The sequence below is a fragment of the Sphingobacterium sp. WM genome, from assembly GCF_029542465.1.
Classification (GTDB): Bacteria; Bacteroidota; Bacteroidia; order Sphingobacteriales; family Sphingobacteriaceae; genus Sphingobacterium; species Sphingobacterium cellulitidis.
In genome coordinates this window covers 2,768,235-2,825,905 of record NZ_CP120709.1, presented here as the reverse complement: position 1 = coordinate 2,825,905, position 57,671 = coordinate 2,768,235, and the positions used below count along the sequence as shown (strand labels likewise).

Here is a 57,671-nt window from a genome sequence, read left to right as displayed (position 1 = left end):
TTTTTACACCCTGATAACTTTTAGGATCTACGAGGCCTTTTAAATCCACTCCGACAGCAAATACCCCGATTTTTACACCGTCACGATTGAAGACCAGGTAATCTTTGGTTTTGCCCTCCATGATCGTGCCTGTGAAATCGTAATTCGAGGTCACAAAAGGGAAGTTGGCCTTATCAAAATGCTTTAACAATCCAGGTAGACCATTGTCAAATTCATGATTTCCGAAAGTTCCGGCGTCATATCCTAATTTTGACATCAATTCCAATTCTATTTTACCATCGAAGACATTGAAATATGGGGTTCCTTGGAACATATCGCCAGCATCAAATAGCAGCACATTTTTCTCTTCGGAGCGGATTTTTTGGATTAAGGTACTGCGTCTAGCAACACCTCCTAAGCCCTGGAGTCTTGAGCCATCCATTGGATACGGTTCAATTCTACTATGAACATCATTAGTATGCAGGAAAGTAATTTTTACTTCTTTGGATTTGCTATAGCCAGCAAATGGAATGGTGCTAAGTGAGGCTGTTGCTCCCAAAGCTACCATGCTTTTTAAAAAGCTTCTTCTATTCAATGATTTTAACTCTTCCATCTAATTTTGATTCTACTTTTTTGCCTTCTTTTGTTAATTCCTGAACATAGTTGATCAATGCTTCTCTAACGCGTTCTGAGGTTGTATTTCTGCTAATTGGAGAATTGAGTCCTCTTACAAGGTCACCACCATTGGCGATGAAATCGTAAGTGACAAGTTTATATGTTTTGTTGGGGTCGATGTCTTGATTCGCAATTTTGAAGCTTTCGATTTTTTTGTCTTTGATAACTACCTTGGTATTGCCTAGGGGTTGACCATTTGTCTCTGCGATAAAATCAGCGAGTACTTTTACATCGGAGCCTTTAAGCTCTAAAATAGTGATGTAATTTTCGAAAGGCATCACTTCGAAGATGGATCCCACAGTTACATTTCCTTGTTTGATTCCGGCTCTGATTCCATCTTTGGTCGCCATGGAGAAAGTGACTTGAGGGTCAACTTTTTGACCAATAGCAAGTAAAGCATCTGCGAAGAAATTACTTAACTGCGTTTCAGGCAGGTTTCTGTTTTTGATTAAAGCCTCAGGGGCATAGCCCAGGACTTGATTCATCTTATCTTCAAGTTGATTCTTATAGGGTAAAATATACCTGGATATTGCTGTGTCTTCTGGAATTTGATTATTGATTTCCAGCATTTGTTTGTTCGAAACAGCAGTTTGGTAAAATGAAGTCTTACAAGAGCTGAAGACTAAAAGGACGGACATCCAGAATAGGACGCTGTACTTGGATAGCTGTGTACTCATATAATTTGAATTATTCGCAAAGGTATTAAGAATGCCCTGAATCCAAAAGAATTTGAGAACAAAAGAAAAGGATATTGTAAATATTAATCTTAAAGTAACTTTATTTTAATTCATTTCAATCCTATCCTCAAAATAAGTGTTAATAAAATGTCTTGCCAGGGCGAATGCTTGTCCGTTTTCACAAAGATTTGATACTTGTAAACTGCATCCAGTTGCGATTTTGCTCATGGAATAGGTTTGGATTTGTTGTTGAATAGGGGTTATCATTAACATGGAAGACCTTGCGAAGCTTCCTGAGAGAACAATTGTTTCTGGGTTGAACAGTTGCATCAACAGGGAGATAGCACGACCTAATTTACCGCCCAATTCAGAAATTAGTTGGATAGCATATTGGTCACCGTCCATTGCGGCCTGGATAATATGTTCGGGAGTAAGTTCTGTATTGTTGTATCGGGACACGATTAAGGTTGGGGTTCCATTTTCGATATCTTGTTTAGCTTTGTTGACCAATGCGGTACCTGAGACCAAAGTTTCCAAACAGCCACGTTTTCCACAATAACATAACTCCCCTTCATTAATAAAGCTTATGTGACCCATTTCACCTGAAAAACCATCCTTACCCAGGTAAATCTCACCATTGGCCACGATTCCAAGGGAGATTCCCCAATCTAAACTAATCACCAAAGCGTTATTTTTCTTTTTTAGCTTGCCATAGAATTGTTCAGCGAGGGTAGCGACTTTAGCGTCGTTAATAATTTTGGTAGGCTTGTTAAATTCATGTTCTATGTGTTTTTCCAGAATAAATCCGGGTTCATAGAAGTAGGTGAAGTTTTCACCAGTAGATCGATCTACCAATCCAGGCATTGAAATACTGATTCCGGAAATTTGATCCAAATTTATTTTTTGTTCTTTAATATATTTTTTGGTCAACTGGAGGAAAGATGGTAGTTCTTTAATGTCTGTTGATAATTCGAAGGGAAATTCCTGTGCTGGGAATAGGATGATACTATTATTGTCGACTACACTAAAACGGATAGATTTGCGGTTTATTTCGATGGTTAACACTTTAAATAAACCATCAGTTAATTGGTAAAGGTTTGGTTTTCTTCCACCTAAGGATTCGCCACGATCATGCTGTGTCAAGTAATTATTTGACACCAGTTCAACCATTAAGTTGTTTAATGTTGGGAAACTTAAGGTCAAACTTTTCATAAGATCATTGACTGAAGCGTTATCAAGCTCATAAACAGCTTTTAGAAGTTTCAGTTTTTTCTTTGCAGATTTGGCAGTTTTTTTTCCTAATCCGGAAGGGTTGACCAGAAGATTTTCGATAAATTTCATAATCGCATGAGTTAATTAAATCTCATTGTTAATTTTTGAGGGTTGAATAAATCTTAATTATTGGAATTAACTCAATTAAATTAAACTAATGAATAAATATTTAAATTTTTATCTAAAATAAATAAAATAATTAATATTCAAATTAAAAATTGGTTCTATTTTATTTGCGAATATGATATTATTTGTAATATTTATGATTTGTTGTAAATATTTACAAATTGTATGTTAATAATTTTAACGAATATAAATATATTTTGGAAGTTTTAGGGATTGACTATTAAGTGATTATAGTGCATAAAAAAGCCCTAACATTTGTTAGGGCTTCTTCTTTTAAAATTGAATCGTCGATAGACTATTTTTTATCAACTTTATATAATTTTCCGCCATCTGTCACACTGTATAGTGCTCCATTTTTAGCTTGGATAACATCTCTAAATCTTTCACCTTTATCACCCAATAATCTTTCTTCACCCACGACTTTATTGTCTTTAATAACAAGGCGAGCAATATGAGTGCTGCTCAAGCCACCAATGAAAAGGTTGTTTTCCCATTCAGGAACATTCGATCCTTTATAGAAGGTCATACCACTTGGAGATAAAACTGGATCCCAGTAGTAAACAGGTTGTTCCATTCCTTCTTTTTGTTGGATAGGAGGGTTTCCGATTGCATCACCTTTATACTCGATGCCGTAGGTAATTTCTGCCCAACCGTAGTTATTTCCTGGTTTCACCAAGTTGATTTCATCACCACCACGCGGACCGAATTCAGAATCCCATAGATCTCCGGTAGCAGGATTGATTGCTAGACCTTGAACATTACGGTGTCCGTAGCTGTAGATTTCAGGTTTAGCATCACCTTTACCAATGAAAGGATTACCTTCTGCAGGTTTACCGTCTTTGGTGATTTTCAAAATTTTTCCAAGGGCTGAGTTTAATTGTTGCGCTTGAGGGCGAGTTTCCAAGTCTGAGCGCTCACCTGTTGAAACGAATAAATTACCATCTTTATCAAACAAAATACGTCCACCATAGTGTAATTTGCCATTATAGGTAGGTAAAGCTTGATAGATAACTTTTGCGCCTTCGATAGACTTTTCATCATCTGCTAATTTACCTTTTGCCACTGCGGTGTGATTGCCTCCAGAAACAGGTTCTGCGAAGACCCAATATACCATTCTATTGCTTGCGAAATCAGGGTCTAGGGTAATTCCTAATAAACCACCTTGACCTTGAGCATCTACTTTAGGGATGCTAGTGATTGCATCACTCGTTGTTTTTTTAGCTGGATCCACGATACGCATGGTTCCTTCTTTTTCGGTTATCAGCAGTCTTCCGTCAGGAAGTTCAGCGATTCCCCAAGGTTGTTTCAATCCTTCAACTACTACTGCGCCTTCATAAGGAGAGGTAGTTTTTACGCCTGCGATTCTAGTTTGACCTTCAAAAGCAGGTTTATAGTTTGAATTTGCCGGAAGTGTTTCTACAGGCGGGTATTTTGTTGTATCCTGACTGGTTGTTGTTGTATCTTTTGGTTCAGTACCATTAGAATTCGCTCCAGAACAGGAAATAAATGCTGTTGCTGCTGCGAAAAACAAAACGTTAGAAAAATGTTTCTTCATGTTGGTTGATTTATGTTTGTTTATTTTTTATTAGTTGAATTCTGGTCTTTTCGGGAAGTTTGCGACATGGGCATACTTAGGTCCCATACTAATCAATGCTTCTTTCCATAGGTTTTCGCCATCGGTAATAAATGCTAAATCAATATTAAAGGAGTTGTGTACAGCCCATGAATTTTGTTTGATTTCACCATCCAATTGTCCGGGGCTCCATCCAGAATAGCCGAGAAAGATTTTTACTTCTTCATTTGAGATAAGGCTTTCGTTGATCAGATATTTTAAACGTTCAAAATCGCCACCCCAATAGAGGTCATCTACGATATGGGTTCCGCCGGGAATTTTTTCTTGGGCTTTATGAACGAAAAATAATGCATTGCCTTCCACTGGGCCGCCAAAATAGAGTGGGACCTCGGGGTTTTCGATTTCCTCTAAGACATCGGAAAGCATGAGCATGGAACGATGATTAAGGATTAAGCCTACCGTACCATCCTGATCATCATGTTCGCATAATAAGATGACGGAGCGTTCAAAATTTTGGTCGAGCATGAAAGGTTCGGATAAAATTAGACTGCCTCGTTTTGGAATATATTCGTTGAACATAACAGAAATAGATGTGTTTATATCAAATTTATAGAATAACATTATTAATCCACTGTAAAATAGCAATAATTTTTCATTTCATTTTCTATAAAAAATGGAGATTATGTTAAGTTTGTAGGAAATATCCTTTGCCATGTCCATTGAACATAAAGAAATTGCCGCGATTCGGGAAGACTATGTTAAAAGCAGTTTGAGCGAATCGGACGTCCTAAAAAATCCTATTGAACAGTTTCAGAAATGGTTTGATGAAGCTATGTCTTCGCAAATTATGGAGCCAACCGCTATGGTTGTTTCTACGGTATCCGAGCTTGGTTATCCATCCTCACGTGTTGTTTTGTTGAAGGATATCAAGGCGGATGGTTTGAGTTTCTTTACGAATTATAACAGTAGAAAAGGCCAGGAGATTCTTCAAAATCCACATGTTTCAGCCTTGTTTTTTTGGCCAGAGCTGCAACGGCAGATACGTTTTGAGGCGGAGGTTGAGAAACTTCCTAAAGCAGATTCTGACGAATATTTCTCCATTAGACCTCGAGGTAGCCAAATAGGTGCCATTGCATCTCCGCAGAGTGCCATTATTCCAGATCGCGAATCCTTAGAAAATCGGGTGATGGAAGTTGAAAAAGAAATGGAAAACGTAGAAGAAGTGCCGAGACCGGAGTTTTGGGGTGGATTCTTAATGAAACCCTTTCGGGTTGAGTTTTGGCAAGGTCGCAGTAGTAGACTACATGACCGTATAGTTTATCTGAAAGAGAATGACAACTGGGTCATAAATCGTTTAGCACCTTAATTATGATTCAGGAAATCAAAGAAAATATACTACAAGCAGTTCATCCAGATGCGGTCGTTGAGGTCCAAGAAATTGGTCTTCAATCTGCATTATATATAGCACCTGATTATTTAAAGTCAGTCTGTAAGTTTCTTAGAGATGATTCAAGATATTATTTTGACTTTTTGGCAAATGTTACTGCGGTTGATTACTTTCCGCAGGAATATTTTGAGGTCGTATATAATTTAACCTCCATTCCATTTCAAACGCAATTGTGTTTAAAGGTTCGGGTTTCAGCCGATCGGAATTTGAATGAATTGCCAGAGGTACCTTCGGTATCTGAGGTTTGGCGAACAGCAGATTGGCATGAGCGTGAGGCATATGACTTAATGGGTATATTTTTTACGGATCACCCAGATTTAAGAAGAATTTTGATGCCTGAGGACTGGGTTGGGTATCCGCTGAGAAAAGATTATCAAGATCCTGAAACTTACCATAATATCCCGATTAAATAAGCAATGAACGAACGTTATTTACAAGCTCATAAAAATTATCAGGAAAAGATTAATACCGTTTCCTCCCAGGAGATGGTTATTAATTTAGGGCCACAGCATCCTTCAACGCATGGGGTATTGCGGTTGGAACTGATTACTGATGGTGAAATTGTAAAGGAAATTATTCCTCATATGGGTTATTTGCATCGTTGTTTTGATAAACATGCGGAATCCATGAATTATGGAAAAACAATTCCTTTTACTGATCGCTTGGATTATTTGGCTTCCATGAACAATGCGCATGCCTTTGTTATGGGGGTGGAGCGTATGCTCGGGATTCAGGATAAGCTTCCAAAAAGGATAGAATATATTCGGGTCTTAGTTACTGAGTTAAATAGAATAGCATCCCATCTAATTGCGATTGGAACTTATGGCATTGATATCGGTGCTTTTACGCCTTTTATGTGGTGTTTTAGAGACCGAGAACATATTATGAATATGTTAGAATGGGCATCAGGTTCCAGGATGCTCTATAATTATATATGGGTAGGTGGGTTGTTTTATGATATTCCAGTCAATTTTGAGGAACGTTGTCAAGAGTTTATCCAATATTTTAAGCCCAAATTGGTTGAATTGGATGATCTTTTGTCCAATAATCAAATCTTTATTCAGCGTACTGCAAATATTGGTGTTTTGCCTGCAGATGTGGCGATAAATTATGGTTGTTCAGGGCCAATGTTGAGAGGTTCTGGAATAAAATGGGATTTAAGAAGGGTGGATGGATATTCTGTTTATCCGGAATTGGAATTCGATATCCCTGTTGGAAAAGGTGAGATGGGAGCAGTTGGTGATTGTTGGGATCGTTATAAGGTGCGGGTAGACGAGGTTAAAGAGTCTGTAAGGATTATTGAGCAATGTTTGCCAAGGTTGATGCATGATTTTAAACGAACCCCTGATTTTGATCCGCGTGGATTAGTTCCTAAGAAAGTGAATTTAAAAGCTCAAGAATACTATGTACGCGCTGAAAATCCAAAAGGGGAGCTAGGGTTTTATTTTGTGACTCAAGAGAAAACGGATATTCCTAAGCGAGTAAAGGCGAGAGGGCCGAGTTTCAACAATCTCTCAGTTTTACCTGAATTGGGAAAAGGAGTTTTGATCGCGGATTTGATTGCAATCCTCGGATCGATTGATATTGTGCTTGGTGAGGTCGACCGCTAAAATAAACGTGCATAAAAACGCAAAAATAATTAGGAATAATCCATTAAATAGTTATATTTGCTATCTCATAATTTAAGTTTATAATTGGTTAATAGTTAGGGGAGCAATTGCCAGATTGCTTCCCTTTCTTTTTTATAAAAAATAGCAAGAACCTGCAAAACTTGTTGTCCCTATTTTTAATACTTCTCAATCCTTGATTCAAATCTCTCAATAAGTTTTTATTAATAATTTTAGTAAAATATATAATAAAATTATTAATAACTAAAAATATTAGTATATTTACAACAATGAAATAAGCGAGTTTCTTTAAATTTTTGAAGACATATATACAATCATAGGGGCTGTTGTGAAACATCCCCATTTTTTTTAGGAGCATAATCTTAATTGATAGAATTCAATATTGAACTATATTAGGTGATTATGGATCTATATATTATTAGAAATAATTTTATTAGCTGTTAAATACCCATATTATGACTAAATCAATTAAAAACCCGGAAATAGTACTCAAGAAAACGGAGGTTTCTGATTTGGAAACTTTGTTTCAGATTCAGCTTGATGAAGAAGGCGGATACCTAGCGGCCTTTACAGCTAAAGACCATGATAATAAAGCTGCCTATATCAACAAATACACAAGTTTTTTAGAGAATCCGACCATAAATAATCAGACAATCTGGTTTGAAAATACCATTGTTGGAAGTGTTGCCAAATTTATCATGGATGATAAAACGGAAGTTACTTATTGGATTGATCGAAAATATTGGGGTAAGGGAATTGCAACAAAGGCTTTGAAAGAGATGTTGAAGATGATAGCAGTGAGACCAATATATGGAAGGGTAGCATTTGATAATTTAGGTTGACAAAAAGTATTGGAAAATTGTGGTTTTGTAAAAATTGGAACTGACCACGGATTTGCAAATTCCCGGCAAGAAGAGATTGAAGAATTTATTTATAAATTTGATTTATAGATTGTTTGTTTTGAAAAAATTCTTGTTGTTAATGTTAGTTTCAATGCTTTTCATTTCTTGTAGTAAAGAGAATGATGAAAATATTATTGGAAACTGGATTGGAGTTAACGGGGATGAATGGCTTTATCTAAACCTGAATTCCAATGGTGAATTTGAATTTTCGGTATGTTCATCCCGGGAACAAGGAAATGACTGCCTGGAACACGGAAAATACAGCTTTAAAAATAACCTACTTACCTTGAATGATGGATTTACAGATGTTATTTATAGCGTAAGTTTTGAGTTAGAAAATAGAATTCAAATCATCAAGCATGGTGGGTATGGGGATATAATTGACTTCAAGCGTAAATAATATCAAAATCGAGTATTGACCAATCCTTTCCCTTCAGATTGGTGATTTATCTGTCTACTTTCCTATAATAATCTGCTATTGGATATATAAACCTCGAGTATCCATCTAAATGGCAATTTCGATTAATATCCCAAATTTGTAGGCTAATTAAGTTGCCGCTAAATAATCTTTGGGGCTAGATGAGAATTGAAATTAATATTAGTCGCAAAAATTTCTTAATAACTAAAAGCAAAACAAAATTATTTAAATTATATAATCGTACATTTGAAAAAAACCGTTTCTGTGGAATCGAAAGACAACTTATTAGCTAATTAGACATTACATAATTTTTATAATTAATTCTTTTGTTGAATAATTATAGAATATGATGCCATAACCTAAAAAAGAAATTGTTATCAAAATGAATGAAGATCATAGCTTGGCATATTCTCAGCTCTTGATTGCTATCGAACAGGGCAATGAGCGAGCTTTTGTAATGTTATACGATATGTTTTCGAAAGATCTTTCACATTATATTCTTTCAAAAGTCTCTGATGCAGATCTAGCACAAGACATACTACATGATTTGTTCTTATCGGTTTGGAAAAATAAGGATCGGTTGGCTGAAATAAAGAGCTTGCCAGCATATCTGTATAGTTCCTGCAGATATCTCATCATGGCCAATTATCGGAAGAAAATCCTAAAAGAAGTTCCAGCATACAATCTAGATCAGTTGGATGTATTGGATGAATCCGTACCATTAGAAGATAGGCTCCACTATCGTTATATTATTGATTTGGTTGAAGAAGAAATTGAGCGACTTCCTGAAAAATGTCAAGCCGTATTTAAATTAAGTCGCTATGAATATCTGAGCAATAAGGAAATTGCTGAACGAATGAATATTGCAGAATCAACCGTTGAAAAACATATCAATAAGGCCATTTCTCGTCTTAAAGTCTTGACAAAGAACTATACCATCTTATTTTAACGCTAATTTTATTTCACTGTTTTTCAGGTATTTGTGGTGAAATTCATTTTTTTTTCAATTTATAGTAGAAGCTAGCGATATGAAACTACACTTATGTTTAAGATAGCTCAATAAACCGTCTATTATGATAGATAAAACTAAATTATTACAAATACTTACGAAGTGTCTTGCTGCAAAGGAAACGAAAGCGGAGCGGAAAGAGCTATTGGAATGGTATGAACAACAAGAAAGCAATCATTCTGATTCTTCAATGGAAGATGATGTTCGGATAAAAACAAGAGCAAGACTTATTACTTCGATCAATAGTTTCGAACGAAATAAATCTCGAATACCTCTTATTTGGTTACCAATTGCTGCGGCATTGCTTGTAGTAGGAATTTTTGGTTATCAATATTTTCTGTCTGGATCTGAGAAGAAAGCTACCATGGAAATGTTAAGTCAAATCAAACCGGCAAAAGATCATGCTATTATGATTTTGGAGAATGGGAGAGAGATTAATTTGGATCAGTTGGCTGCCAATGAGGAAATCCAGGTTGATGGTATGATTATCAAGAAGGATAAAGATGGAAAGGTAAGCTATCATTTAGCTTCATCGAATTTGCCAGTCATTCCTAAGAATAGTATTCAAGTTCCTATTGGATCCACCTTTAGTTTGACTCTAACGGATGGAAGCCGAGTAGTTTTGAATTCGGATTCTAAACTTACCTTTCCAAGTAATTTTAGCACAGGAGATAGGGTTGTGGAGTTAGAGGGAGAGGGATATTTTGAGGTTAAGCATTTAGATGACAACAGTCGTTTTATTGTTAAAACAGATGATCAGAATGTTGAAGTATTGGGAACAAAATTCAATGTCAAAGCATATAAAACTGAAGAAAACACCCTTACCAGCTTGGAGGAAGGCTCTGTAAAAGTAACAATCCCTAAAGGGAAAAGTGCCCTGCTCAAACCGAATCAGCAAGCCCGAACAGATGGTTCCACAGAATTACAAGTGGGCAATGTAAATATTGACAACATATTAGGTTGGACAAGGGGACAGTTTTGTTTTGATGGAAGCAACACTGATGAGGTTCTACGAGAAATAGCCCGTTGGTATGACATCGACATCAATTACAAAAAGGCTGCAAACTCGCCCAATCAATATGTTGGAAAAATACCAAGAAACTTGACCTTGAACAAATTGGTCGAATTACTCAATTATGCGGATTTAAAATCTACCGCCTCCATTACGAATAACCAACGTATCAAATTACAAATTTATTAACCTAAAAATCAGCAGATGAAAAGAAGAAATTACTCACCCTAAGAGGCGAAAAATTATGGCTATAAAAAACGGACCCTTTTGGCGCAGAATCCGTTATTGTAAGGCTGTTTTACCAATGTAAATCCATATTAATAATCACAACCCAATTCTAAATTAATGAAATTTAATTTATTTCCATTCTCTATACGCGAGAATTTATACGAATGTGCCTATGTTAAAGTAGGCTTCGATAAGAATCGTTTTATAGACAATAAGGTAAAAGAACCAAATCATTTTGGACCAATAACGAGTCTTTTGATGAAAATACATCTCATTGCTTTAATCATTGTATTGGCTATGACTCAAGTCAATGCACGATCAATAGCACAACAAATTACTTTGAAGCGAGAAAATGCAAAGCTTTCTTCGATTCTCAAGGATCTGGAAAAACAAAGTGGATACAGTTTTTTTTATAAGAAAACAGATGTTGATCCAGTCAAGGAAATTGATGTGAACTTCAATTCCATTCCCTTAAATGTGGCATTGAATAAGCTTCTGAGTCCTCGTGATCTAACCTTCGAATTTTTCGAGAAAACGATTGTAATAAAGAAAGAAAGTACCACTTCTTTAGCAAGCTCTTCGGAACAAATTTTAGCCAAACCTAACTTTTCAGAACAACAACAGGTTCACGGAGTAGTGTTGGATGAAAAAGGAAATCCAATCTCTGGAGCAACTATTCGAATAAAATACATGCCGAATAGAGCAGTGGTAACTGATAAGAATGGTCGTTTTATTCTTCCCATTACAGCTATTAATGAAATCGTAGTGGTGTCCTATATCGGGTATGCAAACCATGAGTTGAAGGCTGTTCTGACAGCTGAAGGATTGACTATTCGGATGAAGTTAGTTAGTAATGAGGTGGATGAAGTGGTCATTACAGGGATGATGGAATTCAAGAAAGATGCCTTTTCTGGAGCTTCTTCCACCTTCAAGCGTGAAGAGTTGAAGCAAGTTGCCAATACCAACGTAATTCAAGCGCTTAAGTCTTTGGATCCTTCGTTTTTAGTTATGGAAAACAACCTAAGCGGTGCGAATCCTAATATTTTACCAAACATAGAACTTCGTGGTCAGACCAGTATTACCAGTGAAAATCTACGAGATGAGTTTACAGATGATCCAAATCAACCTCTATTTATTTTAGATGGTTTTCAAAGTAATCTGAGGACAATTTTGGATTTAGACATGAACCGTATTGAATCCATTACCATATTAAAGGATGCCAGTTCTACTGCGATCTATGGTTCTAGGGCTTCCAATGGGGTAGTGGTGGTAGAGACTATTCGTCCAAAACCAGGTGAACTGCGTTTGAACTATACCACAGATATGAATGTTGAGATTGCTGATCTAGGTTCATATAATATGATGAATGCGGCAGAGAAGTTAGAATTTGAGCGATTAACTGGAATTTATACCGCACAACCCTATCTACAAGAATATCAGCATACCTATTACGACCCTCTGTACAATAGAAAACTTGAAAATGTTTTGAGAGGTGTCGATACTTATTGGTTAAAAACCCCTATACAAACAGGTTTTGCCCATAGACATTCCTTATATGTTGAAGGTGGTAATGAAAATTTTGTTTACAATATCGGGGGTAATTACAAGAAGAATAATGCGGTAATGAAAGGTTCTGGCCGTAAGGAATGGGGGGCTCGTTCAAATTTAATCTACCGCCAGGGAAAACTGAGTGCCATTAATAACTTGGCAATAAACGGAAATACGTCCGATGAATCAAATTATGGTTCCTTTGCTACCTGGGTAAATATGAACCCTTATTATGCCAATTTGGATTCTCAAAATCCAATTATTGAGGAGTATATCGATCAACAATACGGTATGAAGTACAAGGTATATAACCCCATTTACAATACCCAACTGAATAGCTTCGACAATAGTAAAGGTTTTGCTGTGACCAATAACTTCCAATTGATTTATGATCTGACTCGCGATTGGCGCATTACAGGTTCCTTCCAAATTTCTAAGAATATTATTAAAGCGAATACTTTCATTTCTCCTTTAAATACCATGTTTGAGAACACTCCATTATTGCAAATGGGTTCTTATACTTCGAGGGAGCAAAATCAATTAGCTTATACAGGAAATGCGATGCTATCCTACGGGAAATCAATTAATAAACATACCATAAACGGTAATGCCAGGATTGAGTTTGCCGAGAACAATAACAGTAGTTTAGGTTTTGTTGCTGTCGGTTTTCCGCGCAGTAGCAATGGTAATCCGGCATTTGCGTATGGATATCAGCGAAACAGCTCACCTTCTGCAAATCATGTAATCAGCAGAAGGAATTCCATTCTTGCAACCTTGAATTATAGCTACGACAACCGTTATAATACAGATATATCATTCAATTACGATGGATCAACGGCCTTTGGTCGCCAGAATAGTTACTCCCCATTCTTTGCTACGGGATTAAGTTGGAATCTCCATAATGAATCTTTTTTAAAGGATAATCCAATGTTTAATCAATTGCGCCTGCGAGCAAATTATGGTGTTACAGGAAATCAGAACTTTAGTTCAACAACTTCTATCTCTACTTATAACTATTTATCGGCTTATAATTATTATGGACAAGGGGTAACCTTGGCGACATTTGCCAATGAAAATCTTCGTTGGCAAAAAACCAACCAATTTAGTGCTGGTATTGATGCGACATTGCTAAATAATAGATTTAACCTGACTTTCAATATCTATAATAAAATTACCAATGACCTTGCTGTTGCTGTAAATCTGCCTGCATCCACGGGTTTAATTGCTTACCCTTTCAATGCTGGGGATTTAACCGTAAAAGGCGTGGAATTGATGACCAAATATAACATCATACATAAGCCAGCAGACCGAATATTCTGGAATGTTGGATTAACTGGTGCTAGAAGTACTCAAACTTTTAACCATTTCAACAACCTGTTGACAGGTTTAAATCAATCCCTACAAAATTCAAAATCCTTATTGCGTTATAAAGATGGCCATAGTCCAAATGATTTATGGGCAGTTCAATCTTTGGGCATCGACCCGGCAACAGGTCGTGAAATGTTCCTTAAGAAAGATGGTACTAACACTTTCGACTATGATGAGCAAGATATTATTGCATTAGGAAATGGAAACCCTTTGATTCAGGGCGTATTGAGCACCAATATTACTTATAAAGGTTTCATGTTTGGTGCTTATATGCGTTATATCTACGATCAAGACGTGCTAAATTATGCGCTATTCAATAAGGTTGAAAATATCAGTTTAACCGATGTGGTTAATTATAATCAAGATAAAAGAGCCTTATATGATCGTTGGGTAAATGTCGGCGATGTATCGAAATTCCGTGGAATTAGCATTACAGATAATACAAGCCCTTCCTCCCGGTTTATTCAACAGGAAAATTCCTTCTCATTAGAATCGATTTCCTTATCCTATGATTTCCGAGATTCAAAATGGATCCAAAAGGCGGGCTTATCTAATTTAAGAATATCCGGAATTACCAATGAGGTATTCAGATGGTCTACAGTTCGTCGCGAACGCGGAATTGACTATCCATATGCCAAAATGTATTCATTAACCATCAACGCCAATTTCTAAGTCATGAAAATTAAATCAAAAAGCTATACATATCTATTCCTTGGCTTGCTTGGTCTGATGACCATGAGTTCTTGCCAAAAATGGCTGGATGTCCAACCAGAGGATAGATTTACAAAGGAACAAGTCTATAACTCAGCTTCAAGTGTGGAAGAAGTGGTTAATGGCCTGTACCTGAAAATGGGAGAAAACCAATTATATGGTAATAAGTTGACCCTGACAGACCTTGAGGTGATGTCTCACCGATTTAGAATTGGAACAACTTCAGGTTATTATTATGATCTAAAAGAGCATAATTATGAGCAAAAAGATGTCAAAAATTCTTTTTCCGGAATCTGGACGAACATGTATGCCATCATTGCGAACATCAATGATATGATCAATGTTTTGCCGACTGTAAATAATGGGTTGACTGATCAAGATAAAGCGCAATATATTGGACAGGCAACAGGTCTTCGCGCCTTTATTCATTTTGATTTATTGCGTTTATATGGTCCAGCTTATACTGATGAAACCAAAGGTATGTCTGCTATCCCATATGTAAATAAATTGAGTACAGATATTCAGCCTTTCTTAAGCTCTGAGATGGTGATTGCAAATATTTTAGCAGATATCAAAAAAGCTAAAGAGCTATTAAAGAACGATCCTATATTGACCGCAGACGTGCCATTTAAGAATAATTACTTTAATTATTATGCTGTGGTAGCCTTAGAAGCAAGGGTACAGCAATGGGCTGGAAATAAAGAAGCTGCTTTGGCAGCAGCCAAACAGGTTATTGCTGCACAGGCTAAATTTCCTTGGGTAACACATCAAAAAATAGCCGGAAATGGTTCTAACCCAGATCGTAAGTTCTTTACTGAGGTAATTTTCAGCGTCTTTAATGATAAATTATATGATATCCAGAGAGATTACTTTGGCTCAAATTTGTCTGAAGAACAAATATTAGCTACCGGTTCAGGAAATTTGGTCAGCAATATTTATGAAAATAATGAATCAGATTATCGATATAATTTTTCATGGCCTTTTGCTTCTACTGGTATGGGTTATAGGACCTTCGTGAAGTTTGACGATATTCCAGATGTAGAAATTTTAAGCCGATTTATGGTGCCCTTGATTCGAATTTCTGAGATGTATTACATCGCTGCAGAATCTACCACCGACCAAACCGAAGCCCTGAATTACTTGAACACCGTAAGACAGCATAGGAATATTAATGGCGATATCACCAATTATGGGGCTTTGGAAAATGAATTAACTAAAGAATACATGAAAGAATTCTACGGTGAAGGTCAAGTATGGTTCTATTATAAAAGAAAGCAGAAGGCTAATATTTTTTCAGTAAACACTTCCAATTTAAGCTTTTTCATGACGGCTGAGGATTATATCATCCCTATTCCATTGGCAGAAACTGAAGGCAGATAATATTTAATCTTATGAAAAAATTACATAATTACATTTGGATTTTATTTTCCTTTCTGGCGATTCAAGGCTGTAAGGAAGATACGCTTACAACCTATTTGGATAATGAAGGTGGAGAGAATATTTACTTTCTAGAAAAATATAACAACTATAGATATGAAAGCTTCATGAAGGAGATTTCTCTGGGTTTAACACCTTCCACAGTTACAGATTCTTTAATATTGATCCCAATTCGAACTACTGGGCAACCATCGCAGACTGACCGACCGGTTTTGGTGGTTCCAGCAGATACCTCTTCTATGAAGAAAGGTGTGCACTATGATTTTGTTTCGGAACCAAAAATACGTGCAGGTCGTGTTACTGATACGATCTCCATCATTTTACATCGTACTGAGGATATTAAAATTAATCGAGTGTTCTTAAAATTGGATTTAAAACCAAATGACCATTTCAAAACTGATTTGGCTATTAAAAAGAACTTAACCAAGCAAGATCTACTTTCCTATCAATTCTATTTGGACGACAAGTTCCCAGTCCCACATATTTGGACCACATTTTTTGGAAAACAGTTAGTCGAGTTTTATTTGGGAACCTATTCCAGACGAAAGGTCGAGCTAATGTTGGAAGTCTTGAAAATTGAGCCAAGACTTATTTATGATACCAAATATACCCTGCCTGTTACCTCCATTTTAAACTGGTCAAGCTATTTAAAATATTGGTTGAATAAAGAGAAAAATGAAGGTAGAACGCAATACGACGAAAATGGTGTCGAAATTTTTATGGGACCTTTTGCAAATTAAGAACAACATGAAAAAAATTATATTCTTTGCAATTTCCTTCGCATTGATTTTTGCGAGTAGTTGCAATAAAGATCTTGGGAATTATTCTTATAGCACCTTAGATACATTGGGGGTAACAAATTTCCCTGATACACTAGAAATTGAATTAGGATCAGAAATCAATATTACACCAAAAATAATTTCTGACAATCCTGGATTTAATACCCAGGAGTTAGTATACGAATGGTATGCGTTTAACAAAAACGTGGCAAATCAAACCAATGCTAAAATATTCTTAGGAGAAGGTTCAAAATTAATAATGGTACCTAAAATGCAAGTAGGGAATTATCCTTGTTATTTAAGAATTACTCAGCCCTCGACAGGCAGAATCTGGACAAATTCCTTTTACCTTAAGATTAATGGCAAAATTGGAAAGATTGGCTTCTTTATTTTATCCGATAAAAACAAAAAAGCTCATTTAGATTATTTTCAAGATGATCCTAACCATTGGAATAGCTTCGGAAAGATTTATCGAGATGTAAATCAGTATTGGAATAGTATTATTGATGGCGGTCCATTTAATATTGATGGAGAACCTAAAAATATGGAAGTCTATGTGATGCGTAAAGACTTTCAATCAGCTCAAAAATCAACTTTATTTATTAATTCAGGTGATCGCAGTTATATGGTGAATCAAACAGACAATTTTACATATAATCCAGTAGACTTTACATTTAGGAGTCTAACATCCGGTGGTACTCCAGAATATGCTGATCAGATTATTGCGGCAGATGATTTCTTAAGCATGGCCATAAAGGATAATAATATTTATGTTTATGGGTTTTTGTTTGGTAAGCTGTACAATGTCCCTTTGAACAGCCGCGCGGATGGTTCTTCATATCCTGTTTCCCCATTCGTAGCAATGCCAATGGCGAATTATCAAATGAATACAATGATCTTTGATACGGAAGGAAAGGCTTTCATGCGTTTAAACGCTTTTTCTTCTAGAGCATTTCCAGTATCAGCCACGATCCCTGATTTCAATCCAGCAAATACTGGAATGGATTTAATCTATCTCGGACATAGTATGGCTTCAAATGGACAAGCTGTTGCTATTATGAAAAAGGATAGCAAACGCTTTTTAGTTCGTTTCACATTTACCAGTGATGGAACCATTATGCCAACTTCTATTTTAGATGTCACCTCTTCATTAACAGATATTGCTGGAGCAACCAATTTTGCATTGGATAATAAGTTTGGATATTTATTCTATACGGCCAATGATAAATTGTACCAATATGATATCGATGCAAAAAGACTAAAAGTTGCTAAAACCCTAAATGGTCGAAAAGTTTCTATGTTAAAGTCCGAGCGCTATGTTTTTCTGCATACCAGCTCTCAGCAAGCATTCACCAATCCGGGAAGGATGGAGCCATTGTTATATAGTGTCATTTTAGGGACTTATGATGAAAAAGATCCAATCAGTTCGGGTAAAGTAGAATTCTTACATGTACAAGGATTAATGGGTGACCTAAAAGAAACTATCAAACCAATGAGTGGATTCGGGATAGTAAAAGATATACAGTATACAGATCTAAATCCATAGGTAAAACTCAAATATTGCATAATAATTTGGATGACCACGTCAAATAAAGATTTAATTAACAGTTAGTCATTTTATTTAACATGTAACCAAGTCTAGTTGGAAGGAGCAATTCCCGAATGGGGATTGTTCCGCCAACCTTAGAAAAAACCATAAATACAAAACAGTAGTCTTTCAATACGCTTATGTCTAAGTATCAAAAAATACTTTTCTCTCTTCTGATTTTCTTTGGTTTGACAACTCCTAGTTTTGGACAGGATGTTCGAACATTACTAGAGCAAGCATTCCTATCAAAAAATAAAGCCGGTCTGGAGAAAATTCTAGCAGAGAATTTTTCCATTGCTGGAAATACCAATGAGTCAGCGAAATTCCGTTTGGAACAAATCCTGACTAAATATTCAGTAAAATCCATACTGGAAGTACCAACGACTTCAAAAGCAGAATCCAAACAATTAAACCTTATCTTCCATAAGAATGATGGTAAATCTGATAGCAGCATTTTACATCTGAATCCGAAAGGGAAAATAAAGCACATTGATCTTTTCGATCGCTTATATGGTATGACTCGATTGCCAAAGGCAAAGTTGAGAGCAAGCATACCTTTTGAAAACCATGCCGGTGCGATTATCCTGAAGGTATATATCAATAATTATCCAAATCCACTCAAGTTGTTATTTGATACTGGTGCGGATGGAATGGCAATAAATGAATCTTTAGCAAAAACCTTGAGCTTAAACATTACTCGAACCAACAATGCTTCAGTAGTAGGTGGGAACCAAGAAATTCAAGTTTCTGATCAAAATAAAGTTCGTATAGCTGATTTGGAAATGAATGATATGAACATAGCTATTTTTCCTTTACATAATGAAGAAAACACTGATGGCATTATCGGGAACAGCTTGTTAAAAAGGTTTATTACGGAAATAAATTACGACGAGAATAAGATTAATCTCTATGATTTTGGTGCCATAGAGTACCCGAAAAATGGAAGGATAGTACCAATTTCTTTACCGTCCAGTTTAATTGAAATCCCTGCGACCTTAGAATTGGTAGCAGGAAAAAAGGCTGACGGACGATTTATTTTTGATACCGGAGCTTCCTATAGCTTAATATGTTTCCGGCCCTTTGTTTTGAAAAATCGCTTATTAGTTAACGGCTTTAAGCCTGATGGCCAAACCAATACCTTAAGTTTTGGAATCAATACACCAACCTTTTACGGAAAAGCGGCCGCGTTTCATTTGAATGGACTAACTCCTTCAGAAAACATGCCTGTCTCCTTGATGGCTGGTTCGTCTAGTAATCAAAATTGGAGTCCACCTGAATCGGGTTCTATCGGAAATAGATATATCTCCAGGTATAATTTATGGATCAATATCGCTGAAAGTGAAATACATTTCAGCTCCAATAAACTTCACGATCTACCTTTCGATTTCCTGATTCGATCAACCGTTTTGGGCTGGAATCAAAAAGCTGAACTCCAAGTCTTGACCGATCCGGCAAGACCAGAAGTCCATGAAAAAATAGGACATCCTATCAAAGAGATTATGGGAATCCCTACAGAACAATTGATCCAGAAAAAAGAATTCTTACAAAGTCTTCTAGATAAGGCGAAAAATGAAACTATTACCATTCTATTTCAGGATGGATCAACCATAAATATTTAACAATTCACCTATAAGCAATAATTCTATGAAAAGAATACTAACAACCATATTCCTTATTTTCTTGTCTCTAAGTTCTTGGGCACAAGTGAGTAACATAACCGGAACTATAGAGCCTGGGAAATTTAAAAAGGTGTTTTTATACAAAGTAATAAATGGAAGGATGCTCGAAGTAGCTTCATCTGTGCCAGATGCACAAGGTAGATTTGCCTTCAGGTTTACTCCAGAATATGAAGGCTTCTATTGCTTTGGTTATGGTTCCTCCATAATGACACAGGGAATCAATAAATTATACTTCCGTGGTAATGAAGATTTGGAAGTCCGTGCAGATGCCGATGGATATAAATTAATAAAAAGTAACAGTAAGGAAAACGATGCCCTATATCAATGGGAAACTGCTGTTAAAAACATTCAAACCAAGGCACTCACTTTAGGAAATAGTACTTATGTAGACTTCTTCCCTGAATTGGAGGAGATTGCTTCGAATATTAAGGATTTGATTAAGGATCCGAAAACGGGAAACAAAGAATTCGATAAACAATTTGAACAGATTGTAAAGACTGATCTTGCTTTTTATGCTATCAATTTTTTATATATACCCCATTCGGCACATCCTAGCAAAGAAGAATACAGCGATTACTACATGGATTTCAAAGCTGATGAGTATATGACGGATTGGTTATTAAAATATCCATTTGGTGACCGTTTCTTGAATAGCCTAGTGATGTTCAAAAATCAAGGATTAAAGGAGTATAATTTAGAAAACCTATTAAGTAGTATCCCTAATCAAGTCTTGAAAGGTCAGTATTTCTTAAACTATGCTGAGCGATTAAATTCGATGGAAGACTATCTTAAATTGTTGGATAAAAACAAACAAAATTTAGTTTTGGAAGAACAGAAGGCTAGGGCACAAGCCATTGAAATGAGGTTAGCTGAAACGAAGGAGGGTGTTCCTGGATTTAACTTTAGCTTCAAGGATTTGAATGATAAAGTAGTCAGTTTAAAAGATCTGAAAGGCAAAGTTGTGTTATTGGATTTATGGGCTACATGGTGCGGACCTTGTCGCGCTGAGGAGCCTCATTGGGAAAAACTAAATGAAGATTATAAGGATAAAACTGTAGCCTTCGTGGGAATTTCAACGGATCAGGATAAAGCAAAATGGCTGGAATATATGCAGGAAAAAAAGCCGAAAGGTATTCAATTGCATGCAGGACCTAATAATCCTCTTTCAATTGCTTATAAAGTCAATGCTATCCCTCGTTATATATTGATGGATAAAAATGGAAATCTTATCTCCGCTGATAGTCCAAGACCCTCGGATCCTAAGCTTAGAACGCTTCTGGATACTTGGATCAAAAAATAGTTTGTTGTTAATAATAATTGCTTGGTGCAGCTGAAAAGCTGCACCTTCTTTTTGAATTCAAATAACAATAAAAAGGTCGCCAATCTTGGATAGGCGACCTTTTTATTGTTATAAAATTATACTTAAAAGTATTGTTTACAGTTCGTTATAGTTAGGAAATCTTGGAGATACCAATTCTTTCCATTCTGGATTTTTCTTAATAAATGCAAATACATAGGGACAGTAAGGTGATACTGTTTTGCCTGAATCTTTGATATAATGCAACGTTTTTTCTACCAATGCTGCTGCAGCTCCGCTACCTGCTAATTCTGGAGGAGCTTCAGTATGGATTAATGCGATGGTACTACTGGTCTCCTTATAATCTATAAAGGCAATATGACCATCAACATCTAGTTCAAATCGGCTTATTTCTTCGTTTTTCTTTAGAGGTAGGTTGATAAATTTATCTTTCATATCCAATCAACAAAATTGTAAAATTATAGTTTTTATTATTCTGTAAAAGTAGAACTCTAAGGTTAACTAAATGTTGACCTAGGATAAGAAAGATAAATTTTTTATGAATATTACTCAGCTACATTATAAAGGTGGTCGAATTCCTTTTTGTACTTCTCAAGAATTACTTTCCTCTTCATTTTTAGGGTAGGGGTAAGTTCTCCATTTTCAATGGTGAATTCATCTGAAAGAATAATTGGTTTTTTAATTTGTTCCCAATTTCCAAAATGTTGATTAGCATTTTGAACCTCTTTATTGATTTTACGAATCACTTTGGCTTCCGTCAGGAATTGGTCTTTTGGCATTCCTTTTAATTCTGGAGCTTCACTTTTCGACCAATCTTGTAAATGAGCATAGTTGGGAACAATAAATGCAGAGGCAAATTTTTGTCCATCACCAATGACCATTGCTTGTTGAATATAATTCGATTCCAGTAGTTTCTTCTCAATAGGTTGAGGTACTACGTATTTTCCCCCAGAGATTTTAAACATTTCTTTCTTTCGGTCGATAATTTTCAGAAAGACTTCGTCTTCCCAGGTTCCAATATCACCGGTATGCAACCAACCATCAATAATGGTTTTATTAGTTTCTTCTGGGTTTTTATAATAGCCTTGCATCACATTGGGACCTTTAACCAAGATTTCCCCATCGTCAGCAAGTTTTATTTCAACGTATTTTACTGCTAAGCCAACAGTTCCTATACGAATTCCTTTCAGATAATGGTTTACCGAAATCAAAGGCGAAGCTTCTGTCATTCCATAGCCTTCATAAAGTGGGATTCCAGCAGCAAGAAATACACGAGCCAATTTGGCTTGTAAGGATGCACTTCCTGAAGCTACAGTTAGCAGATGTCCCCCCAATGCTTGATACCATTTGTCTAATACCAATTTCTGAGCAAGCTTTAATTTTAGATTATATCCAAAACTGCGTTTTTCTGGGTTTGGATCATATTGTTCTGCGACTTCAACCGCCCAATCAAAGATCTTGCGTTTAAAGCCAGTCAGTTCCATTCCCGTCTTCATGATTTTCTCATACACTTTCTCCAAAATCCGAGGTACAGCAGTCATGATATGAGGTTTTACCTCGGTAATATTTTGCCCGATTTTATCCAAGGATTCAGCAATATGAACGGTGATCCCAATATACAAGTAAGTATAAATAACCATTCTTTCATAAGCATGGCAGGGTGGAAGAAAGGTTAATGCGCGGTCATAGGCTTTACATGGAGTTATCTCACGCGCAGCTTCAACATTCGAAATAATGTTATGATGGGTAAGCATCACGCCTTTTGGTTTTCCAGTCGTCCCGGAGGTATATATTAATGTTGCCAGGTCAGTATGCTTAACCCGCGCTCTTAATTCCTCAATTTTCGAATCTGCAATATGTTCTCCTACCTTATTTAGTTCTTCCCAATTTCGTACATCTTCATGCTTTTCAATACAGAAGATATACTTTAAGGTGTAAATTGAATCTGTTAATTCAGTAAGACGTTTATAGAGACTTTTTGTGCTTACGATGCAAAGTTTTATTTCTGCATCATTGAAAATAAACTGATAATCAGTATCACTGATGTTAGGATAAATTGCCACAACTACGGCACCGATTTGTTGGATGGCAAAATCAACAATATGCCATTCGATACTGCTATCTGCAATCAATCCAACCTTGTCATTGGGTTTTACTCCCAATTCGATTAAGCCTTTCGAAAGGGCATTTACTTTTTCTAAAAACTCCTCAGAAGTCAGAGTTTTCCATTCTCCTTCCTTTTTATGCGAGAACATATTCAGGCCCGGGAATAGCGTTACTTGCCTTAATGCAAGGTCAAATAGTCTAAGATTTTCCTCCATAACATATAAAAACCTGTCTTTCAAGTTTATCGACAGGTTTCTTAACCACATAACAGTATTATTGGCTAAGAAGTTTTGCAAAAATATGAAATAGTTAGGTTTAGAATTAATTAATTTAGTTTTAGTGTTTATTTACAACTGTTTGGAAGGGGCTAGCAGCTTGAAATATTATACCTTATATCCCATTATTCAAATTCTGAAAGTGCATCAAGATTTCATTTTATAAATAGGTAGTATTTTGTTTGTCTAGTTAAAAGTTTTAAGTTTGTATAAACATTATTCCCATGAATACGTACGATAATCCAGTTTTAGAGCAATTACCGAAACATTTGCAAAGATATGTGGTTGAACAGGCCTATGAGCGTTATAGTGCGTTGGATCAGGCAATTTGGCGCTATGTAATGCGTCAGAATTATGCCTATTTAAAAGACATAGCTTACTACCCTTATATTCCTGGCTTGACAAAAGCTGGACTAACCATCGAACGCATTCCAAATCTGCAATCCATGAATGATAGTTTGAAGAAGATTGGCTGGGGAGCTGTCACCGTTGATGGCTTTATCCCTCCAGCGGCTTTCATGGAATTTCAAGCTCATTGTGTCTTGGTCATTGCAGCAGATATCCGACAAATTGAACATATTACCTATACCCCTGCACCTGATATTATCCATGAATCTTCTGGTCATGCTCCGATTATTGGAGAACCCGAATATGCAGCTTATTTGCAGCATTTCGGAGAAATAGGGTCCAAGGCAATGAGTTCAGGTAAGGATTTCGAACTTTATGAAGCTATTCGGGCTTTATCGATCATTAAAGAAAAAGAAGATGCCTCCGAGGAGGAAATTAAAGAAGCAACTGATAAATTCAATTCCATTTCTAGCAATATGGGTGAACCTTCTGAAATGGCTTTATTAAGCCGTTTGCATTGGTGGACAGTTGAATACGGATTAATTGGTTCTGTGGAAGATCATAAAATATATGGTGCAGGATTATTATCATCAATCGGTGAAAGTGCAACCTGCATGCAACCTGATGTTGCAAAGTTACCCTATAACCTGGATACCCTTCAGTTTTCTTACGATATCACAAAGCCTCAGCCGCAATTGTTTGTTACTCCAGACTTTCAGCACGCTTATGATGTTCTTGAAGAATTTTCGAAAACCATGGCATTCCGAGTTGGAGGCAAGGAAGCAATGGACAAAGCTATTGACAGTAATAATGTTTGTACTGTGGAATTAAGTTCTGGACTTCAAATTTCAGGAGTCTTTATTTCAACATTTCTTGGCGAAGAATTAATTGCAATTAAGACAAATGGTCCTACAGCCTTAGCTTATAAAAATAAAGAGTTAGAAGGACAGGGAAAACAATATCACAAGGATGGTTTTAGCTCACCTGTAGGTTTACTGTTAGGAAGACGATTACCATTGGAACAATGTAAGCTAGCCGATCTGGAAGAAATGGGTTTAGTTGAGGATAAGCCTGGAACAATCTATTTCAAATCTGGAATTCTTGTTTCCGGAACGGTAAAATCATTTGTATTTGATGAGGAAGGATTTTTATTGTTGATCAGTTTTAACGATTGTACAGTAGTCCATGAACCTACGAATCAAATTCTTTTCCAACCTGAATGGGGTACTTATGATATGGCTGTAGGAAGTTATGTAAATTCTGTTTATGCTGGAGCAGCAGATAAATATGCTTATGAACCTGAAATCAGTATTTCTGAAATGAAAACTGAAAAGCAAGTCTGGTCAACGGAGCAGATGGAGTTGCATAAGCTATATAGTGAAATCAGAAAAGCGAGAGAAGAAAATCTGGAAATAGATTTCAATCATTATTTGGAAAGTCTGGAGAACCGTTTTTCCCAAGACTGGCTAGCATTAGTAGAGTTATACGAATTGGCAATTAATAGACAAGAAGTCGAGTTTGAACAAACCATCTTACAACGATTAAAGGAAAAGGCCAAGAATAATCTTGACCTTGATAAGTTAATTTCTGATGGTATAAGACTGGCTGAAACCCAGCCGATAAACTTGGAATTAGTTTATTAATAATACCTGCCAAGCTTTTTCAACTTCGTTTTCATCTAAAAGCTTGGCAGCATAACGTTGTAATTCATTATTCAATTGAGTTTCGTCATTCTGCCACATGCTGAGCAAGGAATTAACATGCTCATCTTCTTTAATTTCGGTTCCTAATTCTGGAATAGCTTCAATATTCGCTAAGAGGCCTAATTGATTTCCGGTTAGAATGGAAGAATTCCGAACAGCCTCCGGCAACTGATCAACACCAATCCCTAATTTTCTTAATGGTTTTGGAACCTCGAAGAGGTTATCCTTCGTCACCCGACAATACCAATCCCCACCCAATCTTGCAACCAGATCCAAAGCAGCCTGATCCATTTGATCATGCTCATTTAATAAGTTCCCTTGAATATGCATGCATATAACTTCAGCAAGCACAAGATTCCCTGTTCCGCCACCTTCCTGGATAGTAATAATCTCTTTAACCCTACACTCCAATTGAACTGGAGACTCAGCAACGCGTGGTGGTTTTATATGTTGCGAAGGAATAGCTGTAAATCCTGATTTGTCAAATTCGTCGACTTCCTTGGCATATTCAGTGCTCGCGAGCGATTGCTGTTGCACCATATTGTAGTTTACAATATTGATCACCACTTCAGGTACTTCACGTATATTTTCCAGCGTATGCTTATCCTTTCCATCCCGCATCCTTGTTAATGGTGAAAAAACGCAGATAGGTGGATTATGTGACATAAAGTTAAAATAGCTGAAAGGGCTAAGGTTAACTTTTCCGTTCTTATCGATTGTTGAAGCAAAGCAAATCGGTCTGGGAGCTATGGCATATTTTATTAAATTATCAAATAGGGACCCGTGAGTTTTTTGGTCGAAAGTCTTGATTTCATTAAACTGCATATCTATCTAATTATTGGTTTTTATTCTGATTCTTCCTCTTTATATATATAATTTTCTAGTTTCCCTAAGCCTGTAACTTCCATGCTAATCTTGTCCTTAGGTTGAATCCAGAATTCTTGATAATTCGGATCTTTCCGTTTTCCTGTCCCATTTATTTCAAGCAAACAACCAGTGCCCACAGTTCCCGAGCCAATGATATCCCCTGGATAAAGTGTCGCCCCATAGGATGCCCTTTCGATTATTTCAGCAAATGTCCAATTCATGCTGGCTAAGGTTCCTTCTGAACACAATTTATCATTCACCCAACATCTCATTTGTAGATCATAGGCATTTCCTGAATGGCCTTCCAAGGGTTTGGTTTTATAATTTTCCAATTCATCCAAGGTCAGCAGGTACGGACCAAACATACTGGCAAAATCTTTCCCTTTTGCTGGACCAAGATTCAGTTTCATCTCTTGCATCTGTAATTGTCGCGCGCTAAGATCATTGAGAATCATTAACCCTGCGATATACTGATCAGCCTCTGCCGCTTTGATATTCCTTCCTTCTTTCAAAATAACAATGGCCACCTCTAATTCAAAATCCAATTTGTCAAAATGCTTGGGCATGCAATATACTGGACCAGGACCATGAATAGCTTGATGATTTGAAAAGTAAAAAACTGGGAATTCATCAAACTCTGGGATCATTTCTAAACCTCGATTCAGTCGAGAGGTTTCCACATGTTGTCTGAAGGCATAGGCATCGCGAAAGGATGGAGGATTAGGAATGGGAGCACATAAGGTAATTTCCGAAAAGGAAAGACCTTCATTTTGAAAATCTTCAATTTTTATGAAATTCTGAATGGCATTTTCTGCTAATGATAAGCCTTCTTGTCCGAGCTTTATTAATTCCAGACTGGAATTCGGAAGCTGATCGGATAGGATATGGCTCGGAAATACTTGATTTTCAATAATAAATCCAAGCTGTTCGTTGCCATTTTCTAAGTATGTTACAATTTTCATAATGAATTTTTGAAAGCTTCGCTCATTAATTTATAAAGGTTACAATAATTCAGGTAGAAGAAATTAAATTTCATAATACCATATTTATTTTCTGTTTGTTTATGTAAATATAAAATTATAAAGGGTATATTTGAAATAATTGATACCATTATGAACGTGAGCAACATAAAGCCAAAGAACCTACCAAAAGGTTTGATGCCTTATATTAAGGCGCTGATTGCTGATGTTGTTTTTGCCCAATACTAATACCAAAATTAATTCTTTTCTAAGTGATATCTAGCCATAGGCTATGTAAATCAATCATATTACAATCATTTTTTTAAACTTAATATTATGCCACTTTATCATCAATTAGGTAAGATTCCTCCAAAACGTCATACCGTTTTTAGAAAGGACAATGGCGAATTATTTTCCGAAGAACTAGTATCTACACATGGATTTTCCAGTGTCTATTCTCTAGTGTACCATTGTTATCCTCCAACTATCGTAAAAGAAATTAAAGAGCCTTATGATGTCAATCCTAAGATTGCTCGTGAAAAACATCTGAAACATACCAGTCTTCGTGGCTTTCAGGTTAAACCTCAGAAAGACTTCCTTGAAAGCAGAGTTCCTGTTCTGGTAAATTCAGATCTCCATATCTCCTTGGCCGCTCCTCAACAGTCCATGGAAACTTATTTTTATAAGAATAGCCAAGCTGATGAGGTTATTTTTGTTCATGAAGGTTCCGGAACCTTAAAAACAGGCTATGGTGAAATTCCTTTTGGATACGGGGATTATCTAGTTATTCCGAGAGGAGTAATCTATCAGATATCCTTTGATACCGACAAGAATCGTTTATTTATTGTAGAATCTTTTGAGCCTATCAAGACTCCGAAACGTTATAGAAATGAATTCGGTCAATTAATGGAACATGCTCCTTTTTGCGAAAGAGATATCCGGAGACCACAGAACCTGAAAACTTACGATGAAGCCGGAGATTTTGAAATAAAGATTAAAAAACAAGGCTTAATTTATCCATATATCTATGGTACCCATCCTTTTGATTTCGTCGGATGGGACGGTTATCACTATCCATGGGCATTCTCAATCCACGATTTTATGCCTATTACAGGAATGTTGCATCAACCACCTCCAGTACATCAAACCTTCGAGACCAATTCTTTTGTCTTATGCAGTTTCTGCCCTCGAATGTATGATTATCATCCCGATTCTATTCCTGCTCCTTATAACCATAGTAATGTTGACTCTGATGAGGTTCTATATTATGTGGATGGCGATTTTATGAGCAGAAAGTCGGTTGAAAGAGGTCAAATCACTTTACATCCTGGAGGTATCCCACATGGACCTCATCCAGGTACGGTGGAAAAGAGTATTGGACAAACCCGAACGGAAGAATTAGCCGTAATGATCGATCCTTTCCGTCCATTGATGCTAACTGAACAAGCATTGGAAATTGAGGATCAGGATTATTATAAATCATGGATTAACTAAGTATCAATAAATAAATTATGACACAAACATTTGCTGAAAAGATTGCCAAGGCGCAGGATTTTTTGCCAATCAATGGAACAGATTATATAGAATTTTATGTGGGTAATGCCAAGCAAGCTGCCCATTTTTATAAAACAGCTTTTGGGTTTCAATCTGAAGCTTATGCAGGACCTGAAACCGGAGTTAGAGATAGAGCTTCCTATGTTTTGAAGCAAAATAAAATCAGGATCGTATTGACTACTGCTTTGAAATCGGATAGCCCAATTTCAGAACATGTGAAAAAACATGGTGACGGGGTAAAGATCTTGGCGCTATGGGTAGATGATGCGGAAAAATCACTCCAGGAAACCGTTAAACGCGGCGCAAAAGTATATCAGGAGTTACAAGTTCGCCAGGATGAATTCGGTGAGGTTAGAACGGCCGGTATTTATACTTATGGTGAAACAGTACACATGTTCGTGGAACGTAAAAACTATTCAGGACAATTTATGCCTGGCTATGTTAAATGGGAAAGTGATTATCAGCCTGAAGAAACCGGACTACTTTATGTGGATCATTGTGTAGGTAATGTGGGCTGGGATCGAATGAATGAAACCGTAGAATGGTACCAAAATGTAATGGGTTTTGTGAATATCCTTTCTTTTGATGACAAACAAATCAACACTGAGTATTCGGCTTTGATGAGTAAGGTGATGAGCAATGGAAATGGATATGTCAAATTTCCTATCAATGAACCTGCCGAAGGCAAGAAGAAATCCCAAATAGAAGAGTATTTAGAATTTTATGAAGGTGAAGGTGTTCAGCATGCTGCATTAGCAACTCATGATATTTTAAAAACCGTAAAGGCCTTAAAAGCAAGAGGGGTAGAGTTCCTAGGGGCTCCGCCTGAAGCTTATTACGATATGTTACCTGAACGCGTAGGTGAGATCGACGAAGAAATCAAAGCCATCCAAGACTTAGGAATCTTGGTGGATCGCGATGAAGAAGGTTACTTGTTACAGATTTTCACCAAACCAATTGAAGATCGTCCAACCCTATTTTTTGAAATTATTCAACGCAAGGGAGCTCAAAGTTTTGGAGCAGGAAATTTCAAGGCGCTTTTTGAAGCAATTGAAAGAGAACAAGAGAAACGCGGTAATTTATAGGGATTTACAGATGAACTTATTAATAATGAAGGACCTTTTAAAGGAGTTTGAAGAGAAGAAACCAGAGATTGTCTTTGAATGGAAAGATACAGAAACAGAAGCTGAAGGTTGGGTTGTTATCAACTCATTACGAGGTGGGGCTGCAGGTGGTGGAACCAGAATGCGCTTAGGCTTGGACCGTAATGAAGTTGAATCCCTGGCAAAAACCATGGAGGTAAAATTTACCGTTTCTGGACCATCAATCGGTGGTGCCAAATCAGGGATTAATTTTGACCCTGCCGATCCAAGGAAGCACGATGTATTAGAACGTTGGTTTAAAGTTGTGACTCCATTATTGAAGAATTATTATGGTACGGGAGGGGATTTGAATGTGGATGAAATCCATGATGTTATTCCATTAACCGAGCAATTTGGTCTGTGGCACCCTCAAGAAGGTGTTCTGAATGGACACTTTGATATTCGGGAAAATGGTCGGATTCACCAGATTGGTCAGCTTCGCTATGGTGTTTCCAAGGTTTTGGAAGATTCTCAATACAGCCCTGATTTAAAAAGAAAATTCAAAGTTGCCGATATGATCACCGGATTTGGAGTTGCTGAATCGGTAAGACATTTTTACGATTTATACGCTAGCAATCTAGTCGGAAAGAGAGCAATCATTCAAGGTTGGGGTAATGTTGCAGCCTCCGCAGCTTTTTATTTGAGCAAGCACGGAGTTAAGGTTGTAGGAATTATCGATCGCGTCGGCGGACTAATCAATGAAGATGGCTTCTCGGAAGAAGATATCAAATCTTTGTTTTTAAATAGAAATGGTAATTCACTGAATTCGGAGTCTATGATTCCATTCGAAGAGATTAACGAAAAAGTATGGAGTTTAGGTGCTGAAATTTTTATTCCAGCGGCGGCTTCAAGGTTGGTTTCCAAAGACCAGATTCAAGAAATGGTAGGCAATGGGCTGGAAGTAATTGCTTCTGGCGCAAATGTGCCTTTTGCTGATCGTGAGATTTTTTACGGACCGGTAATGGAATATGCAGATCAACATGTTGCGGTAATTCCAGACTTTGTAGCCAATTGTGGCATGGCTAGGGTGTTCGCTTATTTAATGCAACCTAATATTGAAATCAGTGATGATTCCCTGTTCAAGGATGTTTCAGACGTTATCCGAAAAGCATTAGAACAAATTCATAGTTATAGTCCAGATACCAAGATCAATATATCATCTCGAGCCTATGAATTGGCATTGAGACAATTACTCTAATGGAAATAATAGGGGAGGGATGGGTAAAACCATTCCTTCTTTATTTCTATAGAAAATCAAAAATTTGAATTATTAAACCTCTTCTCGACGAGTACGAATGTACTCCTCTACAATAGGAAGATCAGCATTAGCCCAGTCAAATCGGAATAATTCGGTCCGGTCCACCCAAAGTACTTGCGCATGCTCATTGGCTTTTACATCACCACTTTTTATCGAACATACAAATGGGTATAAGGTTAGTGAAAAATCAGGATAGTGGTACTCTACTTTTGTAAGCTGTTCCCCAATTTGAATATTTAAATCAATTTCCTCCAATACTTCTCTTACTAAACATTCCTCCAAAGTTTCCCCTTCTTCCAATTTCCCCCCTGGAAACTCCCATTTTAATGGTAGTTTCATCTCAGCAGATCTTTGACAAATTAATAATTGTTGATCTTTTTCTATTAAGGCACAGGCAACATGTATCATCAAAGTAAATATACTAAATTAGGACGGAAAGCATACAAAATATAAAGAAAGTGTAACACTAAGTGTTACACTTTAATAATGAGTGATTTATGGTAATTTACTGAAGTCTATCTCAGGATTCTTTTGAACATTATCATAAATAAATCGTGAATTTGGAGGAACTAACTCACTAAAGAAACCACCGTTCTTCAAAAAATATCCATCTTTGTTTTTACCACCAATTGCATCAATCCTCTGTTTCGCATGGTATGTATTGTCAACTGTGAATTTTGCTTCTGTCACTTTTAGCCATTTTCCATCCGCTGTTCTTACCCATTGATTTTTATAGTTCGCTGTTCTTGAATGGTAACCTTGATTTGGACTGAAATTTTCTAAGAATGAATGAAATCCAGTCAGATATTTATCTGTCTTGGGTCTTTTGAAACTCGCAATTAATTGCCACTTACCTTCTTCAGGTGCATAAAACCATGCTGTATAATCGGTTTTTCCTTTGCCATCTGGTTCGCCCTTTAAAAGAAATTTATATGTGCTTCCTGCTTTCCAATTATATTTCAAATAACTCTGTCCACCCGATCCTTCGTTTCCAAACTCACCCGTATGAACATTAGCTCCTTTTTTATTCATGATTATCTTCTGATCATCTGGAATTGCATTTGGATCATCAGTACTGTATGGACTCCATACGGAAAATAAAACTCTTCTTTCGGTTGGAGAATTCACCTGAATTCCAAAATATCCCTCACTGAATCCATTCGCCATATAGTATGAACCCACAGGGTCTGAACCTTTTGGAACTTCAATTTCCGAATAGTAATACTGGATTTTATCATTGCTCGGCGCAATGTAGGCTAGGTGACAGGAAGGTCCTCTTCTCGCCCAGTAATAATATTCCGGATCATTACAATAAGTTAATCCCTTGCTTACTGCTTCACCTGTTGCTGAAAAACTATTTAATTCTCCAAAATTATCTCCTGACTTATCTATTCCTTGTACATCAATTTTTAAATAGCCTGTGTCCACTTTAAAACTTCCTACTTCAGTTGTTGTAGAACTTCCGTTTTTTAATTCAACCTTTTTGCTCACTCCATTTACGGAAACTTTAATAGAACTATTGCCTGAATTGGACTTGCTGTTTAATGACAACTTTAAATTGCCCGCTTTATTAACACGAAAATAAGTGCTGATAATAGTTTTTGGATTTTTCCAATTAGTCAAACCATTTTCTGTGATACGCTCTGTTGTTTGGCCATCAAATACGGTAATAAAGGCATTTCCAGCTAATGGAATCGAATACGTAGTGTCGGATTGGTTAATAGGTTTGTTGGCAAGTACAGTTTGTTTTGAACATGCTAAAGTTAAGCTTAATCCAAGGATCAGGCTGCTCTGATAGCATATTGATTTTAAGAATTTTATCATGTGGTTATTTTGTTTGAATTCTTGAAGATATACATGCTAAAATTGATTTAAAAGTTTTTGAAGAAAGCAATCGTTTGTTCAAAATTCATTTTTGTAATAACCCTTAACAACGAACTAATAATTAATTTATAAATAAATTATAATTTTTTAACTAATTGTAAATATGGACTATCTAGTTTTATACAAACTTTTTGATTTTTTTATTTTTTATGGCTAAAAAAGTAGCTCTTTACCTCAAAAAACTTAAACCTTTACGTTACTGGAAGGAATTACTAGGTATTCTCATCATTTTATTCGCATTTATATTTTTCAGGGATCAACGTAAGGAGATTGAACAAATCATGCCCTTAATCCAAAGTTGCAATCCCTATTGGTTCATTGGCGGATTATTATTGACGTTTTTCTTTATTTTCATGGAAGGCTATATGTATGTAGCCAGTTTTAAGGCAGTGGGAATAAACATAAGTTTAAAGGTCGCCTTGGAATTATTTCTGAAACGTAATTTTTTAAGCGTATTCCTTCCTGCAGGAGGGATTTCTTCCTTGGCCTATACAACTACTCAACTTAGACGGATGAACCTGAATAAAACTCTGATTCATCGAACCAGTATCGTTTATGGTTATATTGCACTGTTCTCGGTCTTTTTATTGGCTGTTCCTGCTTTGCTTTATAGTTTTTTCCAAAGTAAGCAATACGGAAATCTCCTGATTCCCTTATTGACCTTAGGATTAATCCTGGCCTTTTCTTTTTATATTATTTACTCTTTTCGTTATAAGACTTCAATCTATTATTTCATTGAGAAAAAGTTTCCAAAAACGATTTTCCAAATTTCAAATCTCTTTTCATCCGCTGTAAATAAACGTTATTTGGCTTTATCACTTTTTTTTAGTGTATTGGTGGAGTTTTGCGGGATCATCCATATCCTAATTGCCATGATGGCTCTAGGCTTGCCATTGTCCTTGGAAGCTGCAATCCTAGGCTATATTATTTCTACCCTTTTAATGATTGTTTCCCCTTTTTTGCGCGGATTGGGTGCTGTCGAGTTATCCATGTTCTTAATTTTTAAGAAATTCGGATATACCCATGAGCAAGGGATAGGTATCACCATTCTGTATCGATTCTTTGAATTTTGGCTACCTTTTATTTTTGGATTTATTTCCTTTTCAATGAAAGGAACCCAATTGCTCACTCGAATTGGTCCTGCAGTCATGATTTTTATTCTAGGAATAATCAATATTATTTCGGTCCTTTTACCTCCAATTGCGGATCGATTGCACCTGGAAAGATTTTATTTCCCTGCGGAAACTCTCGCTATTTCCAAACTAATGGTTTTGATTATTGGGATAGGTTTGATTGTTTCTTCAACCTATTTGTTGAAAGGATTTAGGAATGCTTTCTGGTTTGCCTCTTGTTTTTGTGTGATATCCTTAATAGGTCACCTATTAAAAGGCATCGATTATGAAGAATCTATCGTAGCTGCAATTACCCTAGTCTTTCTACTCTTCAATCATAAGGAATATCGGGTTCAAGCCAATAATTATTGGGTGAGAATTGGTGTATTGACTGTCATCTTTAGTTTTATTGCCATCGTAATTTTTGAAACACTCAGTTTTTATATTATTGACAAAAGACATTTCGGAATTGATTTTACCTGGAGGGAATCTTTTATCTATGCCATGCGTGGTTTCCTGTTGTTTTCGGATGCAGGACTAGAACCTAGAACTAATTTCGGTAGGGAGTTTTTGCATATAATACATGCATTGGGTTTTGGATGCTGGATTTTATTTTTTTATACGATCCTTCGCTCAAAAAAATATATAGCTGCCAACTGTGATCAAGATAAAAGGGCATTAGCCAAGAATCTCATGGAAAGATTTGGAAACTCTTCGCTTGATTATTTTAAAATCTCAAATGAAAAAGAGCTCTATTTCTCTAAGTTCTACCTAGGTTTTGTTTCCTACCGAGTGGCAAACAAATATGCTGTTGTTTTGGACGAACCTGTTTGTCATTGGACAGATAAGGAAGATGTTATTCAGGAGTTCGATGAATATTGTATGAAAAATGGTTTAAAGAGCATTTACTTCAGAATATCTGAGGATGGCTTATTGAACTTTCAAAGTTTGAAGAAAAAGAAATTATTGATCGGGGAGGAGGGAATAGTAGATGTGCAACAGTTCTCCTTGCAAGGTAAGTCTAGAAAATCCTTGCGTAATGGATTGAACTACCTGGAAAAAAATGGTTATAAGGCGGTGATTCACACTGCACCTCAATCTCAGGAATTGCTGACCGAATTGGCGGCCGTTTCTGGAGAATGGCTCCTGGAAAATAATCGAACAGAAGTGATTTTTTCCCAAGGCCAATTTGATATGGAAAACTTGCGCTCCTCAGATATCATCTGCATTGAAAATAATGAAGGGAAAGTTGTATCATTTTTAAATATTATTCCCGATTACGCTTTGGATGAATGTACCTATGATCTATTCCGAAAAGTAACAAGCGCACCGGGTGCTTGTATGGATGGATTGATCGTCAAATTAATTGAATATGCGAAGTCCAACGATTTTAGATATATCAATCTAGGTATGGTTCCCTTGGTTGGTATTGAAAAACCTGATAATGCTGCAGAACATATCATGCAATTTGTATCCAGTAATTTCCCGAAATTCAAAAAATTTCATAACCAAAGAGATTTCAAGGATAAATATTGCAATAAATGGGAAAAACGCTATTTATTGTTTGATCACGATTTTGATTTACTGCACTTGCCAGGCGTCATGAAAAAAGTAATGAAAGCCATGCCTACCTCATAATTGCTTTTTATGAATATTAAATTAAATGGTTGAACATGTAATTAATTTTGTGAAAACATTAGCATTTCGATAATGATGTTCATCATAATTGGTAAAAAAAATTATATTTACGCTAATGACCATTTAATTTAAATTGTTCTTCGCAAAAAAATTAATTCTGGTTATCTAATTCTATGATTATTTAACTGTAGTTCAGTACATGAGGAGTAAGTATTCAATTTTATCTTGTTTTGTTTTTATCAACTTATTGTTAAGTGGTTTTGTTACAAATGCTCAAAACACTGCTGATAGTTTAAGCAAATACTCCCATGATGAATTAATAGACAAAGCATTTGAAACTCGATCTACCCTTTACCTGGACTACCTCGAAAAACAGAAACTCAGCCAAGACGAAAAAAAATTATTATATACCTGGTATTATTACCTAACTGCCGAAAATGGCGACCTGGATATTACCCTTAAGTACCTGCAAAAATTAGATTCAATCTCTAAACTTACCAATGATCCCAACAATCAATTCAATGCTAAAATGGGAGCAGCTGAGGTATATTATAAGAAATCTGAATATGCTAAAAGTAAAGAAGCCTTTTTACAAGCTGAAAAGTTTGTGGAGAGTTTTGCGGATGGCACTGATCGAGTTCTTGCCAAAGCAGAGTATGATTACTTTTACTATTTAAGTGGAAACTTCGATGTATACAATCATAATTTGGAAGTAGGCATCAAGGAGTTGCAAGCTATCAAGACCGATAAAATGCCCCTTGAAGAAAAGAGATTTCATATTAATTCAATTGCCACTTTAGCCGTAAACCTAGCATGTGGTTATATTCTAAAAGAAGATTTCGACCATGCTGAAAAGAACCTGAAACTCGTAGATGATATTTATGCAGAGAATTTTAAAGGTGACACAACAAGCACCTTTGTTCATGAAATTCTTGTAAAAGGGAAATATCATTTCTTTAAAAAGGAATTTGAAAAAGCAATCCCTTTCTTTAAAGAAGTGATTGATATCAACCAAAGAAAGGATTTCAAAGAGGATGCCTATATGGCGAAAGTCTTCTTAGGAATGGCATATTATCAATTGGAAGATTATCAGCAATCCCTGGATTATCTAGAGAATGCTATTAATAATCATATGCTGGTAGCAGATTATATAAAATATGAAATGGAATCCTACCGATATGCATCCCTGGCAAGTAAGGAATTGGGGGATACCGAGAAAACACTGCGTTATTCTGGTTTATACATGGAACAGGATGAAGCATTGAATGATAACAAACGATCTACTTTTATTAATTCCTTTATCAATAACCTTGAGGTTGGAAAATTACAAAAGGATATCTCCGCCAAAGAAAGTACAAATTTCAAATTAAGATATATCCTCTTTGGATTGGCAATTTTAATTGCCGGATTAGGAGTGGTACTCGTTTACCAGATCAAGGAAAATAAAAAGAATAAAAAGAAGATTCAGGATTACCTTGAACAATTAAGTCAGAATAAGAAAAATAAAGACCTGGCCCTTAATAAGAAAGATGCAGTTAATCAGGAAGCTATAGCTGAAAATCAATCCAAGGAGATAGATGATAAAACTGCTAGAATTCTTGATAAGTTGGAAGAGTTCGAAGAAGGGGAGTTGTTTGTGGATAGCAAAATGAGCTTGGCATTTCTGGCAAGTTACCTTGAAACCAATACCATCACCTTGTCGAAAATTATCAATACTCATAAGGAGATGAACTTTAATGATTATATTAATGGATTGAGGATTCGCTATATTATAGAAAAAATAAAGAATGAACCTAAATTCGACCAATATAAGATATCATACCTGGCCGAGGTAAGTGGTTTTTCTTCCCACAGTATCTTCAGTAAGGCATTTAAGAAAAGTACTGGGGTTACACCTTCCCAATTTTTGGATTATTTAAAAGAAGAAACGGTTTAAAACCAATTTTTCCCCAATTCAAGCTGGTTATTTTATATAATTCAACAATACCTTTATTCGGACATTTAAAAGTAGCCTCTTACATTTGGTAATACAATTATCTATGTTTTACCTAATGAAGAGAAATGTTAAATTCATTCTTTAAAAGAAAGATATCAATCCCAAAGCATCAGGAGAATTGGCAAGTTTATTTTTCAAGAATAAATAACCAACAAACTTCGGTGATTGTAGATTTAAATATTGCTAAGATTGCTCCTGTGAAAGTCTTGCCTGAAGTTTTCTACCTGATAATTCCCTTTGATTTTGCGAATGATAATGGACTTCCTAGTTTGGAAAGTTACAAGATGATCAAACAAATTGAAGATGAAATCGCTGAATTAAATCATCGCTTCGCAGAAAACCTCCTCCATGTTGCCACTTTGACCATGAATTCGGAACGCTTACAAATGTATTACTGTAGCAAAGTTGATGATAGTAAAGTATTCTTAGCGCAAATCGATAAAGCATTCAATCACCAACTTACTTATCAAATAGATCATCGCGCTGATCCTGATTGGAGCGACTATTTCAATCTAGCTTACCCATTGCCGTTTCAATTGGAGATGATTAAAAATAGGCTGGTATTAAGAAAGCTTACTGAAGCTGGTGATAATCTCGTGAAATCTCGAAAAGTTAACCATTATCTAGTTTTCAACGCTGAGAAGGATGCGGGTCATTTTATGGAATTTGCAGAAAATGAACGTTTCGTCTTGTTCATGATGGAGAAACGTGGTGATCAATGGAAATTGGGGATTTCCAGGAATGATTATGTTTCCTATGAGCAGATAGATGAATTGTGCCTGCCTCTATGGGAAAAGGCGCAAGTATATAATGGAACTTATAATGGCTGGGAATCTGAAGTTATTATATCTCAGGCTTAATTCAAGAATAAATTAATATGTTTTTTAGAGTAGATAGAGTTAAATACGCTTCCTATGTTGCAGATCATTTGCAAAATCCGGTCAATGCCAATAACCCTATGATTATTGTTTATTATAGGAATTACTTTGGGACAGCCCTGTTAACAGGCTATGCCAAAAATTCGGAAGCTGTTTATTATGATAATATCACTGGAAAAACCATTTCTAGAAGAAAATGGACCGATGAAATGAAGAATTATGCGAAGGAGTGCGAAAAACATGTGCCTGCAGCTCCACATCGATTCAAACCCACCATCTTTGGCTATATTTTCCTATTGGGAATGGTCGCTTTATTCGCCTATCTGACTTATGACTCCTTCCTGAAACCTAATCCAAATATCAATCCTGAAAATCCACCAATGGCTCAAAAAATAAATGCTGGAGATTTATATTTTGGACGATTTCTAGAACGTGATCCGGTTTCTAAGGTTTTCAAAGGAGCTGGATTCTCTTGGTTTAAATTTATCGATGCCGGAGAAGGAAGCATCTTAATTTCTAGAGCAAGAGAAAAAAGTAGTAGCGTCAAACCTTCAATTGAAATGAATAGCACGGATTTTGAAGAGGAAACTATTCCAATGAAAAAAATCGAACATGGAGACTATCAGATTGATCTCGTTTCCGAAGACGGTAGTTTAGAGCTTAGTTTGACAGAGAAAAAATAAAAATGGGAATTAAAGAGGGTATTACAGGGAAAAAAGTGATTAAAATATTTATTATTTGTATTGTAGTAGGATTCTTGTTGTTTGTCTTAGCAATTATACAAACCGTAAAAACAAAATCAACCAACATTAGTAAAAAAGCTCCTTACAAAGAAATAATTGGCAAAGAACTGATTACAAAAAGACCAATCCGATTATTTATGGAGAAAAATCCGGTCAAAAAGGATTACCCTTATGCCTTGTCTGATACAAATCAGGCGTATTGGAATTCCTATATGGCTAGCCTGGGAGCAGAAAACCCAGAAATAAAATTAAGTGATTCGGTCGATGCTAATTCCAAATTAGTCTTCGACAAAGCAGTAATGTACACAAATGGAGTTTCTGGATCTTCAGATCCTCGATTGTTTGGAACATTGAGTACCCCCGAAGGAAAAACTTATAAAGTTGAATTTCGATGGGGTAAATATGACTATAATTACCCTTGGAAAGTTTCTCAGAGAGGCTATCTGTTTGAATTGGCACCATGGCAAACCGCGTTAGATACCTCACATTATTATTTACCTAATGCTGAATGGTGGTAGGAATAAATATTAAAGATATAGCAGGCATAAGAGGTTTTTATACTTCTTATGCCTTTTTTTATGCTAAATATTGTTTGATTTTAGGAAAGATTAATTTAAACCAAAAGGTATAATTTTCCGGATTTTCTGCAAGGTCTCGCTCCAATTCCTCTTTAGGGATATACTTTAAATTCTTAACTTCCTCAGGATTTGGATTTGATATTTCCTGATTATATCTACCTACAAAAATATGGTCATATTCATTCTCCCATAGACCATTATCTAACTCTTCCTCATAACTCAACTGCAGGATTTCCTCAATGTCAATATGAATGGCCAACTCCTCAAAAGTTCTCCTTTTTGCAGCATCTATGGTAGACTCTTTAGGTCTTGGATGCCCACAACAGGCATTTGTCCATAGACCCGGACTATGGTATTTTGAGTCGGCTCTTTGTTGCAAAATAATGTTTCCAGACGCATCCAAAAGAAAAACCGAAAATGCTCGGTGTTTCTTATTTTGAAGATGAGCCTCTTGTTTTTCCATTTCACCAATTTCACGATCATCCTGATCAACAAGGATCACATATTCTTCGACTATCATTGCTTAGATTTAGGGTATTCTCCTAAAATAAGGAATTCATCTAACTTAACCTAAATTTCTACTTGAAGATCGGAGATGAAACTATCAACCCAAGATTCCTCTGTTGCCCAAGAGGTAACAATCCTAACTACGGCTTGGGAGTCGTCAAGCTTTTGCCAAACATAAAACTCATATTTTTCCATTAGTCTTTTAATAACTGTTAAGGGTAGGATTGGAAAAAGCTGATTGCTGACTGGTCGACTCGCAAATGAATAGCCTTGTTGTTTTAATGCTTCTGCAAGTTTGCTTGCCATAGCATTGGCATGCTTGCCAAGATCAAAGAAAAGATCATTCTCAAATAAAGCATAGAATTGAGCTCCTAAAATCCTGCCTTTCGCCATTAAAGCTCCTTTTTGCTTAATGTAATAATCAAAGCCCTCTGCTAAAACAGAATTCTTAAATACTATAGCCTCACCTAAAAGCGCTCCATTTTTTGTTCCTCCAATGTAAAACACATCCGCTAATCTGGCGATCACCTCAATACTTACATCACTGGAAGGGGAGGTGAGAGCAGTGGCCAACCTTGCTCCATCGATAAAGAATTTTAACTGATTTTCCTTACAGAAGAAAGCAATCTCCTCAATTTCTCGCTTACTATAAATACTACCAATCTCGGTACTTTGCGAAATATAAACCATTGCTGGTTTTACCATATGATTGTCCGTATGGACATCTAAAACGGATTGTATACCTGCTACTGTTATTTTCCCTTCCTTATTCGGGATACAATTGATTTTATGTCCCGTATTTTCTATGGCACCTGTTTCATGAACCTCAATATGTCCCGAGTCTACTGCTATTACAGATTCATAGGGTTTTAACAAATGGCTAATTACCAATAAATTTGCTTGGGTACCTCCAGAAACAAAAAATACCTCCGCATCATCGTTGGAAATACGTTTTTTAATAAAACGCTTCGCAGCCTTACTTAATTTATCATCGCCATAACCTGCCTCTTGGTCTAGATTGGTTTTTAAAAGTAGATTTAGAATATTGGGATGTGCTCCTTCTGAATAATCATTCTTGAAGCTAATTTTTAATTCCATAGGGTAAATATAATCGTTTTTGGAATTCGAAAATTGAAATCTTTAAGGATTGAGAGTTTAAAAGGCGGAAATTTTACGCTTTAAAGGAATGGAATATCCCTAAAAATAAAAAAGGATTGTTCGTGATGATCAATCCTTTAAGAGATATGTTTTCTGTGCTTATTTTCCAAACATGCCTGCCAGGCTATCTAAAATACTTCCTTTGGCATTATTGTCATTTTTCTGATCAAAGAATTGCCCAACTAAATCCCCTAATCCGCCTCCAATATTTGGTTGTGCATTACCGGTTGAATTTGAAGATCCAGCACCCAATACACTTCCAATCAAATCGCCGATACCACCACCGGAAGCACCTGCGTTTGAAGATCCTCCACCTAAAATACTTCCCAATAAATCGCCAATGCCGCCAGAGGAACCGCCGTCAGATTGTTTTTTCTTGCCCAAATAACCCATTACTAATGGCGCTAAAAGGGCCAATATACCACCAATTTTTCCAATGCTAATTCCCGATTTCTCAGAAAGGGATTGCTTAACCGTTTCGGTGTTCTTTCCGAAAATATGGTTCACAATTTTATCTTCGTCTTCAGTAGGTCCTTGATTGAATAATCCTGCTAGATTATCAAAAATCCCTCCTGAATGTGAGTCTAATGCGTTTTGAATGCCTTGAGCTTGTTCAGGACTTTTCTGTGCATTGTAATTTAATGCCGACATCATTAACGGAATTGCAGCCGAAACTACCCATTGCGTTTGATTCTTGTCTAGTCCTAATTTTTCAGATATCCCTTCAGTAGCTTGGGAACCAATACTTCCTGAAATTAAATCACTAATGTTCATACTGTAGATTGTTATAGTTTATAAATGTTATTTTTATAACTCAAATATATTGCCAATTTTACTAGTATGAAAAAAATATGTCTAAACATCCTTGTGGGTGTAGCCTTACTTCTAATAAGCTGTTCTAATGAGTCTAAAACCAGGGAAAACCCTGAAGGAAAGAAATATGAAAATGTAACATTATCTCCTGATCTCGCGAAGATTATATATGATATGCCAACGCATTGTATCCCAGTTGAATATCCAAATAAATTAGGCCAAGTTCTAGGTTCGGATTCTGACCTGAAATCCCCTAAAAAACTTAGACCGGTGTTCTATGGTTGTTTTGATTGGCACTCCTCCGTACATGGATACTGGTCGGTAATTAAACTTTTAAAGCAATTCCCTGAATTGGATAAGGAAGGGACTATGCGAAAGGTCTTGAATGATCATATCACAGCCGAAAATGTAGCCACTGAAATAGCTTTTTTCAATGATAAGAATAATTTAAGCTTTGAAAGAACTTATGGATGGGCTTGGTTATTTAAACTTCAGGAAGAATTGTACAACTGGGAAGATCAGGATGCTAAAAGGTGGAAAACTAACCTACAACCTTTGGTCGATTTATTGGTTTCAAAATATATTGAGTACCTACCTAAACTTGTTTACCCAATCCGAGCTGGTCAACATGATAATTCTGCCTTTAGCTTATCCTTATCCTTGGATTATGCCAATACCGTCGGGAACGAGGAATTCATAAAAGCCATCAAAGAAAATTCTACCCGTCTATTCCAAGCTGATAGAAATTGTGATTTAGCTTATGAGCCAAGTGGTTATGATTTCCTATCTCCATGTTTGGAGGAAGCATTCCTAATGAGTAAAATAATGGATAAAACTACTTATATGAACTGGTTGAAAGAGTTTATGCCCGATTTATTCAGCCAAAAGTTTGAATTGAATCCAGCAATTGTAAAAGATAGAACAGATGGAAAATTGGTTCATTTGGATGGATTGAACTATAGTCGCGCTGCATGTTTATCTGGAATCTCCAAAATGGATCCAAGCTTGGAACATCTTCAAGCAAATGCGGTAGAACATTTTAATTTTTCTATTAAAAACCTAAGCAAGGAAGATGATTATATGGGAAGTCATTGGTTGGGAACATTTGCTTTGTACGCAATTAACGTATTGAATAAATAGCTTATGAAATAGAACATTGAGATGAGAATTTTATTTTCTCATCTCAATGTTTACTATTGCTTTAACAAATAGGAATTAGTTTATTCTCAGATAATTTTACAGGAACTCTTTGAATTTGGGTAAATCCATCTTCAGTACTGATGATTGCTGAAAGGTCTATTCCGCGATTGGACAAGGTGCTCAATAGGGCAGTCCTAAAGGCAGTTTTGTTGGTTCCCCAATTGGAATTCACCAAGTCATTGTTCAAAATGACCAATTCATTGTTGGAATAATGGTGGAATTTCTCCACTAAATGTTGATGTAAGGGTTTTGTTGTGTTGGACATACAATTAATGTTTAAAGTGTTTAACCATAATTGCATTCAGAGACGTCTATTGGACCTTGCAAGATTCGTTTATTTTGGCTGCTCGCCCGTATCGATTTACCACCGCGGTGACTCCCACTCGGTTGGTATTGCTTACGCAATTCTGAATACTCTACAAACTTAGTAGATTATATTTTATTATGCAAGAAAATTTTTGAAAATTCTATAATTCTTTTCTTAGACGTGCCACAGGGATGTTCATCGCTTCCCTATATTTCGCAACCGTACGACGTGCAATCGAATAACCCTTTTCTTTCAGAATTTCAGTCAGCTTTTCGTCTGCCAAAGGCTTTCTCTTATCTTCGTTTGCAATACATTCCTCCAAAATCTTCTTGACTTCCTTGTTGGAAACCTCTTCACCTGATTCTGTTTGAATAGCTTCGGAGAAGAATGATTTTAATAAGAATGTGCCAAATTCCGTTTGCACATATTTAGAGTTTGCAACCCGCGAAACAGTTGAAATATCCATTTCGATTTTGTCGGCTATGTCCTTTAAAATCATTGGCTTCAGCATTCTGTCATCTCCGGTTAGGAAATAATCATATTGATATTCCATGATTGCGTTCATGGTTTTCAATAGGGTTTGTTGTCTTTGTTTGATAGCATCGATAAACCATTTTGCTGAATCCAGTTTTTGTTTTACAAATTGAACTGCTTCACGCATTTTTTTGTCGTTTTTCTCCGCTTTTTCATAATGCTCAAACATCTCCTGGTAGGAGCGGGATACCCTTAATTCTGGGGCGTTACGTCCATTAAGAGTGAGGTGCAGGACACCATCATTATTTGAAATATGGAAATCCGGAATAATCTGTAATTGCTTTCCAGCAACAGCACCTGAGTCTCCCGGTTTTGGGTTAAGCTTTAATATTTCATTTACGATCTCTTTTAACTCCTCGGAATTTACCCCAAGTTGCTTTTCGATTTTATCGTAATGTTTTTTGGTGAATTCATCCAGATAATTCTCAACAACTTGCATCGCCTGTTGAATGATCGGATTAGTCTGGTCTTTCTTACGTAATTGGATAGCTAAGCATTCCTGAAGGTTTCTTGCGCCAATTCCTGGAGGATCAAAGGATTGTACAATCTTCAGCATCTCCTCAACTTCATCTTCTTCGACAATGACGTTCTGTGAAAATGCAAGGTCATCGATTAAGGATAGAATAGGTCTTCTTAAGTAGCCATCATCATCTAATGAGCCAATGATTTGTTGACCAAGAACATAATCCTTGTCCGATAGCGCCAAGAGGTCTAGCTGATTCTGTAGGTTCTCAAAGAATGAATCCTGAACGGCAATAGGAATCTCCTTTTTCCCTTCGTCATCATCATGGTCATAGCCACCGCCATAGTCCTTATAATCATCTTCTTGTATGTATTCATCCACGCTAAACTCATCGTCATAGCTGTTGTCTTCCATATTGAAGTCATCATCAGGATCCTTGTCAGGATACTCCTCAACCGGTTCATTCATGTTAGTCAAACTTCCATCTTCCAAAGCAGGGTTCTCTTCAAGTTCCTCCTTGATCCGTGCATCTAATGAAACAGTAGGTACCTGAAGCAATTTGATAAATTGAATTTGTTGCGGTGAAAGTTTCTGTAATAATTTTTGTTGTAATGTTTGTTTTAACATGTCCCCGATTAATAAGTCAGGTAAAAATAGGGAATAATATTCAATTTGATAAGAATGTAAGCAACAAAAGAATTTTTAGGTACAGTTTTTGCTAATATAAATGCCGGAAAAACAGCCTACTTAAAAACCAAAAAATACATTTGTTAAATTTCGTTAATTTTCGTTCTAAGCTTCATTTTTGAGCGAATTGCTATGATTTTTTCCAAAGTTTTGTTCATATTTACCGTATGTTTAAACGTGTCCGGAACAAATTTTTGCGTATCGCACTGATTGTTATTTACTTTATTATCTTATTCACTTGTGCGGTTCAAATAAACTTCTTAGGATTGTTCGGATCATCACCTACGAAGAAGGAAATATTGTTGCCCGAATTAAACGTCTCTTCTGAATTATTTACCGCCGATTCCGTATTACTTGGTCGTTACTACAAGCAGGACCGCGACCCTGTACCTTACGATAGTATTTCCCCTAATATTGTTAATGCCCTGATTGCTACTGAGGATGTTCGTTTTAGAAAACATCATGGGGTAGATTTTATTGGTTTATTTGGTGGGGTGTTCTCCACTTTGAGTGGAAGCGACCGCGGTGCCAGTACAATTACTCAACAACTTGCCAAAAACCTGTACAAAACACGATATAAAGACGCTCAAGGTCTCCTAGGTAAAATCCCCGGGGTCGGACTACTTGTGACCAAATATAAAGAATGGATGACTGCCTTTAAGCTGGAAAGTAAATACAGTAAGGAAGAAATCCTAACCATGTACTTGAATACTGTTTCTTTTAGCAATAACGCCTACGGAATTAAATCTGCTTCTGTTCGCTATTTTGATAAATTACCAAGTGAAATCTCTGTCAATGAAGCTGCCGTATTGGTTGGTATGCTCAAAGGTACAACCCTCTATAACCCAATCCGGAATCCTAAAAATGCCCTTCAACGTAGAAATGTCGTTCTAAACCAGATGAGTAAGGAGGGTTATTTAAAGAAAGAAGAAGTAGATAAATTGAGTAAAGACTCCTTGGGTTTGAACTTGAATAATCAGGAAATCCGAAACTCCAATGATTCGTATTTGAGAACTGCAGTCGAGAAATGGTTAGAGAAGTGGGCGGAAGATAATGAAATCGATATCTATACTAGTGGCTTGAAAATCTATACCACCATCGACTCTAGAATGCAAAAGATTGCAGAAACCGTGGTTTCAGCCAAGATGAAGGAACTTCAACAACGTTTGGATAATGTTTGGGGGAATGATCTGCCTTGGCGCGATAAAGAAGGAAATGTAATTCCTAACTTCCTGGAAGATCATGCGAAAAAACTTCCTATTTATGCTTCATTGATGAAAAAATTCAATGATGAAGCTAAGGTTTTTGAAGAACTGAATAAGAAAAAAAGCATGGAAGTCTTTACCTGGGATGGAATGGAAAAAGTTGATTATTCCACCATGGACTCCTTGAAGCATTATTTAACGATGCTAAATACCGGAATGATGGTAATGGATCCATATAATGGGGATATTAAAGTATGGATTGGTGGTATTAACCATGACTACTATAAATTTGACCATGTTAACCAAGCTAAAAGACAAGCTGGATCTACGTTTAAACCATTTGCTTATGCTGCGGCATTAGAATCTGGGATGGCTCCATGTGATAAATACACTGATAAACCTGTGAAAATTGAGTTTATCAATAATAAGGGTGAACATGAAATTTGGGAACCTAAAAATGCGGACTGGTCATTTTCTCATAGTGAAATGTCGCTAAGACATGCAATGGCTCGTTCTTTAAATACGGTTACTGCTCAAATCACCGAAACGGTGGGCTGGGACAAGGTAGTTGAGATGGCTCATAAATGTGGTATTGATAGTAAGCTAGAGTCTGTTCCATCGGTAGGATTGGGGTCTAATGATGTTTCGGTATTTGAAATGGTGCGAGGCTACAGTACCTTTATGAATGAAGGGAAGAGAACTGAACCGGTTTTGGTGTCAAGGATCGAAGATAAGGATGGGAAAGTGTTGGCGGAATTTAAAACCTCCACCAAACAAGCTATCACCGAAGAAAATGCTTGGTTGATGGGTTACATGTTAAGAGGAACAATTGAAGAATCTGGCGGTACCTCACAAGCATTATGGGAGTGGGACTTATTTCAGGATAATAATCAAATTGGGGGGAAGACCGGTACATCTTCAGATTATGTCGATGGATGGTACATGGGGGTAACCAAGGATTTAGTTGCTGGAGTATGGGTAGGATGTGACGAGCAAAGTATCCATTTTAAAAGCTCGGCAACTGGGGAAGGTTCTAAAACAGCTTTACCAATTTATGCGTTATTTATGGAGGAGATGTACAAGCATCCTGAACTTGGCGTAACGTTCGGTAAGTTTCCGGATCCTAAGGTTGAAATCGAGAAAAAATATAATTGTCCAGGACCTCGAATTCGTGTTCGTCAAGATACAAGCAGCACTGAAGGATTAAATCTGGATGCTGAATTACCAAATATTGTTTTACCCGATGTATTGAATCAAAACAATACAAACGAAGAACAGAATGAGGAAACAAATTAATCAGTTTTAATTGATTTGATTTTATTATTTTTATTGACTAATAATAACTTATGAAATTTAATCACATACTTTTTGCGAAAATTTTAAGTATAAACCTACTTCTAGCGATTGTATGCTCCTTAATACCTTCTAATGCGAATGCCCAATATTTTGGACAGAACAAAATGAGGTATAAGAAGCTTGATTTTAAGGTTTATGATACACCGCATTTTAATATCTATTATTATCTGCAGAATGATTCCATGATGAATTGGTTAGCCAAGGAGTCTGAGGTCTGGTATGAATTGCATCAACAAGTATTTCAAGATACTTTTTCGAGAAAAAATCCTATTATTTTATATAATAATCACCCTGAATTCCAGCAAACTACGGCTATTCAAGGGGAGATTAGTGTAGGAACTGGTGGTGTAACCGAGGCCTTTAAACAAAGGGTTGTCATGCCAATTATGCAAATTAATCAGCAAACCCGACATGTTCTTGGCCACGAATTGGTCCATGCTTTCCAATATCGCGTTCTAATTGAAGGTGGGGATTCAACAAGGTTGGAGAATATCGCGAATCTTCCCCTGTGGATGGTGGAAGGGATGGCAGAATATTTCTCCATCGGGAAAAAAGACGCCTTTACCTCTATGTGGATGCGGGATTCATATGCTAGAAATGATTTGCCAAGTTTAAGGCAAATGACGGAGCAATCCAGTAAATACTTCCCTTATCGTTATGGACAGGCATTTTGGTCATACCTGGGATCTACCTACGGGGATACTGTGATTATGCCTCTATTTATTGAAACTGCCAAATACGGTTATGAATTTGCAATAAAAAGAGTCTTTGGATATGATGCTCAAACCATGTCTACCCTTTGGAAAAATAGTATGGAGAACTCCTACAAGAACATAGGAAAGGACACAACTTCTAATCCAATTGGTAAACTTTTACTATCAACGAAGAATGCTGGTCGAATGAATGTGTCGCCGGCAATATCTCCGGATGGTAAATATGTCGTTTTCTTGTCTGAGATGGATCTCTTCAGTATTGATCTCTTCCTCGCTGATGCAGAAACCGGAACGGTCATTCGAAAGTTGGGAAGTCGACTCACCAATAAGGATATTGATGAATTCAGTTTTATAGAATCTGCAGGTACCTTCTCACCGGATAGTAAGAAATTCGCGTTCTCCGTTTTCAGTGAAGGGAAAAATAAGCTCATGATCGTGGATATCAATAATGGTAGGACACTTTCGGTGCAAGCCATGGGGGATATCACTGAATTTACCAATATTACTTGGGCACCAAATGGAAGCCTGGTGGCTTTCTCAGGTCTGAAAAATGGACGAAGCGATATTTATACCTATGATCTAGAATCTAAGCAACTAAGCCAACTGACCGACGATAAATACTCAGATTTCCAACCTAGTTTCTCCAGAGATGGAAAATATATCGTTTTCAGTACAGATAGAATGTCCTTGGAGTCAGCTAGTAGGACTGTTGATATTCCAATGGGATTGGCTTATGTCGATGTAAATACAAAAGAAGTTAAGAATATACCTGTTTTCCCAGGTGCAAATAATTTAAATCCTCATTTCTCTTCATCCGGAAAAGAAATTTATTTCTTATCCAATAGCGATGGGTTCAGGAATATGTACCGAATCGTTATCGATGGGGGACATGTTGAAAGAATGACGGATTTCTTTACTGGTATTAGTGGTATTACTGAATATTCGCCAGCAATGAGTGTTTCAGCAAATGACGATATCATCTATTCTTATTTTAAGAATAACTCATTCTCCATATATAAAGCGAAAAGTGGCGAGTTTGATTCCGTGTCTGTAGATCCGGCATCAATCAATCTTGAGGCAGCGATGTTGCCTCCGGTTCAAAGCCGTGGCGTGGATGTGGTCAATACCAACCTATATAATTTCAATGCTTATGGCAGGATTTCGGATTCGCAAATTAAGAATATAGCCTATAAACCGAAATTCAAATTAGATTACCTTGCCAATTCTGGCGTTGGGATGTCTGTGGGGTCAAGGTATGGTGCAGGTATTAACTCTGGGGTGCAAGGAATGTTTTCTGATATCTTGGGGTATAACCAAATATTCGCAGCCTTGAATATCAATGGTGAGATTTACGATTTTGGTGGACAAGTGGCCTATATAAATCAAAGAAGTCGTTGGAACTGGGGTGGTTCATTATCCCATATTCCGTACCGATTCGGATTTTATAATTTCGATTCCAGAGATTTAGGAAATGGTGTGGAACCAGTGATTGATCAGTATTTGGTTCGTTCTTTCCAAAGTCAAGCAGATGCCTTTGTTGCCTATCCTTTCAATAGACATCACCGTTTTGAAACAGGTGGTGCAATATCTTATAACTCCTATCGTGTTGACCGCTTTACGCAAAGTTATTACAACTACTATGGTAATCGCGAGCGAGTACCAAATGATGAAGCTGCTAAAGCATTAGGAGTGTCTAATTTGGATCCATTTAATTTGATGCAAGTCAATGCTGGATTGGTTGGAGATAATGCTGTATTTGGAATCGCTGCACCATTGCAAGGTTTTAGATATAGATTAGGTGCCGAACAGTATTTTGGGACCTATAGCTTTACAGCTTTGAATATAGACTTAAGGAAGTATCAAAGAATTAAACCAGTAACTATTGCTGCTAGGGTCTATTCCTATATGCGGATGGGCGAAGATGCCGATCGTCTTTATAATATTTATATTGGTTACCCATATATGGTACGTGGGTTTGAATCTAATTCCTTTGGACCAAATAGTATGATTGGATTCAATGATCTTTCAGGGTCGAAAATGGTAGTTGGAAACTTTGAAGTTCGTTTGCCATTTACTGGTCCTGAGAAACTCGCTGTTATTCCTTCAGGGTTATTATTCTCAGATTTAAACTTCTTTATTGATGGAGGTTTAGCATGGAGTAATAATAGTATTATTAAATGGAAAAAAACCGATGCTGATAAAGTTCAGGAGAATTTTGGAAATGGTTCGGTTACTACTTATGACTCGAGAGTTACCATGCCGGTATTTAGTGCAGGGGTATCGCTTCGAGTGAACTTATTCGGTGCCATGATATTGGAACCTTACTATGCTATTCAGTTGAATAATCCGACCCGAGAAAAATTTGGAACCTTCGGATTAAACTTTGCTCCAGGTTGGTAGTCTAAGAATGACAAGAGAGCGAAAAAATTAGAGATTAGTGTAGGGAAAAGGTTGTTAAGGCCGTTGTTTATTGCTTATGCATAAACAACGGCTTTTTTTCTGATTCCAATTTTTGGAGTATGCGGGCACAGACTTAACCAATTTGGGTTGCTCTTGCGAATCAATCTTTCTTTGACCATTCTGCTCATCCCTGATAATTCCTGTAATCTCTTTTCTGCCTCCAACTCCGTATTGAACGATTCAATAAATACAATTCTATTTAATACCGCAAATGAAAATAGGGTAGGCTCAGCTTGTTCCTGTAATTCATGGTATACGGATCCCAAATTTTGATTTAACCCAACTTGTAAGAACCTACGGTTTGAATCTGTCGCGATGTAAATATGGTATTTGTTCATTTTATTCTTGTTTTAGCTAAATTATTTGGTAATTTGCAGTCGATTTGCTAATTTTATTGGTACAATTATACTAATAAATTTAGTATTTCAAAAAAAAATAATAAAAAAATCTATGGCAAATATTTCATCAAATCTTAAATATCTTCGCAAGAAAAAAGGGTTGACTCAGCAGCAATTTGCTGATTTAATGGAAATCAAGCGTGCTTCGGTGGGGGCTTATGAAGAGGATAGGGCCGAGCCTAAGTATGAATTACTAAAAAAGATAGCAGAGTTCTATGATTTAAGTATGGATGAGTTGGCAAATGATGTAATAGATGATAAATGGAAACCAACTCCGAAGAGCAATGCCTCCAACCTAAGGGTATTAAGTGTAACTGTGGATTCGAATGATCGGGAGAATATTGAATTTGTTCCTGTGAAGGCTAGTGCTGGGTACATGAACGGATATGGGGACCCTGAATATGTCAGCGAACTGCCGAAATTTTCCCTGCCTCTGTTTAACCAAGGTACTTATAGAGCATTCGAAATTAAAGGTGACTCAATGTTACCATTGGCATCGGGTTCATTAATCATTGCTGAATACGTAGAAAACTGGCATGATATAAAACCTGGACAAACCTATGTTGTGGTTTCCTCTGATGATGGTATTGTTTATAAACGGATCGGACAAAAATTCAAAGAAGATAAAGGATTGAAGTTGGTTTCTGATAACAAGACTTATGAACCATATTGGGTTTCCGCAAATGAAATTCTGGAAGTATGGAAAGCAAAGGCTTTTGTAAGTACCGAATTGCCGGAGCCAAATCCAGAACCTACCTTGGAAGCTTTGTCTACCATGATGGCTCAAATGCAGAAAACTATTAACTCCGTAGTCGATAAAAATTAACATCGTATTTGATATATGTTGTAAATAATAAAATGTTTTCGTACCTTTGTACTATCTGAAAGGAAGGGGGCATCGTATGCCCCCTTTTTTTAATTCATTAATTAAAATATGCAGATCGAGAATCGAGTAATAGAGTTAGTTGAGGAGAAAATTGCCGACAGACCAGACTTATTTATTGTTAGTGTACGGTTTTTAAAGAATGGTGTTTTAGAGATTCTTCTAGATGGTGATAATGGCATTGCCATTGAAGATTGTGTTCAAGTTAGTCGTCATGTTGGATTCCACTTGGAAGAGGAGAATGTGATAGATAAGGCTTACCGTTTGGAAGTATCATCACCAGGTATTGATTCTCCATTATTGTTGAAAAGACAATTCGAGAAGAATATCGGGAGAAGTATCCAAATGAAGATGTTGGATGGAACTAAAAAAGAAGGCGAATTATTGTCGATTACCGATGATTCAATCAGCATTGAAGAAAAAGTAAAGGAAAAAGGGAAGAAAGCTGTGCTTGTACAAGCTGATATTCCATTAGATCAAATAAAGGAAACAAAGGTGTTAATTTCATTTAAATAAGAATGAGTACTAATATAAATTTGATAGACTCGTTTCAAGAGTTCAAGGACTTTAAGAACATTGACCGTCCTACAGTCATTACTGTTTTGGAGGAAGTGTTCCGTAGTATGATTCGTAAGCGTTTTGGAACAGATGAGAATGTTGACGTAATTGTCAACCCAGATAATGGTGACTTGGAAATCTGGCGTACGCGTGTGGTTATGGAAGACGGATTCTCTGAAGATGATGATTTAGAGATTGAGTTGGAAGAAGCCCATAAGTATGATTCAGACTTAGAGGTTGGTGATGATTATATCGAGCAGATTACTTTAGAGAGCTTCGGTAGACGTGCCATCTTAGCCGCTCGTCAGACTTTGGTTTCTAAGATTCTTGAACTTGAAAAAGATGAAGTATTCAAGAAATACAAAGACCGCGAAGGTGAGTTAGTAATTGGAGAGGTTTATCAGATTTGGAAAAAAGAGATCTTAGTTTTAGATGAAGATGGTAATGAATTGATTCTTCCTAAAAGTGAGCAAATCCCTGCTGATTATTTCAAAAAAGGAGACAGCATTCGTGCGGTTGTTGACAAGGTAGATATGATGAATAATAATCCTAAGATTATTATCTCTCGTACAGCACCTGAGTTTTTACAACGTTTGTTTGAACTAGAGGTTCCTGAGATTTTCGACGGATTGATTACTATTAAGAAAATTGTTCGTGAACCAGGAGAGCGTGCTAAAGTAGCTGTAGAATCATACGATGATCGTATTGATCCAGTAGGTGCTTGTGTGGGTATGAAAGGTTCTCGTATTCACGGTATTGTTCGTGAATTACGTAATGAGAATATTGACGTAATCAACTTTACGACAAACCATTCTCTATATATCACACGTGCATTAAGCCCGGCTAGAATCACTTCCATCAAAATTGATGAAGAAAATAAAACTGCTGCGGTTTATTTGAAACCTGATCAAGTTTCCTTGGCGATTGGTCGTGGAGGTCATAATATTAAATTGGCTGGTAAATTAACTGGTTATGAAATTGATGTTTACCGTGAAAGCGGAGAAGAAGAGGAGGATGTGGACATCGAAGAATTTGCAGATGAAATTGACGGATGGATTATCGACGAGTTTAAACGCGTTGGTTTAGATACAGCGAGATCTGTATTGGCACTGTCCGAAGAAGAACTTGTAAGACGTACAGATTTAGAGGAAGATACCATCCGCGAAATTGTACGTATTTTACAAGCAGAATTCGAATAATAAAAACTTCGAATTTCAGGGTTTAACAATTTATAATAAATTGTTAAATCCTTGTAAAAAAACATATTTTTGTAGTACGATATTATATTTAGAAGATAGTAGATGACAGAAGGTAAAAGTATAAACTTGCTTAAGGCGGCAAAAGAGCTCAACATTGGGATTGGCACAGCTGTAGAATATTTGGTTAAGAAAGGGTTTGATGTAGACTCTAAACCAAGTTCGAAGTTGAGCCCTGAGATGTATGGCGTTCTTTTGAAAGAATTTCAGGGTGATAAGATTGTTAAAGACGAGGCTAAACAAATAGTTATCGGCAAGATTCGCCGTGAAGAAGGTCCAGCCACAGGCACTGCTAGCTCTAACCCTGAATCTACTGATGAGAAGGAAAGCCCTACTGAGGTTAAAGAGATTTTGATAAAAAATGCTTCTACGGAGAATACTCCAGTAGTGGAAGAAACCAAAAAAGAAGAAACAGGTAATTCACCATTGAAGGTGGTTGGTAAGATTGATCTTGACAGCCTAAAACGTGGTAAACCTGCTCCAAAAGCAGAAGTCAAAGAAGAAAAACCTGTAGAACCTGAGAAAAAGGTAGAGCCTAAGAAAGAAGAAGCTCCAGTTGTGAAACAGGAAGTAGAGCCTAAAAAAGAAGAGGTAGCTAAAGTAGAGGAGAAGAAACCAGTGGATGAAAAACCGGTTCAAGCGGCTCCTGCTGAAAAAACCGAGGCTCCCGTTAAAACTGAAAAACCAGTGCAGCCTGAGAAGGCTCCACAGCCAGTAAAATCTGAAAAGACAGAAAAACAACCTGAAGAGGTGAAAAAAAATAAAGAAGTAGAAAAACCTGCCGCGAAGGTAGAACCAGTGGATGATGTCATCCGCGCTCGTTCGGAAACCTTAAGTGGACCAAAAGTAGTCGGTAAGATCCAGTTACCTGTTTCTAAGCCACACAAACCTGTTGCCTCCTCATCGAATAATGCTGGTGGAAATCAACATGACAACAAACGTAAGCGCAAGCGTACGAATAAACCGAATCCAACTCATGGCGGTGGTGCTCAAGGACAAGGTCATGGCCACGGTGGTCATGGTCATGGACAAAACCAAGGTCAAGGTCAGGGTCAAGGTCAAGGACAACAAGGTAATAGACAAGATGGTGGAAACCGTCCGCCTTATCAAGGTGGTGGTAACCGTCCGAACAACCGCCCGAATCATCCAAACAATGATCGTCACGGGAATAATAGAGGTCGTAACGACAGAAACAGAAAACCTGATACTCCAAAAGAAGAGCCTACAGAAAAGGAGATCCAAGATCAAATTAAGGCAACTCTTGCTCGCTTGAGCGGAGCTGGTAAATCTGGTAAGTTTGCTCAACGTGCTAAGTTACGCCGTCAAAAACGTGATGATATAGCAATGTCTGCCGAAGAAGCAGCAATGGAAGAAGCAGCAATGTCCAAAGTATTGCGCGTAACGGAATTTGTTACAGCAAATGAATTGGCCAACTTGATGGATGTTCCAGTAACGCAAGTAATTGGTACTTGTATGAGCTTAGGAATGTTCGTATCTATCAACCAAAGGTTAGATGCTGAAACATTAGCAATCGTTGCTGATGAATTCGGATTCCAAATTGAGTTTATCAAACCGGAGGATGAAGAAACAGCTGAACTGGAGGAAGTAGATGATCCAACACGTTTAGTGCCTAGAGCACCAATCGTGACGGTGATGGGACACGTTGACCACGGTAAGACTTCCTTGCTTGACTACATCCGTAAAGCAAATGTAACCAAAGGTGAAGCCGGAGGTATTACGCAGCACATCGGTGCTTATGCTGTACAGTTAGATGGTGGTAAAAAAATAACATTCTTAGATACTCCGGGTCACGAAGCCTTTACAGCGATGCGTGCTCGTGGTGCTCAAGTAACAGATATTGTAATTATCGTAATTGCTGCGGATGATGCCGTGATGCCTCAAACTAAAGAAGCAATCAATCACGCCATGGCTGCAGGGGTACCAATCGTATTTGCCTTTACGAAGGTGGATAAACCAGGTGCCAACGCTGATAAAATCCGTGAACAATTATCGATCATGAATATCCTAGTAGAGGATTGGGGTGGTAAATACCAAGCCCAAGAAATCTCTGCTAAAACTGGTGAGAATGTCGAACTATTGTTAGAAAAAGTATTATTAGAAGCTGAGTTATTAGAACTTAAAGCCGATCCTAAAAAACGTGCTGTAGGTTCCGTAATCGAAGCTGCATTAGATAAAGGTAGAGGTATTGTAACAACAGTACTAGTTCAAGGCGGTACGCTTCGTATTGGGGATCCAATTCTTGCGGGTTCTTATTCTGGTAAAGTTAAAGCCTTGACCAATGAACGCGGTGAACGTGTGAAAGAAGCTGGTCCTTCAATGCCTGTACAGATCTTAGGTATGTCAGGTGCTCCAACAGCAGGGGATAAACTTTATGTATTAGAAAGTGAATCTGAAGCTCGTCAGGTAGCGAACAAGAGACTGCAACTTCAACGTGAGCAAGGTATGCGTGCAACTAAACACATTACCTTGGATGAAATCGGAAGACGTCTTGCTATCGGTAACTTTAAAGAACTTAATATTATCGTTAAAGGGGATGTGGATGGTTCAATCGAAGCATTATCCGATTCATTGTTGAAACTTTCTACCGACGAGATCCAAGTGAATATCATTCACAAATCAGTGGGTGCTATCTCTGAGTCCGATGTATTATTAGCTTCTGCTTCTGATGCGATTATTATCGGTTTCCAAGTTCGTCCTACTCAGAATGCACGTAAGCTTGCTGAAAACGAACAAATCG

The 57,671-nt window shown here is 36.8% G+C and carries 46 protein-coding genes and 1 riboswitch (2 of these 47 cut by a window edge); of the genes, 29 read left to right on the top strand and 17 right to left on the bottom strand.

Annotated features, from left to right (window positions below; genetic code table 11):
* The 5 genes from PZ892_RS12075 to PZ892_RS12055 form a co-directional block, all read right to left on the bottom strand.
* On the bottom strand, positions 1-592 hold the 5' portion of the coding sequence (locus PZ892_RS12075) for a metallophosphoesterase (protein WP_277711375.1). It extends 374 nt beyond the left edge of the window; only the first 592 of its 966 coding nucleotides appear in the window; its start codon is at positions 590-592; the stop codon falls past the left edge of the window.
* Positions 567-1,331, bottom strand: a complete 765-nt coding sequence (locus PZ892_RS12070) for a 5'-nucleotidase C-terminal domain-containing protein (protein WP_277711374.1) — start codon at positions 1,329-1,331, stop codon at positions 567-569. The genes PZ892_RS12075 and PZ892_RS12070 overlap by 26 nt, the downstream gene beginning before the upstream one ends.
* Before the next feature lie 105 nt (positions 1,332-1,436).
* Positions 1,437-2,672: an ROK family protein gene (locus PZ892_RS12065; RefSeq protein ID WP_277711373.1), complete on the bottom strand. Its 1,236-nt coding sequence runs from the start codon at positions 2,670-2,672 to the stop codon at positions 1,437-1,439.
* A gap of 352 nt (positions 2,673-3,024) precedes the next feature.
* Positions 3,025-4,284, bottom strand: coding sequence for a PQQ-dependent sugar dehydrogenase (locus PZ892_RS12060; protein ID WP_277711372.1), 1,260 nt, complete (start codon positions 4,282-4,284; stop codon positions 3,025-3,027).
* Positions 4,285-4,314: 30 nt separating this feature from the next.
* Entirely contained in the window at positions 4,315-4,827 is a 513-nt protein-coding gene (locus tag PZ892_RS12055) for a YqgE/AlgH family protein (protein ID WP_229678343.1), read from the bottom strand.
* 187 nt (positions 4,828-5,014) lie between these two features.
* Between PZ892_RS12055 and pdxH the strand changes: the two genes are divergently transcribed.
* The 13 genes from pdxH to PZ892_RS11990 all read left to right on the top strand — a co-directional run bounded on the left by pdxH (position 5,015) and on the right by PZ892_RS11990 (position 21,356).
* The gene (gene pdxH, locus PZ892_RS12050; RefSeq protein ID WP_277711371.1) at positions 5,015-5,668 is read left to right on the top strand and encodes a pyridoxamine 5'-phosphate oxidase; all 654 of its coding nucleotides are present in this window, start codon (positions 5,015-5,017) and stop codon (positions 5,666-5,668) included.
* A 2-nt stretch (positions 5,669-5,670) separates the two neighbouring features.
* A complete protein-coding gene (locus tag PZ892_RS12045) occupies positions 5,671-6,162 on the top strand; it encodes an NADH-quinone oxidoreductase subunit C (RefSeq protein WP_094255926.1) in 492 nt (163 codons plus the stop codon).
* A 3-nt stretch (positions 6,163-6,165) separates the two neighbouring features.
* The gene (locus PZ892_RS12040) at positions 6,166-7,359 is read left to right on the top strand and encodes an NADH-quinone oxidoreductase subunit D (protein WP_094255925.1); all 1,194 of its coding nucleotides are present in this window, start codon (positions 6,166-6,168) and stop codon (positions 7,357-7,359) included.
* 473 nt (positions 7,360-7,832) lie between these two features.
* Positions 7,833-8,219 carry a GNAT family N-acetyltransferase gene (locus PZ892_RS12035; protein WP_277711370.1) on the top strand — a complete coding sequence of 129 codons (387 nt, stop codon included), beginning with the start codon at positions 7,833-7,835 and terminating at the stop codon, positions 8,217-8,219.
* A gap of 139 nt (positions 8,220-8,358) precedes the next feature.
* A complete protein-coding gene (locus tag PZ892_RS12030) occupies positions 8,359-8,679 on the top strand; it encodes a hypothetical protein (protein ID WP_277711369.1) in 321 nt (106 codons plus the stop codon).
* A 400-nt stretch (positions 8,680-9,079) separates the two neighbouring features.
* Positions 9,080-9,646 carry a sigma-70 family RNA polymerase sigma factor gene (locus PZ892_RS12025; RefSeq protein WP_277711368.1) on the top strand — a complete coding sequence of 189 codons (567 nt, stop codon included), beginning with the start codon at positions 9,080-9,082 and terminating at the stop codon, positions 9,644-9,646.
* 124 nt (positions 9,647-9,770) lie between these two features.
* Complete coding sequence (locus tag PZ892_RS12020) at positions 9,771-10,907, top strand: FecR family protein (protein ID WP_277711367.1); 1,137 nt, start codon at positions 9,771-9,773, stop codon at positions 10,905-10,907.
* 156 nt (positions 10,908-11,063) lie between these two features.
* Positions 11,064-14,534, top strand: a complete 3,471-nt coding sequence (locus tag PZ892_RS12015; protein WP_277711366.1) for a SusC/RagA family TonB-linked outer membrane protein — start codon at positions 11,064-11,066, stop codon at positions 14,532-14,534.
* A gap of 3 nt (positions 14,535-14,537) precedes the next feature.
* Complete coding sequence (locus tag PZ892_RS12010; RefSeq protein ID WP_277711365.1) at positions 14,538-15,953, top strand: RagB/SusD family nutrient uptake outer membrane protein; 1,416 nt, start codon at positions 14,538-14,540, stop codon at positions 15,951-15,953.
* 11 nt (positions 15,954-15,964) lie between these two features.
* Entirely contained in the window at positions 15,965-16,750 is a 786-nt protein-coding gene (locus PZ892_RS12005; RefSeq protein WP_277711364.1) for a DUF4843 domain-containing protein, read from the top strand.
* 7 nt (positions 16,751-16,757) lie between these two features.
* Entirely contained in the window at positions 16,758-18,335 is a 1,578-nt protein-coding gene (locus PZ892_RS12000) for a PKD-like family lipoprotein (protein ID WP_277711363.1), read from the top strand.
* A gap of 182 nt (positions 18,336-18,517) precedes the next feature.
* Positions 18,518-19,996 carry a retropepsin-like aspartic protease gene (locus tag PZ892_RS11995; protein WP_277711362.1) on the top strand — a complete coding sequence of 493 codons (1,479 nt, stop codon included), beginning with the start codon at positions 18,518-18,520 and terminating at the stop codon, positions 19,994-19,996.
* A 25-nt stretch (positions 19,997-20,021) separates the two neighbouring features.
* Positions 20,022-21,356, top strand: a complete 1,335-nt coding sequence (locus PZ892_RS11990) for a TlpA disulfide reductase family protein (protein WP_277711361.1) — start codon at positions 20,022-20,024, stop codon at positions 21,354-21,356.
* Between the two features lie 135 nt (positions 21,357-21,491).
* Here PZ892_RS11990 and PZ892_RS11985 read toward each other — a convergent pair whose 3' ends face one another.
* Both PZ892_RS11985 and PZ892_RS11980 read right to left on the bottom strand, forming a co-directional pair.
* Entirely contained in the window at positions 21,492-21,809 is a 318-nt protein-coding gene (locus PZ892_RS11985) for a GNAT family N-acetyltransferase (protein ID WP_277711360.1), read from the bottom strand.
* Between the two features lie 110 nt (positions 21,810-21,919).
* Positions 21,920-23,746: a long-chain fatty acid--CoA ligase gene (locus PZ892_RS11980; RefSeq protein WP_277711359.1), complete on the bottom strand. Its 1,827-nt coding sequence runs from the start codon at positions 23,744-23,746 to the stop codon at positions 21,920-21,922.
* Between the two features lie 233 nt (positions 23,747-23,979).
* Between PZ892_RS11980 and PZ892_RS11975 the strand changes: the two genes are divergently transcribed.
* Entirely contained in the window at positions 23,980-25,746 is a 1,767-nt protein-coding gene (locus PZ892_RS11975) for an aromatic amino acid hydroxylase (protein WP_277711358.1), read from the top strand.
* Here the strand turns inward: PZ892_RS11975 and PZ892_RS11970 are convergent.
* Complete coding sequence (locus PZ892_RS11970; RefSeq protein WP_094280047.1) at positions 25,735-26,631, bottom strand: flavin reductase family protein; 897 nt, start codon at positions 26,629-26,631, stop codon at positions 25,735-25,737. The genes PZ892_RS11975 and PZ892_RS11970 overlap by 12 nt on opposite strands.
* A gap of 20 nt (positions 26,632-26,651) precedes the next feature.
* Positions 26,652-27,635 carry a fumarylacetoacetate hydrolase family protein gene (locus tag PZ892_RS11965; protein ID WP_277711357.1) on the bottom strand — a complete coding sequence of 328 codons (984 nt, stop codon included), beginning with the start codon at positions 27,633-27,635 and terminating at the stop codon, positions 26,652-26,654.
* 333 nt (positions 27,636-27,968) lie between these two features.
* Between PZ892_RS11965 and PZ892_RS11960 the strand changes: the two genes are divergently transcribed.
* Genes PZ892_RS11960 through PZ892_RS11950 form a run of 3 tightly spaced genes read left to right on the top strand, consistent with a single transcriptional unit; the run spans position 27,969 to position 31,526 of the window.
* Positions 27,969-29,126 (top strand): homogentisate 1,2-dioxygenase, encoded by a 1,158-nt coding sequence (locus PZ892_RS11960; protein WP_277711356.1) that lies wholly within the window; start codon positions 27,969-27,971, stop codon positions 29,124-29,126.
* Between the two features lie 17 nt (positions 29,127-29,143).
* The gene (gene hppD, locus PZ892_RS11955) at positions 29,144-30,271 is read left to right on the top strand and encodes a 4-hydroxyphenylpyruvate dioxygenase (RefSeq protein ID WP_277711355.1); all 1,128 of its coding nucleotides are present in this window, start codon (positions 29,144-29,146) and stop codon (positions 30,269-30,271) included.
* A 25-nt stretch (positions 30,272-30,296) separates the two neighbouring features.
* On the top strand, positions 30,297-31,526 hold the full coding sequence (locus tag PZ892_RS11950; protein ID WP_277711354.1) for a Glu/Leu/Phe/Val dehydrogenase dimerization domain-containing protein: 1,230 nt from the start codon (positions 30,297-30,299) through the stop codon (positions 31,524-31,526).
* Positions 31,527-31,598: 72 nt separating this feature from the next.
* On the opposite strand, the gene PZ892_RS11945 is transcribed toward PZ892_RS11950, so the two are convergent.
* Positions 31,599-31,994, bottom strand: coding sequence for a (deoxy)nucleoside triphosphate pyrophosphohydrolase (locus tag PZ892_RS11945; protein WP_094255907.1), 396 nt, complete (start codon positions 31,992-31,994; stop codon positions 31,599-31,601).
* Between the two features lie 87 nt (positions 31,995-32,081).
* Entirely contained in the window at positions 32,082-33,410 is a 1,329-nt protein-coding gene (locus PZ892_RS11940; protein ID WP_277711353.1) for a DUF3472 domain-containing protein, read from the bottom strand.
* Positions 33,411-33,619: 209 nt separating this feature from the next.
* Here PZ892_RS11940 and PZ892_RS11935 point away from each other — a divergent pair, with 209 nt between their 5' ends.
* From PZ892_RS11935 to PZ892_RS11915, 5 genes are all read left to right on the top strand, one after another.
* Complete coding sequence (locus PZ892_RS11935) at positions 33,620-36,220, top strand: phosphatidylglycerol lysyltransferase domain-containing protein (protein ID WP_277711352.1); 2,601 nt, start codon at positions 33,620-33,622, stop codon at positions 36,218-36,220.
* Between the two features lie 199 nt (positions 36,221-36,419).
* A complete protein-coding gene (locus PZ892_RS11930; protein ID WP_277711351.1) occupies positions 36,420-38,156 on the top strand; it encodes an AraC family transcriptional regulator in 1,737 nt (578 codons plus the stop codon).
* Between the two features lie 125 nt (positions 38,157-38,281).
* Positions 38,282-39,076, top strand: coding sequence for a DUF695 domain-containing protein (locus tag PZ892_RS11925; protein WP_277711350.1), 795 nt, complete (start codon positions 38,282-38,284; stop codon positions 39,074-39,076).
* A 17-nt stretch (positions 39,077-39,093) separates the two neighbouring features.
* The gene (locus PZ892_RS11920; protein WP_277711349.1) at positions 39,094-39,777 is read left to right on the top strand and encodes a hypothetical protein; all 684 of its coding nucleotides are present in this window, start codon (positions 39,094-39,096) and stop codon (positions 39,775-39,777) included.
* Positions 39,778-39,779: 2 nt separating this feature from the next.
* Positions 39,780-40,355, top strand: coding sequence for a hypothetical protein (locus PZ892_RS11915; RefSeq protein WP_094255901.1), 576 nt, complete (start codon positions 39,780-39,782; stop codon positions 40,353-40,355).
* A 58-nt stretch (positions 40,356-40,413) separates the two neighbouring features.
* Here the strand turns inward: PZ892_RS11915 and idi are convergent, their stop codons facing one another.
* From idi to PZ892_RS11900, 3 genes are all read right to left on the bottom strand, one after another.
* The gene (gene idi, locus PZ892_RS11910; protein WP_094280056.1) at positions 40,414-40,935 is read right to left on the bottom strand and encodes an isopentenyl-diphosphate Delta-isomerase; all 522 of its coding nucleotides are present in this window, start codon (positions 40,933-40,935) and stop codon (positions 40,414-40,416) included.
* 50 nt (positions 40,936-40,985) lie between these two features.
* Positions 40,986-42,020 carry a low specificity L-threonine aldolase gene (locus PZ892_RS11905; protein WP_277711348.1) on the bottom strand — a complete coding sequence of 345 codons (1,035 nt, stop codon included), beginning with the start codon at positions 42,018-42,020 and terminating at the stop codon, positions 40,986-40,988.
* A 159-nt stretch (positions 42,021-42,179) separates the two neighbouring features.
* A complete protein-coding gene (locus tag PZ892_RS11900) occupies positions 42,180-42,854 on the bottom strand; it encodes a DUF937 domain-containing protein (protein ID WP_277711347.1) in 675 nt (224 codons plus the stop codon).
* 66 nt (positions 42,855-42,920) lie between these two features.
* On the opposite strand from PZ892_RS11900, the gene PZ892_RS11895 reads away from it, so the two are divergent.
* Positions 42,921-44,033, top strand: coding sequence for a DUF2891 domain-containing protein (locus PZ892_RS11895; protein WP_277711346.1), 1,113 nt, complete (start codon positions 42,921-42,923; stop codon positions 44,031-44,033).
* A gap of 61 nt (positions 44,034-44,094) precedes the next feature.
* Here PZ892_RS11895 and PZ892_RS11890 read toward each other — a convergent pair whose 3' ends face one another.
* Together PZ892_RS11890 and rpoN are read right to left on the bottom strand one after the other, a co-directional pair.
* Entirely contained in the window at positions 44,095-44,358 is a 264-nt protein-coding gene (locus tag PZ892_RS11890) for a hypothetical protein (RefSeq protein ID WP_094280060.1), read from the bottom strand.
* 60 nt (positions 44,359-44,418) lie between these two features.
* Positions 44,419-44,513, bottom strand: a riboswitch (SAM-I-IV-variant riboswitch).
* A gap of 47 nt (positions 44,514-44,560) precedes the next feature.
* A complete protein-coding gene (rpoN, locus tag PZ892_RS11885; protein ID WP_094280061.1) occupies positions 44,561-46,024 on the bottom strand; it encodes an RNA polymerase factor sigma-54 in 1,464 nt (487 codons plus the stop codon).
* A gap of 227 nt (positions 46,025-46,251) precedes the next feature.
* Between rpoN and PZ892_RS11880 the strand changes: the two genes are divergently transcribed.
* Together PZ892_RS11880 and PZ892_RS11875 are read left to right on the top strand one after the other, a co-directional pair.
* Positions 46,252-48,585 carry a transglycosylase domain-containing protein gene (locus PZ892_RS11880; protein ID WP_277711345.1) on the top strand — a complete coding sequence of 778 codons (2,334 nt, stop codon included), beginning with the start codon at positions 46,252-46,254 and terminating at the stop codon, positions 48,583-48,585.
* A gap of 164 nt (positions 48,586-48,749) precedes the next feature.
* Entirely contained in the window at positions 48,750-51,758 is a 3,009-nt protein-coding gene (locus PZ892_RS11875) for a DPP IV N-terminal domain-containing protein (RefSeq protein WP_277711344.1), read from the top strand.
* 74 nt (positions 51,759-51,832) lie between these two features.
* Here PZ892_RS11875 and PZ892_RS11870 read toward each other — a convergent pair whose 3' ends face one another.
* Entirely contained in the window at positions 51,833-52,156 is a 324-nt protein-coding gene (locus tag PZ892_RS11870; protein ID WP_094255892.1) for a hypothetical protein, read from the bottom strand.
* Between the two features lie 112 nt (positions 52,157-52,268).
* On the opposite strand from PZ892_RS11870, the gene PZ892_RS11865 reads away from it, so the two are divergent.
* The 4 genes from PZ892_RS11865 to infB all read left to right on the top strand — a co-directional run.
* A complete protein-coding gene (locus tag PZ892_RS11865) occupies positions 52,269-53,042 on the top strand; it encodes a LexA family transcriptional regulator (RefSeq protein WP_094255891.1) in 774 nt (257 codons plus the stop codon).
* 108 nt (positions 53,043-53,150) lie between these two features.
* Positions 53,151-53,615 (top strand): ribosome assembly cofactor RimP, encoded by a 465-nt coding sequence (gene rimP / locus PZ892_RS11860; protein WP_094255890.1) that lies wholly within the window; start codon positions 53,151-53,153, stop codon positions 53,613-53,615.
* A gap of 2 nt (positions 53,616-53,617) precedes the next feature.
* Positions 53,618-54,856 carry a transcription termination factor NusA gene (nusA, locus tag PZ892_RS11855; protein ID WP_094255889.1) on the top strand — a complete coding sequence of 413 codons (1,239 nt, stop codon included), beginning with the start codon at positions 53,618-53,620 and terminating at the stop codon, positions 54,854-54,856.
* 102 nt (positions 54,857-54,958) lie between these two features.
* Positions 54,959-57,671: the 5' portion of a translation initiation factor IF-2 gene (gene infB / locus PZ892_RS11850; protein WP_277711343.1), read on the top strand. The gene runs 380 nt beyond the window's last position; 2,713 of the gene's 3,093 nt are visible here — the first part of the coding sequence; the start codon lies at positions 54,959-54,961; its stop codon lies beyond the right edge, outside the window.

What these genes read in the sequence shown, in the direction of transcription:
- PZ892_RS12070 (WP_277711374.1), bottom strand. Translation starts at nt 1,331, where the DNA reads ATGAGTACACAGCTATCCAAGTACAGCGTCCTATTCTGGATGTCCGTC.
- PZ892_RS12065 (WP_277711373.1), bottom strand. Translation starts at nt 2,672, where the DNA reads ATGAAATTTATCGAAAATCTTCTGGTCAACCCTTCCGGATTAGGAAAA.
- PZ892_RS12060 (WP_277711372.1), bottom strand. Translation starts at nt 4,284, where the DNA reads ATGAAGAAACATTTTTCTAACGTTTTGTTTTTCGCAGCAGCAACAGCA.
- PZ892_RS12055 (WP_229678343.1), bottom strand. Translation starts at nt 4,827, where the DNA reads ATGCTCGACCAAAATTTTGAACGCTCCGTCATCTTATTATGCGAACAT.
- pdxH (WP_277711371.1), top strand. Translation starts at nt 5,015, where the DNA reads ATGTCCATTGAACATAAAGAAATTGCCGCGATTCGGGAAGACTATGTT.
- PZ892_RS12045 (WP_094255926.1), top strand. Translation starts at nt 5,671, where the DNA reads ATGATTCAGGAAATCAAAGAAAATATACTACAAGCAGTTCATCCAGAT.
- PZ892_RS12040 (WP_094255925.1), top strand. Translation starts at nt 6,166, where the DNA reads ATGAACGAACGTTATTTACAAGCTCATAAAAATTATCAGGAAAAGATT.
- PZ892_RS12035 (WP_277711370.1), top strand. Translation starts at nt 7,833, where the DNA reads ATGACTAAATCAATTAAAAACCCGGAAATAGTACTCAAGAAAACGGAG.
- PZ892_RS12030 (WP_277711369.1), top strand. Translation starts at nt 8,359, where the DNA reads ATGTTAGTTTCAATGCTTTTCATTTCTTGTAGTAAAGAGAATGATGAA.
- PZ892_RS12025 (WP_277711368.1), top strand. Translation starts at nt 9,080, where the DNA reads ATGAATGAAGATCATAGCTTGGCATATTCTCAGCTCTTGATTGCTATC.
- PZ892_RS12020 (WP_277711367.1), top strand. Translation starts at nt 9,771, where the DNA reads ATGATAGATAAAACTAAATTATTACAAATACTTACGAAGTGTCTTGCT.
- PZ892_RS12015 (WP_277711366.1), top strand. Translation starts at nt 11,064, where the DNA reads ATGAAATTTAATTTATTTCCATTCTCTATACGCGAGAATTTATACGAA.
- PZ892_RS12010 (WP_277711365.1), top strand. Translation starts at nt 14,538, where the DNA reads ATGAAAATTAAATCAAAAAGCTATACATATCTATTCCTTGGCTTGCTT.
- PZ892_RS12005 (WP_277711364.1), top strand. Translation starts at nt 15,965, where the DNA reads ATGAAAAAATTACATAATTACATTTGGATTTTATTTTCCTTTCTGGCG.
- PZ892_RS12000 (WP_277711363.1), top strand. Translation starts at nt 16,758, where the DNA reads ATGAAAAAAATTATATTCTTTGCAATTTCCTTCGCATTGATTTTTGCG.
- PZ892_RS11995 (WP_277711362.1), top strand. Translation starts at nt 18,518, where the DNA reads ATGTCTAAGTATCAAAAAATACTTTTCTCTCTTCTGATTTTCTTTGGT.
- PZ892_RS11990 (WP_277711361.1), top strand. Translation starts at nt 20,022, where the DNA reads ATGAAAAGAATACTAACAACCATATTCCTTATTTTCTTGTCTCTAAGT.
- PZ892_RS11985 (WP_277711360.1), bottom strand. Translation starts at nt 21,809, where the DNA reads ATGAAAGATAAATTTATCAACCTACCTCTAAAGAAAAACGAAGAAATA.
- PZ892_RS11980 (WP_277711359.1), bottom strand. Translation starts at nt 23,746, where the DNA reads ATGTGGTTAAGAAACCTGTCGATAAACTTGAAAGACAGGTTTTTATAT.
- PZ892_RS11975 (WP_277711358.1), top strand. Translation starts at nt 23,980, where the DNA reads ATGAATACGTACGATAATCCAGTTTTAGAGCAATTACCGAAACATTTG.
- PZ892_RS11970 (WP_094280047.1), bottom strand. Translation starts at nt 26,631, where the DNA reads ATGCAGTTTAATGAAATCAAGACTTTCGACCAAAAAACTCACGGGTCC.
- PZ892_RS11965 (WP_277711357.1), bottom strand. Translation starts at nt 27,635, where the DNA reads ATGAAAATTGTAACATACTTAGAAAATGGCAACGAACAGCTTGGATTT.
- PZ892_RS11960 (WP_277711356.1), top strand. Translation starts at nt 27,969, where the DNA reads ATGCCACTTTATCATCAATTAGGTAAGATTCCTCCAAAACGTCATACC.
- hppD (WP_277711355.1), top strand. Translation starts at nt 29,144, where the DNA reads ATGACACAAACATTTGCTGAAAAGATTGCCAAGGCGCAGGATTTTTTG.
- PZ892_RS11950 (WP_277711354.1), top strand. Translation starts at nt 30,297, where the DNA reads ATGAAGGACCTTTTAAAGGAGTTTGAAGAGAAGAAACCAGAGATTGTC.
- PZ892_RS11945 (WP_094255907.1), bottom strand. Translation starts at nt 31,994, where the DNA reads ATGATACATGTTGCCTGTGCCTTAATAGAAAAAGATCAACAATTATTA.
- PZ892_RS11940 (WP_277711353.1), bottom strand. Translation starts at nt 33,410, where the DNA reads ATGATAAAATTCTTAAAATCAATATGCTATCAGAGCAGCCTGATCCTT.
- PZ892_RS11935 (WP_277711352.1), top strand. Translation starts at nt 33,620, where the DNA reads ATGGCTAAAAAAGTAGCTCTTTACCTCAAAAAACTTAAACCTTTACGT.
- PZ892_RS11930 (WP_277711351.1), top strand. Translation starts at nt 36,420, where the DNA reads ATGAGGAGTAAGTATTCAATTTTATCTTGTTTTGTTTTTATCAACTTA.
- PZ892_RS11925 (WP_277711350.1), top strand. Translation starts at nt 38,282, where the DNA reads ATGTTAAATTCATTCTTTAAAAGAAAGATATCAATCCCAAAGCATCAG.
- PZ892_RS11920 (WP_277711349.1), top strand. Translation starts at nt 39,094, where the DNA reads ATGTTTTTTAGAGTAGATAGAGTTAAATACGCTTCCTATGTTGCAGAT.
- PZ892_RS11915 (WP_094255901.1), top strand. Translation starts at nt 39,780, where the DNA reads ATGGGAATTAAAGAGGGTATTACAGGGAAAAAAGTGATTAAAATATTT.
- idi (WP_094280056.1), bottom strand. Translation starts at nt 40,935, where the DNA reads ATGATAGTCGAAGAATATGTGATCCTTGTTGATCAGGATGATCGTGAA.
- PZ892_RS11905 (WP_277711348.1), bottom strand. Translation starts at nt 42,020, where the DNA reads ATGGAATTAAAAATTAGCTTCAAGAATGATTATTCAGAAGGAGCACAT.
- PZ892_RS11900 (WP_277711347.1), bottom strand. Translation starts at nt 42,854, where the DNA reads ATGAACATTAGTGATTTAATTTCAGGAAGTATTGGTTCCCAAGCTACT.
- PZ892_RS11895 (WP_277711346.1), top strand. Translation starts at nt 42,921, where the DNA reads ATGAAAAAAATATGTCTAAACATCCTTGTGGGTGTAGCCTTACTTCTA.
- PZ892_RS11890 (WP_094280060.1), bottom strand. Translation starts at nt 44,358, where the DNA reads ATGTCCAACACAACAAAACCCTTACATCAACATTTAGTGGAGAAATTC.
- rpoN (WP_094280061.1), bottom strand. Translation starts at nt 46,024, where the DNA reads ATGTTAAAACAAACATTACAACAAAAATTATTACAGAAACTTTCACCG.
- PZ892_RS11880 (WP_277711345.1), top strand. Translation starts at nt 46,252, where the DNA reads ATGTTTAAACGTGTCCGGAACAAATTTTTGCGTATCGCACTGATTGTT.
- PZ892_RS11875 (WP_277711344.1), top strand. Translation starts at nt 48,750, where the DNA reads ATGAGGTATAAGAAGCTTGATTTTAAGGTTTATGATACACCGCATTTT.
- PZ892_RS11870 (WP_094255892.1), bottom strand. Translation starts at nt 52,156, where the DNA reads ATGAACAAATACCATATTTACATCGCGACAGATTCAAACCGTAGGTTC.
- PZ892_RS11865 (WP_094255891.1), top strand. Translation starts at nt 52,269, where the DNA reads ATGGCAAATATTTCATCAAATCTTAAATATCTTCGCAAGAAAAAAGGG.
- rimP (WP_094255890.1), top strand. Translation starts at nt 53,151, where the DNA reads ATGCAGATCGAGAATCGAGTAATAGAGTTAGTTGAGGAGAAAATTGCC.
- nusA (WP_094255889.1), top strand. Translation starts at nt 53,618, where the DNA reads ATGAGTACTAATATAAATTTGATAGACTCGTTTCAAGAGTTCAAGGAC.